The sequence below is a fragment of the Mediterraneibacter faecis genome, from assembly GCF_055383675.1.
Genome location: NZ_AP043803.1, coordinates 1175586 through 1233256 on the forward strand (window position 1 = coordinate 1175586; position 57671 = coordinate 1233256).

Here is a 57671-nt window from a genome sequence, read left to right on the forward strand (position 1 = left end):
ATGAGGAAGAGACACTAAAAAAGAGCTATTCAAGTTATGAGTATATGTATTTTGTAATCATGTTTATTGTGATTGCCTGCATGGGAGTGTTGATCTTGCCGTTTGTTGGAGTGTATACGGTTAACTTGACAGATGTGCAGTATGTGCGTCCTCTGCTGGGACTCCTTTTTACTTTGATTGTTCTGATGCAGAATGTAAGGATTCCGGGATTGACGATTATTTGCGCAGCAGGGCATTATAAGGAAACGAGATATCAGGCGATTTTAGAAGCTGTGATAAATATTACAGTTTCTCTTGGGCTGGTATGGAAGTTAGGCATGGCAGGAGTTCTTCTTGGTACAGTATGTTCTTATGGATATCGTTCTTTTGATATTGTGTTTTATACAAGTCGTCATCTGGTGAAAGGATGTGCAAAGATATCTTTGATTCGGATTGTAAGAAATGGAATTGCAGTTGCATTTCTTTGTATTGTTGGAACATATGTTATTCCTCAGAATATGGCATCTTTTATTATATGGTTCCTCTATGCAATCGGAATGGTGGCTGTAAGCGTATTTACTATTGTTGGGGTAAATTATGTGGTCGAACCGGATGAGTTCAAAGAACTTGTACTTAGGGTGAAGGGAATTTTGGGAAGGAAAAAAGAAGATTGATGGAAAAATGGAAAGCACAATGTGTTTTTATAACACATAACATCTTTATTCGTTTATTTTTTATAACTGCTGCAGTTGTCTGGACTTTGGGATTACAAACATCTAATGTGTTTGTAGTTCCCTTGGTAATTATCCTTTGGTTTTTCCTTAAATCTGACAGAATACAGACAATCAGACAGGGACAGGAAAAAACAGAAAAGATAGTAGTGAATCTCATAGCAGGTGTATTTGCTGCTTTTTGGGTAATGGGAAATTATGATGTTTACCAGGAAAAAGGAATTTTTTTGATAATTCAATATGCTGTTTCGATGCTTGGAATCTATCTGTTATTAAGAGAATGTATAGGAATACTCGTTTATAAATTGTCTAGGTGTAATTTACGCTCAGCAGATATTCAGAAAATCAGTCCGTTCCGTTTGGGTATATGTGTATTTTTTATTTGTATTTTGTGCTGGTTGCCTTATTTTCTAGCATATTATCCAGGAATCATTACAGATGATGCAGAGTGGCAGTTAGAGCAGGCGATTGGTCTTAGATCCTTTAGTAATCATCAGCCATGGATTCATACGATGTTCCATAGATTGTTTTATAAAATTGGATATTATTTATTTCATACAGTAAATGCAGGGGTCGCAGTATGTGTGGTAGTGCAGATGGGAGTGATGGCGGCAGCATTTGCTTACCTGATTACAACTTTCTATAGAGAACATATGAAGCGGGGGTTTCTTTATGGTTGTGTGATTTATTTTGCTCTTATTCCTTTTCATGCGCTTTATGCAGTAACCCTTTGGAAAGATGTGGCAATGGGAGCGGTTGTTCTTTGTTTTTCAGTTTCTGTCTGGCGTATGACAGGAGAAAGAAAAGTAGGAATTGGAACATCACTGATTTTTTTAATTATGGGACTTTTGCTCTGTATTCTTCGAAGTAATGGCTTTTATGCGTATTTGTTGTGTGTTCCATTTTTTCTTTTTTTCTTGAAAAGAAATAGAAGAAGTATTCTTTTGTTTAGTGTGATGACGATTGCATTGACGTTATTTTATAAAGGCCCCGTATTAAAATATTATGGAGTGACACCTCCGGATACGATAGAATCCTTATCAATTCCGGCACAGCATATTGCCAGAGTAATAGCGGATGATGGTACTTTGTCGGAAAAACAAGAAAAATTATTATCAAAAGCAGTAGATGTTAGTCAAATAAAAAAAGAATATGATCCGGCACTTTCGGATCCAATCAAGACACTGGTTCGTCAGACAGGAAACCAGGAATATATTGCAGAACATAAGATAGACTATTTTAAATTATGGATTGAGCTAGGGATAGAACATCCCTCTACTTACTTGAAAGCACAGATTGATCAGACGAAGGGATATTGGTATCCGGATATTCAGTATTGGGTAACAACAACGATGATGAAAGAAAATAGCTGGGGGATGTATCGGGATTCAAAGATGCCGGGGTGTGTGCTAAACATTATGCGGTTTGTTGAAACATTATATAAACAGATTCCTATCTTAGGATTGTTGTGGAGTATCGGATTCTATACGTGGACAATGATTCTTTTGGCAGGGGTCACAATTTGCAGAAAAAAATCAATTGCCCCATTTTTCCCGGTTGCAGCAATTTTACTTTCGTTGTTTATTGCAACGCCGGTTCAGGCAGAATTTCGTTACAGCTATGCTATGATGACTACGATTCCTTTATTTATAATGATTGCATGTAGTGAGGAGAAAAGACAAGATGAAGAAAATAGCAGTATTGATACCATGTTACAATGAAAGCGTAACAATAGAAAAAGTAGTAAAAGACTATAAGACAGCCTTGCCAGAAGCAGATGTTTATGTTTATGATAATAATTCTACAGATCATACAGACGAAATCGCCAGAGCAGCAGGAGCTATTGTGAAATATGAGTATCGTCAGGGAAAGGGGAACGTAATTCGGAGTATGTTCCGTGACATTGAGGCCGACTGTTATATTATGATTGATGGAGATGATACTTATCCGGCTGAACATGCCCGCATAATGGCAGAGCTGGTTCTGAAAAAGGGGGTGGATATGGTAATCGGTGATCGCCTGTCATCTACTTATTTTATGGAAAATAAACGTCCCTTCCACAATGCCGGAAACCGTATGGTACGTTTCTTTATCAACAAATTATTTGATAATAATGTACGTGATATTATGACCGGATATCGTGCTTTCAGCAGACAATTTGTTAAATCATTTCCTGTATTGTCAAAAGGATTTGAGATTGAGACTGAAATGACAATTCATGCGGTAGATAAAAATTTCCTTCTTGAAGAAATTCCTGTAAAGTACAGAGACCGTCCATCGGGAAGTGTATCAAAGCTGAATACATTTTCTGATGGAATGAAAGTGCTTTCGACAATTGCGACATTGTTTCGTGAATATAGACCGTTTGCGTTCTTTACGAGTGTTGCTGTAGTGCTGGAAGTAATCGCATTGACATTTTTTATCCCTATATTATTAGAGTATTTTAAGACAGGGCTTGTGCTTCGTTTTCCAACGTTGATTGTATCAGGGGTAATTGCTTTAATAGGAATTTTACTCTGGGTTTGTGGAATGATATTGGAAGTGATTGTAAAGAAACACAGACAATTATATGAAATCATGTTAAATCAGATGGAAATGAGAGGGAATAAATGAAAAAACTAATTGCTCAGGTATTAAAGTTTGGCGTGGTCGGTGGGACGGCTTTCCTGATTGATTATGGTATAATGATTGCGTTGACAGAATTCTGTGGGATTAATTATTTGATTTCAAGTGGAATCTCTTTTGTGGTGTCAGTTATATATAACTATATCTTGAGCGTGCATTGGGTATTTGATGTAGATAAAGATGGAGATAAGAAAAAAGAATTTATTGTTTTTATCTTACTTAGCGTGATTGGTTTGGGATTAAATCAATTGTTAATGTGGGTGTTTGTGTCGAGAGTACATGTTTTTTATATGTTGGCAAAGATTTTTGTGACAGCGATTGTTATGATTTACAATTTTGTTACAAGAAAAATTTTTTTGGAGAAATGATTAAGTTAGAGAAGATAGATTTGTGATTTTGCTTTTGATGTGTTCATTAGTTATGGCGATAGTATCTGTTTGTTGTATCAATGAATATATATAGAACAAGCTTTCTATTTGGAAATAGTGTTTCTGTTACAGTTATTTTTGTTATACTTTTAACTATGTTGATAGCTAGTATAATAAAAATTCTTTTTTGTATTTTTGCTATAGTAGTTTTTGGGATACATCAACACAGATTGAAATGTTTTTAAGTTATATTCAAGGAAAAGCATTCTTGCAGGATCATCACCCGGTTTTTGATACAATACTATTTGGAGGTTTTATCTGGATAGGACAGAGGTTCTTCTGTTCTTCTAATATAGGGTGTTTTCTTTTTATAGTCATTCAGTGTGTGATGACAGCGGCAGCTTTTTCTTATTCCTGTGTATTTTTAAAACGTAAAGGAATAAGGAATATATATTGTTTTATTACTGTATTATTTTATGCATTATATCCACCAATTCCACAGTATGCAATCACAATGCTTAAAGATTCTTCATACCGGTAAATGCATTTGAAATTTTTCCAGATGCAGGAAGTGGATTAAGTAAGCAGATTGTTTATCAGCCAGAGAAACTTTCTACAATTCATTATTATTTTTGAAGATAGGAAGTAATTTGTAAATTATGATTTCTAAGATACATGAGATTTCTTTTGCTTCCGGGTGGACAACTCCATTCAAACAGTGTACAATAGGATGGTATATAAGTTTAAGACAACAAAAGAAGGGGTAATTATATGAAAGCAAAGAAATTAGCGGCAGTAGCATTATCACTGTGTCTTACAGTGCCAATGTTCAGCACAATCGTAAGTGCAGCTGATGGTTCTCTGATGTTCTCTGATCCACAGACAAAGGTTGGAGAGGAAGTAAGTGTAGATCTTGTTGTGAGATCCGGTGATTCAGCTGTTGGTGATGCAGATATTACAATGAGTTATGATACTTCTGCACTTCAGTTTGAAAGCGGAGAGGGTGTAACAGTAGACAGTGATGGCAAGCTTACATACTCAGGAAGCGGAGACGGAACAGCGACAGAACTTCGTACTACAATGACGTTTAAAGCATTGAAGATGGGAGACACAACGATCACAGTTGACAGCTCAAAGGCTTATCTGTATTCTGATGAGACGCTGACATTAGATCAGGGATCTTCCGCAATTAAGATTGAACAGGCAGATGATGGTTCAACAGAAGTTGAGGCAACTGGCAGTACAGCAGCAGGTACGGCTACAGATATCACAGTAAGTGTGAACGGAACAGATTACAATTTTTCAGAAGAATTTGCAACATCTGCGATTCCGGTAGGATACAGTGAGACTACAAAGACATTCAATGGAGAAGAGCACAAGTTTGTTGCTAATGAGGCTGGTGTTACACTTGGATATTTGGTAGATGCTTCCGGAGAAGGAAAGTTTTTCCTCTACAATGAGGACGATTCTACATTTGTTCCATATACAGAATTGAAGATTTCTGATACAACATCTATTATTCTTTTAGCAGATAATGGAGGAGCAAAACTTCCGGATTCTTACCAGGAAGGGGAACTTACAGTAGCAGATCAGACGTATCCATATTGGGCAAACCCGGAGAATGATCGTTATGATCTTCTGTATGCAGTGAATACAAGAACAGGTGAAAAAGGGTTCTATCAGTATGATTCACAGGATGGAACTTATCAGAGTGTAGATGTTCAGACAACAGACAGTACAAAGAAGGAAGCAAAAGGGATTGTTGGAAAACTGGAGTCGCTTGTAAAAGAGCATCCAATTGTTCTTCTGGCTGGAGGAGCACTCATCGTAGTTGTATTACTTGTTCTTATGATTATGTTTGCAGTAAAACTTGTGCATAGAAATCAGGAACTTGATGATTTGTATGACGAGTATGATATTCCTTTTGAAGATGAAGAAGATGACGAGCCGGTTGCTGCTAAGAAGTCAGATAGAAAGGCGTTTGGACGTAAAAAAGTAAAAGATGATGATTATGACGATGGTTATGATGATGATTTTAATGATGATTACGATGCCTTTGATGATGAGTATGCGGATTATGATTTTGATGATGATTACGATGATGAGTATGCTGATGAATATGATGCACCGACAGGAAATACAAGAAATTTAGGGAAATCAGCTAAGAAATCAAAAAAAGGAAAAAAATCAGATGATTATGATGTAGATTTCATTGATCTGTAAGTTTAAGAGAAGGATGAAAGATACTGATTAGGTAGTTGAAAACATATAGACAGGATTAGAACTGTTCAAGAAGAAAGTTCTGATCCTGTTTTTCTATCGTTCTTTTCAATCTTTATTAATTGATTATACACAGATTTATCACAATGCGGAGTTACTATGTAAACATCAAAGAAAAAGAATAAACAAGAGAAGAGGTAATCTTTATGGAGAATCAATATAATTATTATAATTCGGATGGAATGAATGGAAACGGACAGGGTGAAACACCATTTCATGATGACAAGGGTGGTCAGAAACATCAAGTACCGCATGGTAAGAAACCACAAAAGAAAATTCCCAAAGCAGTGGCAGTGACAGGATTTGCACTATTGTTTGGAGTTGTTTCCAGTGGTACATTTCTGGCATCAAATGTTGTTGGAAGTAAAGTGTTGGGATTGACCGGTGTGACGAAGACCAATACTACGGCAACCAAATCTGTGAGCAGCAATGCTTCATTATCCAAATCTTCCAGTGTTGTAACTTCAGATGTTTCAAGTATTGTGGAAAATGTAATGCCATCAATCGTATCAATTACAAATATGAGTGTGCAGCAGGTTCAGGATTTCTTTGGTGGTGTGTCGCAGCAACAGAGCGAAAGTGCTGGAACAGGAATCATTATTTCCCAGAATGATTCAGAACTTCTGGTTGTTACAAATAATCATGTAGTAGCAGGAAGCGATACATTAACAGTTACGTTTGATGATGGAACAAGCGTTGAGGCGAATATTAAAGGAACAAACTCAGAGTATGATATCGCTGTTGTGGCTGTTCCACTTGACTCTATTTCAGATGATACAATGAAAGCAATTTCGGTAGCAACACTCGGAGATTCCACACAGTTAAAGGTTGGAGAACCTGCGATTGCAATCGGTAATGCACTTGGCTATGGACAGTCAGTAACAACTGGTGTAATCAGTGCTTTGAATCGTTCTGTTTCTGAAACAAACGAGCAGACTGGTGAGACAACAGAGAGTGATGCCAAACTGATTCAGACAGATGCAGCCATTAATCCTGGAAACAGTGGTGGAGCACTTGTAAATGCAAGTGGCGAAGTGATTGGAATCAACTCATCCAAGTTGGTTGGTGATTCTGTAGAAGGTGTCGGATATGCAATTCCAATCAGTGATGTATCCGATCTGATCCAGAATCTGATGAATCAGGCAACAAAGACAAAGGTTGCAGAAAAAGATCAGGGTGCAATTGGCATCAAAGGAATGAGCGTGCCGGCTGAATATTCCAAACAGCTGAATATGCCGGAAGGTGTTTATGTATCAGAAATTACAAAAGGCGGTGGAGCAGAGGCTGCCGGAATGGCAAAAGGAAGTGTTATCACAGCAATTGACGGAACAACCGTATCAAGCATGGATGATCTTCAGGAACAGCTTCAATATTATGCCAAAGGAGATAAGGTGTCACTGACAATTCAGATTCCACAGAGTAATGGAGAATATGAAGAGAAGACAGTGGAAGTTACTTTCGGTGCAAAATAAAAACTACTTTTAAGTGAATGTATTATGCTTAGGGATTGTCACGTGGCAATCCCTTTTGCTGTTGTTCACAATTTTTCTTATCTTCCATACAATAACAAAAAAGATATAAGGATTTATTTTATGGCACCATATTGTTCTAATAGGAATACGAATTGTTATTGTCAGAATGGAAATTACAGGCCACAAACAAGGCAAGAAAATGAAAGACAGCTTCATTGCAATATTCCTGTTCCTCCACTTCCGGAGCAGAAGTCGAAAAATTACTGTTGCGATGAGTGTGTTGGCGATTACAGCAAAACGGATGTTTTGCAAGAGTTTCCGGTTGCGATGGCTTATGTCCCATGGCAGCAGTGGAGAAAACTTCACGATCTCGGTTATGGATTTCAGTGTGGAACTATTTTTCAAGAGCTTGAAAAACCATTTCGAGGAAAAGGAGGATGCTGTAAATGAGTTGCAATTGTCATGAAATGAATCGAAGAGAACTTTTTGAATATATAAATCAGATTAGTTTCGCGGTGGATGATGTTAAATTATTTTTAGATACACATCCTGAAAATCAGAAAGCACTTGACTATTTTCAAAAATATAAAGAGAAACGTATTGAAGCACTCAAAGAATATGCAGAGGTATATGGACCTTTAACTGTAGATACAGTCAGCGAAAACAGTGACTGCTGGAATTGGATCAATGAACCATGGCCGTGGCAGGAAGGGGGATGCTGATTTATGTGGAATTATGAAAAAAGACTTCAATATCCTGTGAAGATAACCCAGACGAATCCGAAACTGGCGAAGATCATTATAAGTCAGTTCGGTGGACCGGATGGCGAATTAGCTGCATCTATGCGTTATCTTTCACAGCGATATACGATGCCATATAAAGAGGTAACAGGAATACTGACTGATATTGGTACAGAAGAACTTGCCCATATGGAGATGATCTGTGCAATTATCTATCAGCTGACAAAGAATTTGTCACCGGAAGAAATTGAACGTTCCGGTTTTGCACCGTATTATGTTGATCATACACTGGCATTATGGCCACAGGCAGCCAGCGGAGCTCCGTGGACTGCAACGTATTTTCAATCGAAGGGAGATCCGATTACAGATCTTCATGAAGATCTTGCAGCAGAGCAAAAAGCACGGACTACGTATGATAATATCCTACGGCTGATTAAAGATCCTGAAATCTGTGATCCGATCCGTTTTCTGAGAGAAAGAGAGATTGTGCATTATCAGAGATTTGGTGAAAGTCTAAGAATTGTACAGGAACATCTTGACAGTAAGAATTTCTATGCGATCAACCCAGAATTTGAATGAAGATGAAGTGTTTATTTTGTGAAAGGGATTGTCAGACGGCAATCCCTGATTTACATTTTATGTAAATACTGCTCAAAAATCCCCCTTTACTTTTCCCTATAAATCAGATATAATATACGCGTTGATGGGGAAACCATAACAATTAAATATACGATCAATGGGGATACTGTGATGTTATACTCACAGTATTTTTCTGTTTTTCTGATGAAAGGGACTTTTTTCCCTGAGTAAAAGAGGCTATAATAAAAGAAATTTATTGTCGGGTGTAAATATACGTTACTGGTCGCACAACGTGTGAACAGTAACAAATATACAGTTGACAGTAATTAAAAAAGGAGAAGGCATATGTGTGGATTTGCAGGATTTGTCGGAGAAGTTGAGGACAGAGAACAGGTACTTGTTAATATGATGAATACAATCGTACACAGGGGACCGGATAGTGCGGGAAAGTATGTGGATGAAGATGCAGCACTCGGATTTCGCCGTCTGAGTATCATAGATCTTTCTTCCGTTGGTGATCAGCCGTTGTACAATGAGGATCGCAGCATGGTTCTTGTATTTAATGGAGAGATTTATAATTACCAGGACCTGAGAGAAGAACTGAAAGCGGCAGGTCATGAGTTTGTATCGAATACAGATTCAGAGACACTGATTCATGGATACGAAGAGTGGGGCGAGAAACTGGTAGACCGTCTTCGAGGAATGTATGCTTTTGCAATCTGGGATACAAAGAAGAAAAGATTGTTTGCAGCGAGAGATATTTTCGGAATCAAACCGCTATATTATGCGAATATGAATGGTACATTGATGTTTGCTTCTGAAATCAAAGCATTTATGGAGCATCCGAAGTTTGATAAGGTGTTCAATGAAGAGGCACTTGGAAACTATCTTTCTTTCCAGTTTGTTCCTACGAATGAGACATTTTTTAAAGGAGTGTTCTGTGTACAGCCAGGACATTACTTTATATATGAAAATGGAAAAATGAACATTACACGTTATTTTGAACCTCATTTCACAGGAGACTGTAAGAAGCCTTTCAAAGAAGTGGTGGATGATGTAGAACGTGTGATGAAGGATTCCGTTGAGAAGCATAAAATCAGTGATGTAGAGGTTGCTTCTTACCTTTCCAGTGGTGTGGACTCCAGTTATCTGACTTATCTGGGACAGGTGGATCGTACTTTTACAGTCGGATTTGATGAAGGAAAGTACAGTGAGATTCAGGATGCAAAGGAATTTGCAGCAAGCATTAACATGAAGAATGACGCTAAGGTGATTTCACCGGAAGAATATTGGGATAAGCTTTCGGATATTCAGTATTATATGGATGAGCCGGTCGCAGATCCAGCTGCAATCGCACTTTATTTCCTCAGTGCAGAAGCGTCCAAGAAGGTTAAGGTAGTTCTTTCAGGAGAAGGTTCTGATGAATTGTTTGGAGGATATAACATATATTGTGAACCTTTGGAACATACTTCTTTTAATAAAATACCGATGCCGGTACGCCGTTTCCTGGGTGCGTTTGCAGAACGCTGTCTGCCACGTGGTATGAAGGGAAGAGGTTTCCTTATGCGTCACGGAAAGACATTGGAAGAGAGATATTTCGCAAATGCGACGAATATTTTTACAGAGCGTGAGGCAAATCGTATTTTGAAAAAAGGATGTAAGCCGGGAATCCAGAAAGTGACAAAACCATTGTATGCACGTGTAAAAGGAAAAGATCCTGTGACAAAGATGCAGTATGTGGATCTTCATTTATGGCTGGTGCATGATATTCTGATGAAGGGTGACAAGATGGGAATGGCGAATTCTCTTGAAGTCAGAGTTCCGTTCCTTGACAGAGAAGTACTTGAACTTGCCGAGACACTTCCGTTAAAATACAAAGTACGTGCGCCAAAGACGAAGGTTGCATTGCGTGCTGCGGCAGAGCGACATATCAGAAGTAAGACAGCGGAGAAGAAGAAACTGGGATTCCCAATTCCGATTCGTGTATGGTTGAAGGAAGAGAAGTATTATAATATTGTAAAAGAGATGTTTGAGTCTGATGCAGCGAAGAAGTTCTTTGATACGAAGCTCCTGCTTAAGATGCTTGATGATCATAAGAATGGAAAGAATACGAATGAGAAGACAGATAACAGCCGTAAGATCTGGACAGTTTATATCTTCCTCGTATGGTATGACAGATTCTTTGAGCATGGAAAACCGGTTCATCCGGCGATGAGTGTTCAATAATAAAAAATGTATCTGCTGTTTATTAATTGGGAATGTTAAAAAATAGAATGGATACAGATTTTAGATGGGAGTATGTATGAGAAACTATGAGAGTGATGCTTATAGGAAGTATCGAAGCTCAATGGAGCAGAGACAGAAGGTTGTGAGAACGTCAGGTTCTCCATATTCTCAGCAGACTGCGGTACAGAGGGAACGGCAAATAGCGGAAAGGTCTGCGAGTACAAAACGTAAAAGGACAAGAGAAAAGGGAAAACCTTATTATGATTATGATCTGCTTCTTGTAATTATTTTTCTGATGTGCTTTGGACTTGTAATGCTTTATAGCAGTAGTGCCTACAGTGCACAGAATGATTATAATAATGATATGTATTTCTTTACAAGGCAGGCGATTATCGGTATTATCGGATTTCTTGCAATGTTTATCGTTTCTAAGATTGACTATCATCTGTATGGTGCGTATGCAAAAGAATTTTTTTGGTTTTCAATGTTTTTGATGGCATTGGTGCAGACACCACTTGGCAAGACAGTAAATGGAGCAAGAAGATGGATCAGGCTTCCGGGTAGATTGTCATTGCAGCCGGCAGAGTTTACGAAGATTGCGGTGATTCTATTTATAGCATATGAAATCTGCCTCTTGGGGCAAAAGGCGAAAAAATGGGATGGAATTAAGATTCTGCTTGGTTATTGCCTTGTTGCAACACTGGGAGTTTTTCTATTGACGGATAATCTGAGTACAGCAATTATTGTGTTTGCAATTACATGTATTTTAATTTTTGTTGTACATCCGAAGACAAAACCATTTGTTGCTGGAGTAATTACAGTAGGAATCGTGGGAATTATTGGGATTATTTTCTTGAAATATACACTTGCGGAAAGTGATAACTTTCGTATGCGGCGAATCATTGCATGGCTGAATCCGGAGGCGAATGCTGATACAGACAGCTATCAGTTTTTACAGGGATTGTATGCGATCGGTTCGGGAGGCTTCTTTGGAAAAGGACTTGGAAACAGTACACAGAAGCTGCATGCGATTCCGGAGGCACAGAATGATATGATTCTTGCGGTTATCTGTGAAGAACTTGGAGTGTTTGGTGCAATTCTCGTTTTGTGTCTGTTTGCCTTTATGCTTTATAGATTATTGTTCATAGCGAGAAATGCACCGGATCTTTACGGCTCTTTGATTGCAACAGGAATTTTCGCGCATATCGCGCTGCAGGTTACTTTAAATATTGCGGTTGTAACCGGATTGATGCCTACTACCGGAGTTACGCTTCCATTTATAAGCTATGGAGGTACGGCAATTGTGATCTTGCTGGCCGAGATGGGAATTGCGCTTGGAATATCTTCTAAGATACGGTTGAAATAAATTCTCCCTCTTTTCAACTTGACTGAAGTGTGTTATATTAATATGTAGTATTAAAAACCACGTAAAGTAGGATGAAAAAATATGCGATAGAGCATGGGAGGATATAAGTTATGAGTTACAGAGTGATCGTAGATAGTTGTGGAGAGCTGACTCCACAGATGAAGGAGAGTGGAATTTTTAAGACGGCTTCTCTTAGCATGGAAGTGGATGGCTTTCACATTCCGGATGACGAGACATTTGATCAGGCTGATTTTTTAAGAAGAGTGGCTGCAAGCGAGGAATGTCCGAAGTCATCCTGTCCATCCCCGGAGCGTTATATGGAATTATACAAATGTGATGTTGACAGAGTCTATGCAGTTACTTTGTCAGGGGAATTGAGCGGATCTTATAACAGTGCACTTCTTGGAGAGAAACTTTATAAGGAAGAAGGCGGAGAAGAAAAGATCCATGTATTTAACTCTCGTTCAGCATCTGTCGGAGAGACGTTGATCGGACGAAAGATTCAGGAATGTGAAGAAGCCGGAATGGATTTTGAACAGGTAGTTGAAACGGTAGAAGCTTATATTGAAGAACAGCATACGTATTTTGTTCTTGAGAATCTTGATACACTTCGTAAGAATGGAAGACTGACAGGACTGAAATCTCTGGTAGTCAGCGCATTGAATATCAAGCCTGTTATGGGTTCTACCCCAGAGGGAACAATCTGTCAGTTGGATAAGAGCAGAGGAATGAAGAAAGCTTTGGCGAAGATGGCAGAGCATGTCGCGAAGGATGCTGTAAAACCGGAGGAGAAGATTCTTGCAATTGCACATTGCAACTGTCCGGAACGTGCAGAGGCCGTCAGAAAATTGATTTTGGAGAAAGTAAAGGTGAAAGATTCCTTTATTGTAGATACAGCAGGAATTAGTAGTATGTATGCGAATGATGGTGGAATTATTGTTGTGCTTTAAGATATGCTGTGGTAAAATAATTGCTAAAGACCTAATAGGAAGGGAGCAGGCAAGAGATGAGTCAGGCGAAGGTGGATCGTTATAAGAAGGAAAAGGCGGACCGAAAGAAGACAATGCGTAAAGAGAAGATCATGCGCAATGTAAAAAGATGTGTAGCGGGAGTAATTGCACTTGCAATTGTTGGCTGGTTCGGATATTCAGCATATGATCTGCATTCTTCCAACCAGGAACGTGCAGTTGCAGAAGTGAATTATGACTCTGTTAAGGATTATCTGAGTACACTTTCAGCAGAATAAGGTTGTTATAATTACATATAGTGCAATAAAAAGAGGTTGTCGTATTAAGTGATACGTCTCCAGTTATAGGATTTTTATATTTCGTTATCCTATAGGAAGGTGGCATATCATTGTTAAAACGGCAACCTCTTTTTGTGTTTCTTGCAACCAAAACAGGAAGTGAACAGTAACGTGAACTCTGAAAAGAAACGAAAAAGTTCATAAAAAGGACTTGAAAAAGGTGGAAGTGTGGTTTACAATGGAGCTAAGTGGTGAGAAGTGGTAGAATGTGGTGCAATATGGAGAAGGAGTGGAAGCAAAGGGATTACGGTAGTGATACCTTTAGCGAACGCGAACATTTCCATAGATTCCAGAGAAAGGGTTTCGTATGTTATTAGGAGAGTTTAACCATAACATAGACGAAAAAGGCAGACTGATCATCCCGGCAAAGTTAAGGGAAGATCTTGGTGACAGCTTCGTGATCTGTAACGGATTAGAGGGCTGTCTATTTGTCTATTCCCAGGAAGAATGGAATAAATTCGTAGCCGAACTCGAAAGCTTACCACGAATGAACAAGGATGCCAGAATCTTTAAACGCTACTTTTTTGGAAGTGCATCTGAGGGCAGTTTCGACAAGCAGGGGAGAGTTCTTGTCCCACCGTCACTTAGAAAGAATGCACATCTGGAGAAGGAAGTAGTTCTGGTCGGAGTCCAGGATCGTGTTGAGATCTGGGACAAGGCACTCTGGGAAGAGAAAAACCAGATCAGCGAGGAAGATCTGGATGCGATTGCAGAACGTATGGAAGCGATCGGAATTCGCATCTGATGACAACAAAGACCGCCAAGTGAGGCAGTCAGAAGGAGGAGTCTATGGCATTCGAGCACGTTTCAGTGCTGTTGCATGAGACAGTAGACGGTTTGAACGTAAAACCGGATGGCATCTATGTAGATGCCACGTTGGGTGGAGGCGGACATGCATATGAAGTCTGTACAAAGCTTGGCGAGCAGGGGAGATTAATAGGTATAGACCAGGACGCTGATGCGATTAAAGCAGCAGGAAAACGCCTGGAAGGTTTCGGGGAGAAGGTCACAATAATCCGGAGCAATTATTGTGATATGAAACCGCGGCTTCATGAGATAGGAATTGACAAAGTAGATGGAATTACAGTAGATCTTGGAGTTTCTTCTTATCAGTTGGATACAGCTGAGAGGGGATTTTCATATCGGGTTGACGCACCTCTTGATATGCGTATGGATCAGCGTCAGAAGATGACAGCCAGAGACATTGTCAACGACTATAGTGAATCGGAACTTTATCGTGTGATTCGTGATTATGGCGAGGACAGATTTGCTAAAAATATCGCGAAGCATATTGTTGCAGAACGCACAAAAGGTCCGATTGAGACAACAGGACAATTGAATGAGATTATTAGTCATGCAATACCAATGAAGATTCAGAAGACGTCAGGACATCCGTCAAAGCGTACATTTCAGGCTCTTCGAATTGAATTGAATCATGAGCTTGATATTTTGCGGGATACATTAGATGATATGATCGATCTGTTGAATCCAGGAGGAAGACTTTGCATTATTACATTTCATTCGCTTGAAGACAGAATTGTGAAGAGTTCTTTCCGTAAGAATGAGAATCCGTGCATTTGTCCAAGTCATTTTCCGGTTTGTGTATGTGGAAATGTATCCAAAGGGAAAGTGATCACCAGGAAGCCAATCCTTCCGTCAGAAGAGGAGCTGACGGTAAACAGCAGATCAAAGAGTGCAAAGCTTAGAATCTTTGAACGTGCATAATTTGATATCACAGGGAGTATTTAGAGTATAAACGAAACGTTCCTCCGGGAAGGGGAGAGCCCGGCGGAACAAGAATCCAGAGAAAGGACAGGAAAGCGATGGCGAGAAACACAGGTCGCAGACAGCAGAATAGACCAGCAGCAGACTGGAACCACTTCTATGTGTACGGTAGTGCCGTGCGTCAGCCAGAAGCTTTACCGTCTGGAAATGGGACAGTTCGTAAGCCGAAGAAAAAAAGAACAAGCCGTCAGGTGATTAAAAACCGGCATCGTGCGCAGCGGATCAGTCAGGCATATGCGACTTTTCTAATTGTGGCGGCAGTCTGTGCGGTTTTTATATGTGTTATGTATTTACGCTTACAGGCAGATGTTTTGAATCGTGCAGATCAGATCACAGCGCTGCAGCAGGAACTGACGGATCTGAAGGAATCAAATGATACTGCACATCAGGCAGCAGAAGATTCTGTTAATCTTGAGAGTGTTCGTGAAAAGGCAATGAACGAGATGGGAATGGTTTATGAGTCTCAGGGCAAAGTGATTCATTATCAAAGCCCGACAAGTGACTATGTAAAACAGTATGATAACATCCCGGAAGATGGCGTTTTAGCGCAATCCAAGGATGTGAAAAATAAGGAATAATGGAAGATGGCAGGAAGAAAAAGAAGGAAGAACAGATTTCAATTTCTGACTAAAAAATTCCCGGTAAGAATGCAGAGAAAGCTGGTACTGCTGTTTATAGCAGTTATACTGGCTTTTCTTGTTCTTGTAGGAAGAATTACATACATTAATGTTACAAAGGGAAGCAAGTATACAAAGCTTGTACTGAATCAGAAAATTTATGACAGTAAGACAATTCCATATAAACGTGGAGATATTCTGGATAGAAACGGTACAAAGATAGCGACAAGTGAAAGGGTTTATAATGTGATTCTTGATGTTGTTGTAATGACAGATAAAGAAGAATATATAGATCCTACGATTAAAGTATTGAATAAATGTTTCGGAATCAGTGAAAAGACAGTACGAGAGATTGTAGAAGAAAAACCTAATAGCAGATATGTTATATTGAAAAAAGGAATCGATTACGAGACGGCTCAGAAATATAATGAGATAAAGAATGATACTGAGAATTATCCAAATGTAAAGGGAATCTGGCTGGAGGATGATTATAACAGAACATACCCATATAATACGCTGGCAAGCGATGTGATAGGCTTTACTTATTCCGGAAATATAGGAGCAATTGGAATTGAGAGTGCTTACAATGATGTTATGACGGGGACAGATGGAAGAGAGTATGGTTATCTGGATGAAGATGATACAGTCGAACAGAATGTAAAAGCAGCAAAGAATGGGAATAATGTTGTTACGACAATAGATATTACCTTACAGAGTATTGTGGAAAAATACATTCAACAGTTCAATGAAGAACATGCCGGAGAAGAAGGAAGTGGAGTGACCGGTAGCAAGAATACAGCGGTTATGATCATGAATCCGAATACCGGAGAAATTCTGGCTGAGGCCTCTTACCCTAATTTTGATTTGAACAAACCAAGAGATCTGTCCAGTATTTATTCCGAAGAAAAATGGAATGCGATAGATGAGAAGGATCAATTGAACATATTGAGTAGCATCTGGAGAAATTTCTGTGTCAGTGATGCATTTGAACCGGGGTCTACGATGAAACCATTCACTGTTGCAGCCGGATTGGAGACAGGAACTCTTACCGGAGATGAATCTTATTATTGTGGTGGTTATCTTCATGTGGGGGATAATGATATCGGATGTCATCTTCGTTCCGGACATGGAACAGAAAGCACAATGGATGCGATTGCTAATTCCTGTAACGTTGCATTGATGGAAATGGCGGAAAAAATCGGAATTGATAATTTTATCAGATACCAGCATATTTTTGGCTTTGGAGAATATACGGGAATTGACCTTCCGGCAGAAGCATCAACAGCAAGTCTTCTGTATACAACTGATACGATGACACCGGTTGATCTTGCAACGAATGCTTTCGGACAGAACTTTAATGTGACAATGACTCAGCTGGCAGCAGGGTTCAGTTCTCTGATCAATGGTGGGTATTATTATGAACCGCATGTTGTAAAGCAGATCCAGGATGAGAATGGAAATGTGATTGAAACGAAGAATCCCGTATTGCTCCGTAAGACAGTTTCGACAGAAACATCTGAATTAGTAAAAACATATTTACAGGCGGTAATGCAGTATGGTACAGGTAAGAGAGCCCAGGTGGAAGGATATGATATCGGAGCGAAGACTGGTACGGCGCAGAAACTTCCACGTAAAGATGGGAAATATCTTCTTTCTTATATCGGATATGCTCCACAGGAGAATCCGGAAGTTGTTATCTATGTGGTAATTGATGAAGCAAATGTAGATGCACAGGATAATAGTTCATTGGTTCTTGAACTTGCGAAGAATATCATGTCAGAAGCATTTCCGTATCTTGGTATCACAACTATGGAAGAGACAGGGGAAAGTCAGACACAGCAGAGCGGTCAGAGCTTTGAAGATACAGAGTATTCTGATTATGATCAGGACTATACAGATGATTACAGTAATGAAGACGGCTCATATGTTGATGAAAATTATAAGCCGGATTTGGACAGTTGGGCAACATCATCCAATATAGATTAAGTGTTATAGCAGACAGGCAAACAGGAATAACTCCGAAAAAGACATAATACATTGTAGAAATGTCTTTCTCGGAGTTGTTTTTTGTGAAAAATAAAACATATAACCGAAAAAAAACAATGTTTGTTTTTTTCTGCGCAGTTCTTTTGATTTCGGCTCTTTTCGGAAGACTTGTTTATCTGATGATTTTTGATGCTGCACATTATCAGAAGCTGGCGAAAGATCTTCATGAGCGAGAAAGAAAAATCAAAGCGGCAAGAGGAGAGATTGTTGACAGAAATGGAGTTGTCCTGGCAACGAACAGGACGGTATGCACAATTTCCGTGATTCATAATCAGATGAAAGATCCGGAACAGGTGATCGCAGCTCTCTGTCAGGAACTTGGGGAAGAGGAAGAAAACATCCGTAAAAAAGTAGAAAAAGTGTCTTCGATGGAAAAAATTAAAACAAATGTGGAAAAAGAAACGGGGGATAGAATCCGTAATCTGGATCTTGCAGGAGTAAAAGTAGATGAGGATTTTAAAAGATATTATCCTTATGATACATTTGCATCCAGAGTTCTTGGATTTACAGGTGGGGACAACCAGGGAATCATCGGACTTGAAGTAAAATATGAAGAGGTATTAAAAGGAACCGATGGAACCATTCTTACAGTGACGGATGCGAGAGGAGTCGAACTTGAGAAAGTAGCAGAAGACAGGATTGAACCTGTGGCTGGGAACACGCTTCAGATCAGTCTGGATCATAATATTCAGAAGTACTGTGAACAGGCAGCAAAAAAGGTTCAGGAGGAAAAACAGGCGGATAGTGTATCTGTATTGCTTATGAATCCGCAGGACGGAGAGATATTTGCAATGGTAAATACACCGGAATTTAATCTGAATACCCCTTTTGAATTGATTGATGTGGATGAAAATACAGAACAGACGGATGAACAGGCTCAGGAGATGTTAAATCAGATGTGGCGAAATCCCTGTATTAATGACACATATGAGCCGGGATCAACGTTTAAAATCATTACAGCATCAGCATGTCTTGAAGAAGGTGTCGTTTCTTTGTCGGATACATTTTCCTGTCCGGGATACCGGATTGTAGAAGACAGAAAAATCCGGTGTCATAAGGTTGGTGGACATGGACAGGAAACGTTTATTCAGGGGATACAGAATTCCTGTAATCCGGTATTTATTGATATTGGTCTTCGGCTTGGAGCAGAGAAATTTTATGCTTATTTTAAACAGTTTGGATTACTTAGTCTGACGAATATTGATCTTCCGGGTGAAGCGGGAACAATTATGCATAACGTAGAAGATATTGGTCTTGTGGAATTGGCAACGATTTCATTTGGACAGTCGTTCCAGGTAACACCGGTTCAAATGGCAACAACAGTAAGTTCGCTGGTTAATGGGGGATACCGGGTGACACCGCATTTTGGAGTGGCAGTTCTTGAAAAAGACGGAACAGAGATACGAAAGCTGAAATACAAAAAGAAGAATGGGATTGTATCTGAAAAAACATCGGAGACGATGAGAATACTTCTGAAGAGTGTGGTAGAAGAAGGATCTGGTAAAAATGGATACATTGAAGGATATTCGATCGGAGGCAAGACTGCAACATCACAGACTCTTCCAAGAAGCGCAAACAAGTATATTTCATCATTTATAGGGTTTGCACCGGCGGAAGATCCGCAGGTTCTTGGAATTGTAGTGATCCGTAACCCACAGGGGATTTATTACGGAGGAACGATTGCAGCTCCGGTTTTGCGCAGCATCTATGACAATGTACTTCCGTATCTCGGGATTGAAAAAAACTGACCAATGGAGTATACTGTAAAGTGCATTTTGAGAATCCGGTTACATCAGTGAGTGGCAAAATTTATTTTTGACACTCACATCATCTGATGACAGAAAAGTACATAAGAAGGATTCTCTGTGTAAAACAAAAGAAATGAAGAGGTGTATATATGAACAGTCATGTAGTGATTCCGGTATTGATTGCATTTGTTATAAGCCTTGTGCTTGGACCGGTGGTCATTCCTTTCCTGAGAAGGTTAAAGATGGGTCAGACGGAGCGTGTGGAGGGTGTACAGTCTCATTTAAAGAAGGCAGGAACACCTACAATGGGAGGTATTATCATTCTGGCAGCTGTTGTGATTACGTCCCTGTTTTATGTGAAAGACTATCCAAAGATCATCCCGGTACTTTTCCTTACAGTAGGATTCGGACTGATTGGATTTCTGGATGATTATCTTAAAGTTGTCATGAAACGTTCAGACGGACTTTTTCCAATGCAGAAGATGGCACTCCAGATTGTAGTAACAGCAATTTTTGCGTTTTACATCGTAAAAGTAGCGAAGATTCCGCTTACAATGATCGTTCCATTCTCCGGCGGTTATGAATTGAATCTTGGATGGCTTGCGATTCCGGTTCTTTTCTTTGCAGTAATCGGTACAGTTAATGGAACAAACTTTACGGACGGACTGGATGGTCTTGCATCAAGTGTAACTGTTCTGGTGGCAACATTTTTCACGGTTGTAGCAATTGGAACGAAAAGTGGGATTGAGCCGATCACTTGCGCAGTTGTCGGTGCATTGATGGGATTCCTTCTTTTTAATGTGTATCCGGCCAGTGTGTTCATGGGAGATACAGGTTCTCTTGCACTGGGTGGTTTTGTTGCAGGAACAGCGTATATGATGCAGATGCCGCTGTATATCATTATTGTCGGATTTATTTATCTTGTAGAAGTTATTTCAGTTATTCTGCAGGTAACATATTTCAAAAAGACAGGAGGAAAGCGTCTCTTTAAGATGGCACCGATTCATCATCATTTCGAGCTTTGCGGATGGTCAGAGACACGGGTAGTGGCAGTATTTTCTATTGTGACGGCAATTCTTTGCCTGATCGCTCTTATGGGGGTATAAAAGAATGGTTGTAAAAGATAAAAATGTATTAGTGTTTGGCTCTGGAATCAGTGGAGAGGCAGCGTGTGAGCTCCTTTTGAAAGAAGAAGCAAAGGTCGTATTGTATGATGGTAACGATAAGCTGAATCCGGAAGAGATCCGTGCAAAGATTGAAGGCGGGGACAGTGAGTCACTGGAAATCGTCCTTGGAACACTTGAGGGAGACAGGAAAGAAGAACTTCTTGATAAACTTTCTCTTGTTGTAATGAGTCCGGGTGTTCCGACAGATCTTCCAATCGTAAATGAGATGCGTGAGAAAGGACTTCCAATCTGGGGCGAGATCGAGCTTGCATATGCCTTTGGAAAAGGTGATGTTCTTGCAATTACTGGAACGAACGGAAAGACAACGACCACTTCCCTGCTTGGAGAAATTATGAAAAACTATGCGCAGAGCAGCTTTGTGGTAGGAAATATCGGTAATCCATATACGAGTATTGCACTCCAGACAAGAGAGGATTCTGTAATTGTTGCTGAGATGAGCAGCTTTCAGTTAGAAACAATTCAGACATTCTGTCCGAGAGTCAGCGCGATCCTGAATATTACTCCGGATCATCTGAACCGCCATCATACGATGGAAGCATACATAGAGGCAAAGGAAAATATTGCGAAGAATCAGACAGAGAAAGATACTTGTGTTCTGAATTACGAAGATGATGTGACAAGGGCATTTGGAGAAAATGTAAAGTCAAAGGTTCTATATTTCAGCAGTCAGCGTATATTAGAAGAAGGAATCTATCTGGAAAATGGTCAGATCGTTCTTGCGATGAACGGAGAGAAGACACCGGTGTGTCATGTAGATGAATTGAATATTCTTGGAACACACAATCATGAGAATGCGATGGCAGCAGCCGGAATGGCAGCAGCATATGGGGTTCCGGTAGATGTGATCCGCAGAACGCTGAAAGAGTTCCAGGGGGTCGAACATCGTATTGAATATGTGGCAGAAAAGAATGGAGTTGTATATTACAATGATTCCAAGGGAACAAACCCAGATGCAGCAATTAAGGGGATTCAGGCGATGAATCGTCCGACAGTTCTGATTGGTGGAGGTTATGATAAGGATTCTGCTTATGATGAATGGATCGATTCCTTTGATGGAAAAGTAAAAAAATTAGTACTTCTTGGTGCGACACGTGACAAGATCGCAGAGACAGCCAGAGCACATGGATTTGAAGATATTGAGATGGCGGATACATTTGAGGAAGCATTTGCAAAATGTGTAGAGAATGCAAAACCGGGAGATGCAGTACTCCTTTCTCCTGCATGTGCAAGTTGGGGAATGTTTAAGAATTATGAAGAACGTGGAGATAAGTTTAAAGAGCTTGTAAATAATCTGTAAAGGGTGAACTGTATTGAAGCGTCCTGCAAAGAAGCACACGTATGATGATACACTGCTTGTGACGGTGCTGATTCTCGTACTGGTTGGTCTGATCCTTCTGACCAGTACAAGTGCATATAACGGCAGGGTGAAGTTTCATGATTCTTATTATTATCTGAAAAAGCAGGGACTGGCTACAGTTCTTGGAATGGCAGGAATGCTATGGATCGCGAGAATTGATTATCACAGATGGATTCCACTTGCTGTGCCAGCATATCTGGCTGCAATCGGTTTATCCATTGCTGTCATGGCATTCGGAAAAGAATATAACGGATCCAAAAGATGGTTGTCTTTGGGTCCGTTTTCTTTTCAGCCTTCAGAATTTGCTAAAGTAGCAGTGATCTTGTTTCTGGCCTGGCTGATCAACCGAAATGTGAAAAAAATATCAAAACTTCGGATAATGTCCGGAATGATGCTTTCAATCCTTCCGGTTGTCGGTCTGGTAGGAGCAAGTAATCTGAGTACAGCAATCATTATCCTCGGAATCGCAGTTACATTGATTTTTGTTGCAAGTCCAAGATATGCACAGTTTATATGGATGGCCGTATCAGGAGTTGGATTTATGGGAATTTTTCTCGCCTTGGAAAGCTATCGGCTGGAGCGACTTGCAATCTGGCGAAATCCGGAGAAGTATGAAAAAGGATATCAGACATTGCAAGGACTTTATGCAATTGGAAGTGGAGGACTGTTTGGCCGGGGGCTGGGAAACAGTGTACAAAAACTGGGATTCCTGCCGGAAGCACAGAATGATATGATTTTTTCTATTGTCTGTGAAGAATTAGGGCTTGTTGGTGCGGGGACTATCATTGTACTGTTTCTGATTTTAATCTGGAGATTTTTTGTGATTGCAACACACGCACCGGATCTTTTTGGTGCGTTGATTGCAGTGGGAGCCATGGCACATATGATGATTCAGGTAATATTGAATATTGCTGTCGTCACAAATTCTATACCGAATACAGGAATTACACTTCCGTTTATCAGTTATGGTGGAACGTCAGTTGTTTTTCTGCTTTTGGAAATGGGGCTTGTCCTTAGCATATCACGTTTGGTACAATAGAGTTGCCTGTATTTCATACAGATGGAGTCCGGGTATGGAAAACATGAACAGAGGAAGGAATCTGATCAATGAAAAAAAAGAAGAAAAAGAAGAGAGGGATGTTCCGCTTTATTGTAGTATTACTGTTGATTGTAGTGTTTGTTCTACTCTTTCAGACACGCAGTATAAAGGTGAAGGGAAATGAATATTACGGAGAGAATTCAATCATCAGCTGGCTCGAGAAAGATAAACTCTCCATGAATACGGTGTATTTATTCTGGAAATATAATTATACAGATGCAGAAGTTCCGTCAGTTGTGGAAGAAATGAAATTGACATTTGAAAATCCATGGACGCTTGTTGCGCATGTGAAAGAGAAAGGAAAATCCGGTTATGTTTCTTTCAATGATACAAATTTATATTTTGACCGGAAGGGGACAGCACTTTTTGAAAGCAAGAAAACTTTTACAGGAGTACCTTATGTGGAAGGACTTTCTTTCGATGCATCGAAAGTAGAGATCGGAAAAAAGATTCCGGTGGAAGATGACAGTGCATTCACTTTGATCGCAGAGGCTTCAAAGTATCTGGTGAAATATTCACTTACACCGGATAAACTGGTATATGCTAATGAACAGAGTGTGGTATTATATTTTGGATCAGTAGAAGTTTTAATTGGGAATAAAGAATATGAGATCAGAATTGCACAGATCAAACCGATTCTTGAGAAGCTGAAGGAACAGTATCCGGATCAGGCGGGGGTACTTCATCTTGAGAATTATGAAGCAGATTCAGCATCAATTAACTTTACACCGCAGTCTTGAAGCTGAATTGTTGGAAAAAAACCAAAAATAAGAAAAAATCTATTGATTATTTACGGAAAAGACTTTATTATATACTTATTGAATTGTATCGTTCAATTAAAATAAGGGATGTATATAAGAATTAATAAGACGACAAAGGAGGAACTACTCTTGTTAGAAATTAAAACCAACGAATCTGAAGCGGCTGCAAGAATTATTGTTGTCGGAGTCGGCGGAGGCGGTAACAATGCCGTGAACCGAATGATCGACGAACAGATTGCAGGCGTAGAATTCATAGCTGTGAATACAGATAAACAGGCATTACAGCTGTGTAAAGCACCGACACTTATGCAGATCGGTGAAAAACTGACAAAAGGACTTGGTGCTGGTGCACAGCCTGAGATGGGAGAGAAGGCAGCAGAAGAAAGCGCTGAGGAGATCCAGGCTGCATTAAAAGGTGCAGATATGGTATTTGTTACCTGCGGTATGGGAGGCGGAACTGGAACAGGTGCTGCTCCGGTTATCGCAAGAATTGCGAAAGAGCAGGGCGCTCTGACAGTAGGAGTTGTCACAAAGCCTTTCCGTTTCGAATCCAAGACAAGAATGCAGAATGCAATCAATGGTATTGATAAATTAAAGGAAAACGTTGATACAATCATCGTTATCCCGAATGACAAACTGCTTGAAGTTGTAGACAGACGTACTACTATGCCAGAAGCTTTGAAAAAGGCTGACGAGGTTCTTCAGCAGGGTATTCAGGGTATCACAGACCTGATCAATGTACCATCTCTGATCAACCTTGACTTTGCTGATATCCAGACAGTTATGAAGGATAAAGGTATTGCACACATCGGTATCGGTGCAGGACGCGGAGATGACAAGGCACTCGAAGCAGTTAAGCAGGCTGTTGCCAGTCCACTGCTTGAGACAACAATCACAGGTGCATCTAATGTTATCGTTAATGTATCTGGAGACATTACACTTATGGATGCTTCTGATGCAGCTGATTATGTACAGGAGCTTGCAGGAGAAAGTGCAAGTATCATCTTCGGTGCTATGTATGATGATACAAAGTCTGATGAATGTACAATCACAGTTATTGCTACAGGCTTACATAATGTAGGCGGAAGTGCATCCAAGCTGAAAGCAAGACTGGAAGGACAGCAGAAGACAAGTTCTATTCTTCCGAATGGTGTAGAAAGTCATGCAAGACCATCTTATGACTATACAGCACAAAGAACAGCTCAGACATCAACAGTAAGACCGCAGGGTGGAACAATGCCAACACTGCAGCCAAGATCAACAACTGGTGGAGTAAGAGAGCAGTCTATTAAGATTCCGGATTTCTTTAAGAAATAATTGAATTGAAAAATGATGAAACGGTCTGAAGTATCAGGCCGTTTTTTTTATGTCGAAGGATGTCAGAAATTCTTCTATTTTCTTTCTGTTTTACTGTCAGTATCTGACAAAATTTCCAAAGAGCAAATTTTATAATTCTATATGATATCGAGGATGACTCGAAATGAAAAGGAAGGTGGAAGATGCACTATGAGTTGTACATAGATCTTTTTTTTCTGGAAAATTTCATGATGGATAGCCTGTTACTTTTCGTGACAGAACGGATTACGGGTGGAAAATATAGTTTTAAAGGAGTTTTATCCGGAGCATTCCTTGGAAGTGTGTTGACATGTCTGATGGTGGTTGTATCTGTTCCCGCCTGGATGAAAAACATAGCCTTTTATCTGGTGATTCCATTTTGTATGCTTTGGTTAAAAAATAGGAAACAATGTATGCTCCAGATACTCAAAGGAATGGGATTGCTTTACCTTTTTGGAATGTTCCTGGGGGGCACGTTGATGATGTTTCGTCCTTATCTGCATTATATCAGTCTGTTTTATGGGATTGCGGTGCTTAGCTCACAGGGGATTCTGATGGCCTGGAAGTTCTTGAAAGTTCTTAAGATAGAGCAGGAACGGTGCTGTGAAGTGATTTTATTTACAGAAGCAGATAGTTATAAGGTTCATGCATTGAGGGATACGGGAAACTGCCTGACAGATCCACTCAGTGGTGAAGGGGTGCATGTACTGGATTGTAATTTTTATCATCAGGTAATGAAAGAAGCAATGGAATTCAGGTATATTCCATATCGAAGTGTTCATGGTAGTGGCATTATGAAAATTTTCCGGATTAGGAAAATGTGTGTGGAAATAAATGAAAAAGAATGGATAGAATCTCCGTTGATCGGTGTGAGCGAATCACCGATCAGTGGGGAGGAAGATTATCAATTGATATTGAACTGTAAGGTGCAGATGCTGTGAATAAAAAACTGTGCTGCAACAGAAGATGTAAGAAAGAAACCAGGAGGAATTTATATGATGGTTAAAGTGGCTGTGCCGGAGAAATTTAAATTAAGGATTGTACCAAATGTCAGGACGGTTTTATTTGGTGGCCAACAGGAGATTCATTACATAGGAGGCAGTGAGGTTCTTCCTCCACCATTGGAAAATGAAAAAGAACGTGAGGTGGTAAGGTGGCTTGGAACAGATCGAGATGAAAAGGCGAGAAAGATACTGATTGAACATAATTTGCGCCTGGTTGTTTATATAGCAAAGAAGTTTGATAATACAGGAGTAGGTGTAGAAGATTTGATTTCTATTGGTACCATCGGCCTGATCAAAGCAATCAATACATTTAATCCATCAAAGAAAATTAAACTGGCAACATATGCTTCACGTTGTATTGAGAATGAGATTTTGATGTATTTGAGACGAAACAGTAAGACGAAGATGGAAGTTTCCATTGACGAACCTTTAAATGTAGATTGGGATGGAAATGAACTGCTTCTATCTGATATTCTTGGGACAGAAGAGGACACAATTTATCGGGATCTGGAGGATGAGGCAGAAAGAAAGATTCTGTTTCGTGCCTTGAATAAATTGTCAGGAAGAGAGAAATTAATCGTTCGTATGAGGTTTGGACTGGATCATCCGGAGGGAAAAGAAATGACGCAGAAGGAGGTTGCGGATCAACTTGGAATCTCTCAGTCTTATATATCAAGACTGGAAAAGAAAATTATGCACAGACTTCGGATGGAAATGGTCCGGTATGAATAACAGTTACAAAAATTTAATAAAAAGAAAGATGTACAATTTCCCGTATGGTGTTAAAATAAAAGAAAAAGTATCTGAAGATTAAAAAGAAAAGATACAGGACAGAAAGGGTTGAGGATGTATGAAATTAACATTTGTAGGTGCAGCCCATGAGGTTACGGGAAGCTGTCATTTTCTGCAAGTAGCAGGAAAGAATATTTTGGTTGACTGCGGTATGGAACAGGGCCCGGATCTGTATGAGAATCCGGGACTTCCGATCAGCGCAACAGACGTAGATTATGTATTCCTCACACATGCACATATTGATCATTCCGGAATGTTGCCAAAGCTTGCAAAGGATGGGTTTAAAGGGCAGATTTTCACTACCTATGCGACAGCGGATTTGTGTAATATCATGCTTCGTGACAGTGCGCATATTCAGGAATTTGAGGCAGAGTGGAGAAATCGAAAAGGCAGGAGAGCAGGAAAGCCGGAGTATGAACCGGTTTATGAGATGCAGGATGCACTTAATGCGATTGAATTGCTTGTGCCTTGTCAGTATGGGGAGCGCATTACAATCTGTGAGGGGATCCAGATCCGGTTTACAGATGTAGGACATCTGCTTGGATCAGCAAGTATTGAAGTCTGGGCAACAGAAGACGGAGTGACAAAGAAGATTGTATTTTCCGGAGATATTGGAAATCTGGATCAGCCGATTATTAAAGACCCGGCTTATACAGAGAGTGCGGACTATATTGTGATGGAGTCTACGTATGGCAACCGGCTGCATACGCAGGAAAAACCGGATTATCTGGGAGATTTTACAAGAATCCTGAAAGAGACATTTGATAAAGGGGGAAATGTTGTTATTCCTTCCTTTGCTGTGGGCAGAACTCAGGAACTCCTCTATTTTATACGTGAGATCAAAGAAAAGGAATTATTAAAAGAATATCAGAATTTCGAAGTATATCTGGACAGTCCGCTTGCAATTGAGGCAACGAAGATATTTACAAAAAATATGAGAGAGTGTTTTGATGAGGATGCACTTGCACTTGTTAATGCAGGGATTAATCCACTTATATTTGATGGACTTAAGACTGCAACAACAAGTGATGATTCTAAGATGATCAATTTTATCGAGAAACCAAAGGTGATCATCTCAGCTTCCGGAATGTGCGATGCTGGTCGTATCCGTCACCATCTGAAGCATAATTTGTGGAGAGAAGAGTGTACGATTCTTTTTGTTGGGTATCAGGCAATGGGCACTTTAGGACGCAGACTGATCGAGGGCGAAAAGAACGTGAAGCTGTTCGGTGAGCCGATTGAAGTTAAGGCAAGAATTGAGAGCCTTCATGGAATTAGTGGTCATGCGGATATGAATGGGCTCTTAAAATGGCTGGGAGCGTTTAAAGAGGCGCCACAACGCGTCTTTGTTGTGCATGGTGAAGATACTGTAACAGAAGAGTTTGCAAAGACGGTGGAAGAAAAGTTTGGATATCAGGCTTATGCACCGTTTCCGTGTAGTGAAGCAGACCTCTTGACAAATGAGATCTTAAGTGAAGGTGTAAAGATTCCGGTGAAGGCGAAAAAACCGGCACAGCGTAAAGCGGATGCGGCGTTTGAACGTCTTGTTGCAGCAGGAAAGCGTTTACTTGATGTTATTTACAAGAACGAAGGTCTCGCGAATAAAGACAAAGCAAAATTCGAGTCGCAGATTAATAATTTGTCAGATAAATGGGATATTTGATTGTCAAGGACTAAAACTTTATAAAATTCAGTACTTCATGGAATATCTTATTCAAAGAGTGAGAATGATTCTAAGTAGAAAAAAACTTAGGAGGTTTCTTACAATGGTTGTGAATAAGGTAGAACTGTGTGGAGTGAATACATCAAAGCTCCCACTTCTCAGGGAAAAGGAGAAGGAGGAGCTTTTTCGCAGGATTCGTCAGGGGGACAAGTTGGCGCGGGAAGAATACATCAAAGGAAATCTTCGGCTGGTGCTTAGTGTGATGAAACGGTTTGACAGCAGTAATGAAAATGCAGATGATTTGTTTCAGATTGGATGTGTGGGGCTTGTAAAGGCCGTAGATAACTTTGATCCAGATCGCCAGGTGAAGTTTTCTACTTACGCGGTTCCAATAGAGTAAGATAAAGGAAACGACCGGAAAAGCCTTAAAATAAGGGATTTCTGATAAAGGCATTAGATAAAAAAACAGTGCTGTCAGATGTACATTTCGATATCTTATGTTGAAATAACAGTATAGATAAGATATTGAAAACAATTCGGAATTGTTTCTGATAGGAACCTTCTTGAATGAGATGATGACCATTCAAAGGAGGTTTTTTTATGGCAAGAATTATGACAAGAAGAAAAGCCATACCCAAGGCAATCGAATTACTGCAATGTCTGCCACAGACGGAGGAAGTTGTGGAAGTGATACAGGCACTAAAAAAATATTCTTCCACGCCATTGGATAGATGGGATGCAGCCAGTGTATATGAAGCATTAGATGAATGGACAGAATCTCATAATGGTATACCACCGAAAATAAAAGAGTGTGACAGCCATAAGGAGCTGCCAAGCCATATGGTCTTTGAAAAGCTTTTTGGAAAAACAGCCAGAGAATTTCTAAATGATTATTATGGTGAGATGGAATACGTAAGGATTGGACGTCATCGAACAAGGTGTGTGGATGATCAATATGATTTTCTGGAAATATTTAAAAACGAATTTGAACGGATACAACCGGCAACGTCAAAAATATATGATGCTTGTAGAAATCCAGAAACACCATCATGGGGAACGATTGCAAGAAGATGTAAAGTGTCTTCCTGGTCAGAGCTGGTTACACTGTCCGGTGTAGAAGCGAATTGCATTAGAAGAAGATATGACACATATAATATTAGAAATAAGTTGAGCGTTTCACAAAAAACGAATGTGGAAACGAATTTGACAGTACACGAACAGCAGGAAGAAAAAGAAAGATTTGAGGCATTGCTGATAAAGACGCATGATTTAACATTGCAGGCTGAAAATCAGAAAAAGGCAGAAAAAGCAGTTTCAAAACATACATTACGAATCGGGAGGAAATAGAGATGGCAAAAGTTATAGCAATAGTCAATCAAAAAGGTGGTGTCGCAAAGTCAACTTCCTGTGTGAATTTAGGAATCGGATTGGTAAAAAAAGGATATAAAGTTCTGGCAATAGATTTTGATCCACAGGGAAGTTTAACAGAAAGTCTTGGATATCAGAATCCAGATGAATTAGAAATAACAGTAGCGACAATTCTTCATTGTGAAATGAATGGTCTTGAATTACCAAAAGGATATGGAATTCTTCACCATGAAGAGGGAATGGACATTCTTCCGGCAAATATTGAACTGTCTGGGGTAGAAGTTAGTCTGGTAAATGTTATGAGCAGAGAATATGTGTTAAAACAGTTTATCAAGACAATTTCGCCAGAATATGATTATATCCTGATTGATAATATGCCATCGCTAGGAATGCTTACTGTAAATGCTCTTGCAGCAGCTGATTCGGTTATCATTCCGGTTATGGCACATTATCTTCCTGTTAAAGGATTGGAACAGTTGATGCAGACCATATATAAAGTTAGAAAGCAGATAAATCGAAAGCTTCAGATTGACGGAATCTTACTTACCATGGTAGATCGAAGAACGAATTTTTCAAAAGAGATTATAGAGTTGCTTCATGATAATTATGGCGAATATATCAATATTTTCAAGACTGCAATCCCGTTTTCGATAAGGGCAGCAGAGACGAGTGCTGAGGGAGTAAGTATTTATAAACACGATCCGAAAGGTCGTGTTGCCGAAGCTTATAAAAAATTGGTAGAGGAGGTGATTGGTGATGGCAGTGAAAGAAAGTAGTGCTTCAAAGATAAAATTCAAAGGGGTAGATGCATTATTCGGATTGTCAGAGGAGCAGGAGTGTGTGCGAGAAATTCCGCTGGACGAGTTGGATACATTCAAGAATCATCCGTTTAAAGTGTTTAGGGATGATAAAATGGAGGAAATGATTGAAAGTATTTCAGAATATGGAGTTCTTGTGCCAGGAATTGCAAGACCTTCAAATTCAGGGGAAAAGGATTATGAATTAGTTGTGGGACACAGAAGAAAATATGCTTGCAGGGAATTAGGACTGAAAACAATGCCGGTCATTATCAGAGATATGTCTGATGATGAAGCAACTGTGGTTATGGTCGATTCCAACATTCAAAGAGAAAATCTGCTATATAGTGAGAAGGCATTTGCATACCGCATGAAGTATGAAGCATTGAAACGTCAGGGTAGACGGACTGATTTAACTTTGGTCCAAGTTGAACCAAAGTTGAAAAAAAGATGGGCAGCTGAGATGGTTGGCACAGAAGTCGGAGAGACAATGAGTACGATCAAACGATATATACGCTTGACCTACTTGTCGAATTACTTGCTGGAGTTTGTAGATAAAAATGAATTGCCATTTACTGTTGCAGTTGATTTATCTTATTTGAAAAGTAATGAGCAGTCATTGTTACTGGCGTTTATAGGAACAACAAAGAAAATGCCAAATGGATCTCAGGCAAAAAAACTGAAAGAACTTAGCCAGCAAAAAGAATTGACTGGAGAAGATATAGAGAAAATTCTTAGAGGAGAAGCAAAAGTGAATTATCAGAAAATCAGTTTTTCAGAAAAGCAACTGCAAAAATATTTTCCACCAGATTACAAGAAAGAGCAAATCGAAAAAATAATTTTCCAGTTATTAGATTCGTGGAAAGCACAAACAGAGCAAAGGGGATGATAAAGTGGAATATGAAAAGCAAATAAGATATAATGATAGACAGATGCAAAGATATCAGGCATATCTTTCTAAAGTACAGAAGATAAACAGATTAGATAAGAGGACGAAAGAAATGACGATTGGAGATGTAATTAAAAAATCAATTCTGCCACTGGCATTTATGGTATTCTGGTTTTGGATGACAAAAACAATTATGAAGGTCAGTGGGCAGACGGATTGGTTCTGGTGGGTATTTATTGCCGGACTTCCATTTGGAATACATAAAATGCGGTTGATTCTAATTCCGAGAGGAATGGATACCACAGCAACACTTGGGATGGCTGCATTAAGTGTCATTATTGGAGCATTGATTGGAAGCATCATGATTCCAGTGTATGTGATCAGAGCGATATACGTGTTTATACGGTATGTCATTGGAAAATAGAATATTAGATTGATAAGAGGCAGGCTTGCGAAAATAAAAATCGTAAGTCTGCCTCTTTTTTTGTGCTTAAAAACAGGCAATTCAGGGGAATTCCCTTTTGCAAATATATATATTCTTGGAGGATTTTTAAGATGAGAGAGCGAATTGAAAGTAAGCATGTAACAAAGGAAATCAAAAGTCAGATGCCAGTGATTCCGGTGGCAATTGTTAAAGAAAGAGGTTGTACGTTCTGCCCATATTATCTGGGCAATTATGAGAAACAGCCACGCTGTATGATGAAAACCTGTGCCTGGGATGATGAAAATGAACGTTTCCATCCAGTTCTTCGTGAACTGATCCCATTTTACAAAGAGAAGATGGAAAAAGCAGAAGAAAAATTCCTGGCAATGAAAAAGATTTACACAACACTGTTAGGAATGTTTGCCGATGAAATGAAGCAAGAAGAGTTGGAAAAAGATGAATGTTACGGATGTGCCTATGGAAAATGTGGACCATGTATCGGTATCTGTTACAAATCAATGAAAGCATAGGAGGGGTAAGCCAATGAATACAACAGTTATTTCCGGGCGATTAGTAAGAAATCCCGGATACAACGAAGTGGAGAATGAAAAAGGACTTCATAAGATTGCCAAGTTCGTTCTGGCAGTCAGAAGAAATTATTCCGATGAAGTCAGTTTCATTCCGGTAAAGGCTTTTGCAAAGAAAGCAGAATTTGCCAGAGATTATCTGATGCAGGGAACGAAGGTCATGGTGGAAGGCGAGATTGTCACAGGTAATTATGAAGATAAGGATACCGGGAAAAAGATCTATACCACCGAAGTGTATGCAAACCGGATTGAATTCGCAGGTGCAAAAATGGTTGACAGACCACCGTTTCCAGAAGATGCGGAAGGGTTCTTAGAGATCCCAGAGGGTATGGAAGAAGAAATGCCGTTTAGATAGAGGAGGATAAAAGATGGTTTCAGTAGATCAGGCGTATATGGTAGGGCATATGAAAAATGCCGATGGAAGTATCAACAACAAAAATGTAGTGCTGTCAGCAGCATGTGAAGCAGCGGAACTGTTCCAGTGCATGATGGCAGTAAATCAGAAACTGGAGGACTGGCAGAGATTTAATCACACCTTGGAGATGCATCTTAGAAGTGTGGAATGTGAGAAAATCCATGATATCTGTCAGGCAGTATACGGAATGAAACATCCGTCCAATGAACTGGAAGGATTGTATCTGGCAAGAGAGGATGAACAGATATGCCTGCTGTACTATCAGGTGTTTGTAGGGATGCTAGAAATCAATATTAATTCAGCCGAAGTGCTGTACAAACAGAAGGAGGAAACAATCAATGAGTAAGATGGAGTATATGCCGGTAGATTGTCTGCAGGTGCCAAAGGTGCTGTTTCAGATGGAAAAATACAAAAATCTGTCAAATACAGCAAAGATTCTATACAGCTTATTTCTGGATCGTTTGAAATTTGCGGTGCAAAATGGCTGGGTAGATCATAACGGGAATCTGTTTGTTATCTATCCCAAAAGTGAAATAAAGAAAGACCTGAATACGACTCGATATGGAGTAGATCAGGCAGTACAGGAACTGGTTCAGGTTGGTAAACTGGTGCGTATCATTCCAAACAATGGAAAGGCGAACCACTTTTATATCAATGGTATTTATGAAAATGAGATGGAGGAAGAATCAATGATGACATTAGATACTATCATGGCAAATATGCCGCTGGCTGAAAGAGAAATTATTATGGATAAGATGGTGAAAGCATCCAGAGATATTTTTGAAACTATTGCGGATATGGGATATATTGATCAATATGAAACGTCTTTAACTGCAATGGAAAAGCGAGGATACCAGGATGAGCTTGGAGAGATGGATATTGATCAAATTCAGACTGATGGATATGAGTTTGGTATGGATCTTGCATTTGGAATTCTGGAGGAAAATGAAAATAATCCTGCTCGTGTGTTAGATATCCAGAAATATGTGAACAGACAGTATGAAAGCTGTTCAAAAAAGAAGTTTATGAAGGTCCTGGAAACCCTTGTTCATGCGATGGGGAATGATGAAGGCTTTATTGGTGATATGTATGCTTGTAACAAGAAGGCCAGAAATTATTATTTGGACGAAATGATTCAATCATTCAATTTTGTATTTGATGAGATGTGCCATGGTACAGGCAGTGCAGCAAATTGTGATTTTGATGTAGAAGAGTAGGAAAATATTATGGCAGATTTTGAATATTTCAGAGCAGAAGAATCTGACCAGTTTTCTTTTTTTCGGATACCAAAAGCTCTGTTCACAGAAAAAGAGTTTGCAAGCCTGTCCACAGACGCAAAGCTCCTTTATGGAATTCTGCTTGATCGAATCAGCCTGTCCAAGAAAAATGGCTGGATTGACAGTGAGGGTTATGTCTATATCATTTACACGATCGCAGAATTGCAGGAGCTGTTGCGAATGTCGCATACGACAGTGACAAAGCTTCTATATGAGCTGGATAGTGTGCATGGGATTGGATTGATCGAGCGGTATCGGCAGGGGAATAATCGTCCCTCTGTCATATATGTGAAAAATTTTGTAAAACGGAGTAGAGGAAAGCCAGTAAGATACTTTGTTTCTGGAATGCCAGAAACTGGAAATCCAGACTGCAAAGAATTGGAAATCCGGATTGCAAGAAACTGGAAGTCCGGAACGCAAAAAAATAGAAGTCCGGACTGCAAGAATCTGGATGGAAGTAATACTAAGATAAATAAGACTGAAAAGAATCATACTGATAAGAGTAAGGGCAATACACCCGCTTTGGAAGAAAAATTCAGTCAATATGGTAGATTTAAAAATGTTGTTCTGTCGGAAGCTGAACTGCAGGAGTTGATGACGCTATTTCCATGGGATTACCAGAAACGGATTGATCATCTTTCTGTTTATATGAAATCCAGTGGAAAAGAGTATCAAAACCATTTTGCAACAATCTGTCTTTGGGCAGAAAGGGATGGAACCAGGATAGGAATGGATAAATATGAATTTCAGGAAGGAGAAAGCCTGTGATGGAAAACAAAGTAACAGCAGATTATCTGGACGAAGAGGGATGTCTTCATTGTGGCACCTGTGGAAAAAGAAAACAGATGAAAGTCAGTCTGATGGGTTTTGAGCATGTAGTGTCCTGTTTGTGCGAATGCGAGGTAAAAGCCAGGCAGGAACTGGATGAGAAGATGCAGCGGGAAGAAGAACAGCGGCAGCTTTATCAGAGAAAATCCGTCGGACTTCGGGAAAGAAGATTCTGGGAATGGAAATTTGAAAATGACAATGGAAGCAACCAGAAGATACTAATCGCCAGGCAGTATGTAGAAAACTGGACAGATATGAAGAGAAAAAATGTAGGATTGCTTTTGATGGGACCGGTTGGAACCGGGAAGAGCTTTTTTGCAGGCTGTATTGCAAATGCACTTTTGGAACAGGGAGAACGTGTCATGATGACAAACTTTTCCAGGATTTTAAATGAAATGACCAGCTATCAGGCAGATAAGAACCAGATTATACAAAATCTTGTGGATTATCCGCTGCTGATTATTGATGACTTGGGAATAGAACGAAATTCCGAGTTTGCTTTGGAGCAGGTCTATAATGTGATAGACAGCCGCTATTGTAAAATGCTTCCGCTGATCATAACAACGAATCTGGGACTGAATGAAATGAAGTCCACAGATTTGGATACTGCCCATCAGCGTATTTACAGTAGAATACTTGAAATGTGTGTTCCCATCTATTGTGGTGGAGAAGATAAGAGAAAAGAAGAAGGGACAGAAAAACTCGTACAGGTGCAGAACCTGATTACCGGTTAATCTGTCTTTTTTCATTAAAGGGGGTGATTGCCATGATTACAGATTTGGACAGCAGTTGAATCGCTGAAAGGAGGGAAAAGTCATGCAGGAAGAGGTAACTCAGAAAACGGTCACGTTCTGTATTCGGGCTACTAAGATTACGGCAGACCTGTTAAAAAAGGTTCTTGTTGCGTATCTGCGTCATCAGAAGCAGAAATCAGTAGAGAAGAAAGCACAGAAAAATCAGCCGAAACAGGGAAAGGTCACGGTAAAAGAGCTGGCAAAACAGAATGCCGGGATGGTCAATATCGAGATCACGGACAAAAATATCAAGTCCTTTGAACGGTATGCCAGAAAATATGGGATCAATTATGCTCTGAAAAAAGACAAGAGCAAAGAGCCGCCGGTTTATCTGGTATTTTTCAAGGGACGTGATCAGGATGCCCTCAATGCTGCTTTCCGTGAGTTTTCCCAGAAACAGATTCAAAAAGCGAATAAACCTTCCATTCATAAGCGTCTTGCAGCTTACCGGGCAATGATGCCAAAGAAGACGAAGGACAAAGTAAAGAACCGACATCAGGAACAGAGCCGATGAAGAAACAAAACGGCAATAATCTGATGCAGAAGTGGAAGAATAAAGCTGGGGTCAGGCTGTCCGCCCTGGATAAAAAGAAACTGGTTCTTACAAATCTTCCCTATGTTCTGACCGCTTTTTATGCGGACCGGGCATCCTGCTTATACAGGAGCAGTCCTGGAGAAGATATAGGGAACAAACTGTTATATGCGATGGAACATGCAGATCGGATCTTTACAGGGATTCTGTTGAGCTTTGACCTGAGAGATCTATTGGTTGGAGTTACTGTCGCAGTTATTTTGAAACTATTGGTTTGGCAGAAACAGTCAGATGCAAAGAAACTTCGGAAGGGAATCGAGTATGGTTCAGCCAGATGGGGAACTGCAGAGGATATCAAGCCTTATATGTCAGATGATCCCTGGATGAATATTCCGTTGACAGCAACAGAAGCATTGACTATGGAAAGTCGACCAAAACAACCGAAATATGCAAGAAATAAAAATATTGTAGTTATTGGCGGTAGTGGTTCCGGTAAGACACGATTTTTCGTGAAACCGTCGGTCATGCAGATGAATTGTTCCATGGTCATTACAGATCCAAAGGGCACTCTCATTGAGGAGTGCGGGAAGATGTTAGCAAAGGGACCGCCTAAGAGAGATAAGAATGGAAATATTATGAAAGATAAATCTGGAAAAGTGGTTCATGAGCCATATGTGATTAAGGTTTTGAATACCATTAACTTTTCAAAATCGCTTCATTACAATCCATTTGCTTATATACGGTCTGAAAAAGATATCTTGAAGCTGGTGACAACAATCATTGTGAATACCAAAGGCGAAGGGGAAAAAGCTTCCGAAGATTTTTGGGTGAAAGCAGAGAAATTGCTGTACACAGCACTGATTGCTTTTATCTGGTATGAAGGGGATGAAGAGGAAAAGAATCTGAATACCCTTCTGGATCTTTTGAACGAAAGCGAAACCCGTGAAGAGGATGAAACTTACCAGAATCCTGTGGATATGATGTTCCAGGAGCTGGAAGAAAGAGATCCGCAGCACTTTGCGGTCAGACAGTATAAAAAATATAAAATGGCGGCTGGTAAAACGGCGAAGTCGATTTTGATATCCTGTGGAGCCAGACTTGCCCCATTTGATATCGCAGAACTTCGTGAGATCATGTCTTACGATGAAATGGAACTGGATAAGATCGGGGATAGGAAAACAGCCTTGTTCTTGATTATGTCCGACACAGATACAACTTTTAACTTTGTGATTGCCATGTTACAGTCACAGCTTTTCAATCTGCTTTGCGATAAGGCAGATGATGAATATGGTGGAAGACTTCCGGTGCATGTGCGTGTCATCGCTGATGAGTTCGCAAACATTGGGCAGATTCCTCAGTTCGATAAGCTGATCGCAACTATCCGAAGCAGGGAAATCTCTGCTTCTATTATTTTGCAGTCCCAGAGTCAGCTAAAGGCAATGTATAAGGATAGTGCAGATACCATTCTGGGCAACTGTGATACTACACTTTTTCTTGGTGGCAAAGAGAAAACTACCTTAAAGGAAATGAGTGAGCTTCTGGGGAAGGAAACCATTGACCTGTATAACACTTCGGAGACGAGGAGTAATCAGAAGTCCTTTGGATTGAATTACCAGAAAACAGGCAAACAGCTGATGACGGAAGATGAGATTGCAGTCATGGATGGAGGAAAATGTATCCTGCAGATCCGTGGTGCCAGACCATTTTTCTCGGATAAATATGATATCACGAAACACAAAAACTATCGGCTTCTTGCAGATGAAAACGAGAAGAACCGGTACAAAGTAGAGAAAGAGTTAAATCCGCAGTACACACCGAAACCCGAAGAAGAGGTGGAAGTGATTCATGTAGAACTGTCGGAGTAACCTTGGGAATGAACGAAAAATAATGAGGAAAGGAATAACTGACATTAGGTGCACCGGCTTTTTAGTCGGTGTTTTTTCATTCCCGTAAACACCTGAAAGAAGTCAGTTTTGGTTTATGAATATATGGCATTTTTTAGCAGTGCAATTACAACTTTAAAAACTCTTGTAGTCGCAATCGGCGCAGGTCTTGGTGTGTGGGGTGTCGTAAACCTTCTGGAAGGATATGGAAATGACAATCCCGGTGCTAAGAGCCAGGGCATCAAACAGCTCATGGCTAATTAGATGTAATAAAAGCGGAGAAAGGAAAAGCACAATCCAGACGGAACCGGCGGTGTAGTCAAGAAATATTGTGGAAACGCAAGATTTCTGCTATAATGGGTATAAAACACTTGACGATGGAAAGAAAGGCGGGAAGCCTATGCACATTAGTTATCAGCCACTATGGAACACACTGAAAGAGCGTGGCATGAGGAAAGAGGATTTGCGGCTTGCCGCCGGTCTTACCACAAATATGATTGCCAACATGGGCAAGGGAAAGAATATCAGCATGGAAACGCTGGTTCGCATTTGTGAAGCCTTGAATTGTGGTATTATGAATGTGATTAAATTAGAACAGGACAATATCTAAAGCGATATAATTTTATATTTGATTCGATTTGCACAAAAAATTAAATTTTAATGGTGTATATTTTCTATTGTACCCAATGTAAATAAGTGCTATCATAAAATAAAACAAGTACATTTGAAACATTTTATGATTTGAGAGTGTGCTTGCAGGTTAGTAGCATATTGCCAATAACTGAATACAAAAAATGTAGGTTCTGGTCATTTTAGAAAGGAGCATTGTTTATGAAAAAATTTAGTAAAAGATTGTTTACCTCGTTGGTAGCGTTTTGTATGCTTTTTTCTGTGAGTGCGGTTCCTGCTTTTGCAGCGGAAACAACAACGGAAATAACGGATACTCAACAGCCGGTAGTCATTGGAGAATATGACGGATACTTAACCGATGTTATGATTTCCGATGGTGTCACCAAAAGAGCAGTCGCTAATGTTCGTATTAACTCTTATGCAACTTATGATGAGGATGATGGGATTCAAGTTCATGTGAAGTTGTATGTACCGTGGTATGAATCTCCAAAACCGGAGTTCACTGGTATGACTGGTACAGTTAATGTGCTTATGAACAAAAAATCCACCAATACGGCATTTGCAGAATTAGCCGACGGTGAAGAAACAATCGAAACTGATGTGGATACTGGAAGAACAGGTAATAGCGGAGATAAGGGAACGGTTTCTGTTTCTGGTGTTGCTACCGCTAATAATGCCTTGGCAGGCGGTGGAGCTTTCGCTATTTCTTACCCTGTGACACTTCCCTAATTAAATGCAAAACAGTTGTGAATTAAGGTTGGTAATAGGTAAAATGAAACGGTTATTGGCAATATGCGTATGTTTTTTTATGTGTGTAGGCTTATGTTCGTGTGATTCTTCCCAAACTCGGTCGGTATCATCATATAACTGGTCTTTAGAATTTATTACTGATTTAGATGGTAATATGTTATTCTCAGGTTCAGTGCATGATGACATACCAGTATTGGATTTGACATTGAGTTTTGAAGAAAAAAGTTTTATCTTAACAGATAACACTCATAAACAAGAATGGACAGGTACATATTCGCTTGAAAAGATTGACAATTCTTCTTCGAAACTCGGATTAACTTTTGAAAATTTAGAGGAGCCTGTTACAGGCGTATATGGAACAAGAGTTTATTCTGATGATTCAGAAAGCGCAACAATTACATTACAAACTGATGAAAATATCCTGTCTTTTGTTGGAGAAGATTCATAAATAAAAACAGCCGCTGTAGGAACAAAATCCTACAACGGCTGTTTTTATTTCCACGGCCTGCGCCGGAAGTTCATACCAGACTGTTTTATCAGCGGGGATTTCTTGAACAGCTTTTTCAAAAGGCTTCGTTCCTCTTGTGAGAGCCGCTTGTATTTGAGCCGGAACGCCTTGCAGAATATCTCCGTGAATTGCTGAACCCTGTCCCCCGGAGATTGCATGGCCTTTTGTACTTCCCGTATAAGTTCATCGGCAGGCGTGGTATCCGGCGCACTTTCGCTGTCATTTTCGTGCGCCTTGCGTATATCATGGAGAATGACGTCCCATGTTTTGTGCGTCACATGGCAGAAAAAATCTTCTTCCTCTATCTGACAGGCTTCCAACACTTTGATTGCCCGGTCTGCCGCAGCTTCGGGGTGTTCTTCCAGTACCATAGCCCGTAAAGCAGCCAGTGAGCTGTTTGTGTCATGGAAGTGCATGGTTGCTATCCCGTCCACATAGATTTCTGCGTCTGCCAGCAATTCCTTAAATTTTTCATGGGAGATAATCTCACACAGCAGCCGGTTATTGAAGCGTTCACTTTTCAGCAGTTCCACGACTTCATCACTCAAATGTAATTCTTCTATCGGGGTGTTTTCATATCTCCGATTATTGGTAAGGCCGAGCAGATAGTCAACCGACACCTGATAGAAGTCTGCCAGCTTCAACAGGCTGCCGTGGTTAATTTCCTTGTATTCGTCGTTGTCGTTTTCATAACTGCCGAGGGCTGATTTTGAAATGCCGGTTTCCTGTGCCAGTTCTTCCAGATTCAAGCCCCGTTCCACCCGTAAATCTTTCAGGCGTTCCTGTACGGAAATGCGGGTTTTCATAAACACATCGCTCCTTCCTGCGGCTGGCTGCCGCTGTTATTCCTTATTATACCATATACCGTTCCGAAATCGTGGAATTTTTCGATTTTGGGGCGGTTTTCCTATTTTATGGACATACGGGAAAGGGTTCAAAAATGAGCTATGATTAAGTCAGTTCATCGATGGATTATTTCCAATCGAATGACCGGCCTGATGGGATATGCTCCCCGGCGATGTAGCGCAACGACCTGCGGCAAGGAAATGGAGGAACCTTGACCGCAGCGAGCGTACCAACGGGAACGAAACGCCGCTGTGAGATTCAGGGGCAGGAACGACAGCAGGACAACCCGGCAGAACTGATACCAAAACGCTACCCAAACACGACAAATCGGCGGGGTGTAGTCTGCCCCGTCCGTAATACTATGGGGCATTTCAAAGCGGCTCTATGGCCGTATTTTCCTTGAAAATCGCCCCGAAACATGACACCAAAAACCTTTATCCGCCTGTTCCCGTTGTTACGGCTGAAATGGGCGGATTTTCTATGATAGGAGGCACTATGCCGAGAATGAGCAAGAAACGGAAGTTGGAGCTTTCCTTCTTCCTCAATGACCGGGGGCGTGTGGCCTACAACGACCTGTGCCGGAAGTGCCAGCATAAGTGCAAGCAGAGTTTCCGGGCTGTCGTGATAGACTGCCCCCATTACCTGTCAAAACGAGCCAAGCGAAAGGAGAAAATCAGTTAAATGGAATTTGAATTTATGAGCGCAGACACGGTTCTGCCGCCTTGTATGCCGCTACCCGCCGCAATGCTTCGGCTGCCGATCAGCAGCACAGCAAAAGTCATGTATGCCCGTCTGCTGAACACCACCCTTACGGCAGGGATAGAGGATAGCAACGGCATTTTGTTTGTCCGTTTTCCTATCATGGAATTAGCGGCAGCCCTCTCCCGCAGCCCCGTCACTGTGAAGCGTTCCCTGAAAGAATTGGAGGACATCGGGCTTATCCTGCGGGTGCGCCGGGGTGTGGGAGAACCAAACCGCATTTACACGCTGCTTCCCAAAGGAGGGCTGCCATGATAAATGAGAAGCTGGAAAAGCTGAATCAGGAGATTGCCAAAGGCGAAGCCAGACTGCGGCGGGCGCAGCATGAAGAAAAAATACTGGAACACCAGGTGAAGCAGCTTACCCGGAAGGAACGGACGCACCGGCTCTGTACCAGAGGAGCTATGCTGGAAAGTTTCCTTTTAAGGCCGGAAGTGCTGACAGACGAGGATGTGATGGACATTCTGAAACAGGCATTTTCTCAAAGTGGCATGAAGGAAATAGTTGCAGAAAGCGTGAAAGGGCGGGTAGCCGGGGAATCCCTTACGGAGTAAGGGCGCAACTATACACCGGTCAAGCCGGTGCGTTGCGCCCTGCCGGGGGCTTCCTGCGGAAAGCGGATGATTTTCAGCACCGTTGCGGCTGCTTCCAATCATCACAGGGGACGCTACACTTCCCCTGCGCTGGCTGCGCCAGCTACCCCTTTGTGGACTTGCCGCCCGGGAACACCTTGCGCTGCAAGCTGTTCCCGTCCAGCAAGTTTACAATTTATCTATTCCAAAACAGGACTGCCCGTAGTATAATAAAGCTAATGACGAACACTATCTAAGGAGATGGTTTTATGTATGGATTGATTGCTTTGAATTTCATCATACCCTTTGTTATGGTTTTTGTAGGATATATCTTAAAGAAGCACCCGGTAAAAGATATGACATCCGGTAACGGATACAATACGCCTACATCTCGGAAGTCACAAGAGCATTGGGATTATGCACAAAGCATAGCACCTAATATTTTTATTGGTATTGGCAAAACATTAGGTTTGGTAGAAATCGTTTTGTGTATATCCTTACTTCTTCTTAATATTTCTACACAGACTACCGTATTTGCAGGAGTAGTTGTTGGAATTATTTTTCTGATTTTTGGATTTTATAAAACAGAAACTGGAATTACAAGTAAATTTGCGAACAAAAACTTTTAAGCTATTAGACAGCTTTCCATCATCGAGCCAACCTGACCCGAACCTTCAAAACTGAATACTAATCGCCTACCAGCGACACCACTAAGCAGGAAATCAGAAACGGTTTCCTGCTTTTCTTTTGCCCAAAATCAACCACAGGAAGGAGGAACGCTATGCCCTGTCCACACCATGATATAAAAATAATCCAGCGCAGCAACCACCAGTCAGCCGTTGCGTCTGCCGCCTACCAGAGTGGGGAACGGCTGTTTTCCGAGTACGACCAGAAGCAGAAATACTATTCCCATAAAAGCGAGATTGTCCATACAGAAATCATGCTGCCGCCCCACGCCCCACCAGCGTATGCAGACCGCAATACTTTGTGGAACGCCGCCGAAGCTATCGAGAAGCAATGGAACTCCCAGCTTGCCCGGAGAATCGTGCTTGCCATACCGAGGGAAATCCCCCCGGAACAGCACGCCGACCTTATCCGGGACTACTGCCGGGAGTTTTTTGTTTCTAAAGGCATGATTGCCGATTTTGCCATCCACGACAAAGGGAATGGGAATCCCCACGCCCACATCCTGCTGACCATGCGGGCAATGGACGAAAACGGGAAATGGCTTCCCAAGAGCCGGAAGGTTTATGACCTTGACGAGAACGGCGAGCGTATCCGGCTCCCGTCCGGGAGCTGGAAAAGCCACAAGGAGGATACCGTGGACTGGAACGACCAGAAGTACGGAGAGATCTGGCGGCAGGGCTGGGCGGCTACCGCTAACCGCTATCTGGAAGCCAACGGACGCCCGGAGCGCCTTGACCTTCGTTCCTATGAACGGCAGGGGCTTGATAAAATCCCCACCGTCCATATGGGGCCAGCAGTCAGCCAGATGGAGAAACGAGGGATACAGACCAACATCGGCAACTTGAACCGGGACATCAAAGCCGCCAATTCCCTTATGCAATCTATCCGGCAGATGGTACGCCACCTGAAAGGCTGGATTGCAGACCTGAAGGAGAAAAAAGCCGCCCTGCTGGAAGCCTTGCAGGAATCGAAGGAACCCACCCTGCCGGAGCTGCTGGGGAAATATCTGGATTTGCGCCGGGAGGAACGTACAGGCTGGACAAGCAAAGGCCAGCTTACAGGCAGCGTTGCCGATTTCAACAAGGTTATGGAAGCTATCCGCTATCTGCGGGAAAAGGAGCTGTCCACTGTGCAGAGTTTGGACGCTTATCTGGATACCGTCAGCGGGCAGGCCGTTTCCATCCGGGCAGAGATGAAGCCGAAAGAACAGCGTATGAAAGAAATCAACACCCTGCTTTCCCATATCGCCAACTTTGAAGCCCATAAGCCGGTTCATGTGGAGTATGCTGCCATCCGGTTTAAGAAGCCACGGGAACAGTTTGCCGCCGCCCATCGGGACGAGCTGGACGCCTATAATGCCGCTATCCGTTATTTCAAGGTGCATTTGAAGGAGAAGAAGTACAGCATTAAAAAGCTGAATGAGGAACAGACACAGCTTGCCGGAGAAGTTGCCGGATATAAGGAACGGTTGTCCGCATTACAGGAGGATGTGAAGATTCTCCGGGATGTGCGTCACTGGCTCAATCAGGTTCTTCCGTCTGAACAGTACCGCCAGACCGCCGAGCCGGGAAAGAAACCGTCCATCCAGCAGGCAGTCAAAGGCCGGACGCAGCGTATCCGGGAAGAACAGGCCGAGAAACGGAAGCAGCCCCGCACAGAGAAAAAACAGGATATGGAACTTTAATAGGCGCTTGCTATTTTCTTTTTCGAGAATGACAGGCGCTTTTCTTATTTTCAGGAGGATTTATTTGAATGTATTTAAAGCTGTCAAGCAGTCTGTTACCACCCGGCAGGCTGCGGAGCATTTTGGAATCCGGGTGGGACGAAACGGGATGTGTGTCTGCCCCTTCCATGCTGATAAAAACCCCAGCATGAAGGTTGACCGGCGCTTTCACTGTTTCGGCTGTCAGGCAGACGGGGATGTGATTGACTTTGTTTCCCGTCTGGAAGCTGTCAGTCCGAAGGAAGCCGCCCTCATGCTGGCGCAGGAGTTCTCCATCCCCTATGAGGACAGGGAACCACCCGGCAGGAGAAAACCCAAACCCCGGCAGGAAACCCCGGAACAGCGGTTTTGCCGCATGGAGCGTTACTGCTTCCGGGTGCTGTCCGATTATTACCATCTTCTGCGCCGCTGGAAACGGGACTATGCCCCTAAGATGCCGGAAGAAGCATGGCACCCGCTTTTTGTGGAAGCCTTGCAGAAGCAATCCCATGTGGAATATCTGCTGGATGTGCTGCTCTCCCCGGATATGGAGGAACGGGCAGTCCTTATCGTTGACTATGGAAAGGAAGTGAGCAATCTTGAAAGACGAATGGCAGAGCTTGCCGCCCAAGATACGGCAGGCCGCAGAACAGACCATACAAGAAGCAGCCCCGCCCCGGAGCATTGAGGAAGTAAAGGCCATGCTGGAAAGCACCGAGAAAGGCAGCGTCCGCAACAGTATCCGCAACTGCCTGACCGTCTTTCAGAATGACCCGCTGCTTTCCGGGGCAATCGCAAAAAATCTGCTGACCGAGCGAGTGGACATTGTAAAGCCCATCGGCTACCACCGCATCGGCACCGCCATCACGGACACGGATATGAACTATCTGCTCCTGTATCTGGAAGAAACCTATGGGCTTACCAGTGAGAAAAAGATTACCGCCGCCATCGGGATTGTTGCCAATGAAAACGGCTACCACCCCGTCCGGGACTACCTGAACGGCCTTTCATGGGATGGGCAGGAGCGTATCCGCTATTGCCTGCGCCACTTTCTGGGAGCCGACACCGACCAGTACACCTATGAAGCCCTGCGGCTGTTCCTGCTGGGAGCCATCCACCGGGCATTTTGCCCCGGCTGTAAATTTGAAGTCATGCTCTGTCTGGTGGGCGGTCAGGGAGCCGGGAAATCCACCTTTTTCCGGCTGCTGGCAGTAAAAGACGAGTGGTTTTCCGATGATTTGCGGAAGCTGGATGATGATAACGTGTACCGCAAGCTGCAAGGCCACTGGATTATCGAGATGTCGGAGATGATTGCCACCGCCAATGCCAAGAGCATTGAGGAAATCAAGTCATTTTTAAGCCGACAGAAGGAGGTCTATAAAATCCCATACGAAACCCACCCGGAGGACAGGCTGCGGCAATGTGTGTTCGGCGGCACTTCCAATGCCCTTGACTTCCTGCCCCTTGACCGTTCCGGCAACCGGCGCTTCCTGCCGGTCATGGTGTACCCGGAACAGGCCGAGGTTCACATTTTGGAGGACGAAGCCGCTTCCAGAGCCTATCTTGCACAGGTCTGGGCAGAAGCCATGACGGTTTACCGCAGCGGGGATTTTAAGCTGTCTTTCAGCCCGGAAATGGTGCGCTATCTCAAAGAACACCAGCGGGATTTCATGCCGGAGGACACCAAGGCCGGGATGATACAGGCATACCTTGACCGCTATACCGGCGGCATGGTGTGTTCCAAGCAGCTTTTCAAGGAAGCCCTGAACCACCCCTTTGACGAGCCGAAGCAATGGGAAATCCGGGAAGTCAACGACATCATGAACCATTGCGTGACGGGCTGGAATTACTTTTCCAACCCCCGTGTGTTCCCGGAATACGGCAGGCAAAAGGGCTGGGAGCGTGAAACGAAAGCAACGGACATCAGCAACGGAGCTGAAAAAATCCCGGAAGGATTTGAGGAAGTCACGGAACAGATGGAGCTTCCCTTCTGAAAAATGCAGCCGGTTGCCGACCCTGTTGCACTCCCGTTGCCGAGCCGGTTGCCGGGAAACCCCCCGTAACTGCGGGCTTTTCCCCTTATCAGCAACCAAAACAACAGAAAAATAAAAGAAAATAAAAATAAGAGCCAAACTGCCAGACAGAGATAGTTTTCAGGTTTTTTGAAGCCCGTTGCCGGACTTCGTTGCCGACCTTCTCCTTGTCTGGCTTATTCTATTATGGAGGATAACTGCCTATGGCAAAAACGAAAACAGAGATTCATGTTACCACAGTTTTTGACGGCGAACTGGACGCCACAGACGTCTTTGTGAGCCTGATTGCCCAAAAATATGGGCAGAATACCAGCAAAGAAAATCTTGCGAAAACACAAGATTTAGAGTATAATAAGGATGAGGTTCAGAAGAACCGTGTTCCGTCTGGATTGTGCGGGTAAACGGTTATGATGAACGGATATGAATATACAGACATGGACGCAATACTGGCAGGCAGCTTCCGGGCAGCCATCTATTGCAGGCTTTCCAAAGACGATGACCTTGACGGGGAGAGCGCCAGTATTGCCAACCAGCGGGATATGCTGGAAAAATACTGCGAAAAGCAGGGATGGGAGGTTGTGGCAGTCTATCAGGACGATGGCTACACGGGGCTGAACATGGAGCGCCCCGACCTGAAACGGATGCTCAAAGCCATCGAGCGCAGGCAGATAAACCTTGTCATAACGAAAGATTTATCGAGGTTGGGCAGAAATTATTTGCAGACCGGCACACTCATTGAGGACTTCTTTCCCCGCCACGGCGTCCGCTATATCGCCATGAATGACGGTATCGACACCATGCGGGAGAATAACGACATTGCGCCGTTCAAGAACATCCTCAACGAGATGTACAGCAAGGATATTTCCAAGAAGGTACATTCCTCTTACCTTCTGAAAGCCCAGCAAGGCCAGTTTACCGGCTGTATCGCCCCTTTCGGGTATCAGAAAGACCCGGAGGACAAAAACCATCTGCTGGTGGACGAGGAAACCGCCCCCATTGTCCGGCAAATCTTCCGCTGGGCGCTGGAAGGACACGGCCCGAACTTTATCCGGCGCAGGCTGGAAGAACAGAAGGTGCCTTGCCCTACATGGTGGAACCGGGAACGGGGCTTCCGCAATGTCCGCACTAAATGGGAAAAGAAAGACCCGGTAAACGGGCGGTATATGTGGGATTTTTCGGTAATCAAGGACATCCTGATGAATCCCGTCTATACCGGGGCTATCGCTTCCCAGAAGAAGGACTACCGCTTCAAAATCGGCACCATCGGGGAAAAAAAGCCGCAGGACTGGATTGTGGTGGAGGAACGGCATGAGCCGATTGTTGACCGCAAGAGCTTTGACATCGTGCAGGACAAGCTGAAATCCCGGCAGCGTTCCCGCCAGACCGGGGAAATCAGCCTGTTTGCGGGGCTTCTCAAATGTGGCGAGTGTGGGAAATCACTGACTATCCGCTACACCAACGACAAGCACCCGAAGCAGATTTATTCCTGTAAGACCTATAATGCCTATGGGAAACAGCACTGTACCCAGCACCGTGTGGAGTACGAAACCCTTTACCGCCTTGTGCTGAACAAAATCCGGGAATGTGCGAAGGCCGCCCTGATGGACGGGGAAGCTGTTGCCGGACGGCTTACCAACACCTGTGAAGCCGAGCAGAAAGGCCAGCGGGAAGCGTTGGAGCGTTCCCTGACGAAGCACGAGGAACGGATTGAGGTACTGGAAAAAATGGTGCTGCGGCTCTATGAGGACATGGTTGCCGGACGTATCAGCGAAGCAAACTTCAATCTCATGCTGGATAAGACGCAGAAGGAACAGGCTGAACTAAAGGAACGGGTTGAACAGGGGCGCAGGAAGCTGGCTGATGAAATCCGCCTTGCCGTGGACGCCAAGCAATGGGTGGACGCCATTCAGGAATACGCCGACATCACGGAGCTGGACGCTGCCACCCTCAACCGTCTGATTAAAGAAATCGTTGTCCATGAACACATCGACAGCGATAAGACACGACACATTTCTATTGAAATTCATTTTAATCTCAAACCCATCCCGGAGGTGGAACAGGTCACGGCCTGACCTGTTCCCGCCGGGGCGGTTCTAAAAAAATTCCATAAATTTCTTGACACGCCGCCGCCCGCCATCGAGCAGAGTTTTACACCTATTTTGGTATGAAACAGCTGATGGCTGGTGCCGGAATCATGCTGCTGGGAACTACCCTGATTCCACAGCTGGCAACATTGTTCTCTTAAGAGGAGTGGTAGATGAACACCATCATTGAGAGAATTACGGAAGCGATAAAGGATATCCTGATTGGACTTATCAAGTCATGTTTGGATAACATGTTCACGTCTGTCAATGAGCAGGTGGGAACCATAGCCGGGCAGGTGGGACAGACACCGCAGGGATGGAATGCAGGGATTTTTAATCTGATCCAGAATATATCCCAAACGGTGATCGTCCCCATTGCGGGACTGATCATCACCTTTGTCCTGTGCTATGAATTGATCACGATGGTAACACAGAAAAACAATTTCCATGAATTTGAGACTTACAATATTTTTCTCTGGATCTTCAAAGCGTATGTAGCCATTTATCTGGTGACAAATACGTTCAATATCACGATGGCGGTCTTTGACGTTGGCCAGCATGTGGTCAACAATGCCGCCGGGGTGATATCAGGAAACACTGCGGTGGATGCAACAGAAGCAATTACACGAATTGTGGATGCCCTGGAGGATATGGAGTTAGGGGATTTGTTCCTGCTATCCATGGAAACGCTGCTGATCAGTATTACCATGCGGATTCTGTCGATCATCATAACCGTTATTTTGTACGGAAGAATGATAGAGATTTACCTTTATACTTCCATAGCACCAATTCCGTTTGCCACCATGACCAATAAGGAATGGGGCAATATCGGAAACAACTATTTAAAAGGCTTGTTCGCACTGGCATTTCAGGGATTCTTCATGATGGTCTGTGTGGGAATTTATGCAGTTTTAGTAAATGCAATGACCATATCCAGTGACCTTCATGCAGCAATGTTTTCAGTAGCGGCTTATACCGTGATTCTTGCATTTTCATTATTCAAGACCGGAAGCCTTAGCAAATCGATATTCAATGCCCACTAACGGGCAGGAAAGGAGCGCATACCATGGCGTATGTACCAGTACCAAAAGACCTTACCAAGGTCAAAACAAAAGTAGCGTTAAATCTGACAAAGCGGCAGTTGATTTTCTTTTCACTTGCCGCAGTTGTGGGAATTCCGTTTTATCTGTTCATGAGAAAACTAATCGGTTCCAGTATCGCTGCCATTTTGATGGTAACGGTCATGCTTCCGTTTTTCTTCATGGCAATGTATGAAAAAGACGGGCTTCCCTTTGAAAAAGTGGTGGCAAATATCATTCGACAGAAGTTTATCTGTCCGGCAGTAAGACCATATAAGACAGAAAATTTTTATCAGGAGATTTCCACCCTTGTAAAAAAGGAGGGTGTGCCGGATGGCAAAAAAGACAAAGCAGGAGGCTCAGCAGGAGCGTTTGTCCCTGGCGGAAAAAAGAAACCGTCAGGAAAGAAGAAACAAAAAAAGCAGAAAAGAAAGAGAACAGGAAAAGCGTAGGAAGAAACAGGAGCGGGATCGCAGGAAACAGAAAAGTATTCCTACAACTGCACAGCAGAGTATTCCGTATATTCGGATGCTGCAGGATGGTATCTGCCAGGTGACAAAGACCTTTTTCTCCAAGACGATTCAGTTTTACGACATCAATTATCAGCTTGCTTTAAACGAGGATAAGACCACGATATTTGAGAATTACTGTGATTTCTTAAATTACTTTGATTCTTCCATCAGTGTGCAGCTGTCCTTTATCAATCAGCAGGTGGATGTGGCAGAATTTGAGAAAAGCATTGACATTCCGGATCAGAACGATGACTTCAATGCCATTCGTGAAGAGTACCGTACTATGCTGAAAAATCAGCTTTCCAAGGGAAATAATGGTCTGGTAAAGACGAAATATATCACTTTTGGAATCGAAGCAGAAAGTCTGAAGGTAGCAAGACCAAGGCTTGAAAGAATCGAAACAGATATCTTAAATAACTTTAAGGTTCTGGGAGCACAGGCACATTCTTTGAATGGACTGGAAAGGCTGGAGATTATGTATCATGTGTTCAACCAGGATCGGATCGAACCATTTAAGTTCCAGTACAGGATGCTACCAGAAACCGGATTAAAGACCAAAGATTTTATTGCACCGACTTCCTTTAACTTTTCCAAGAATCAGACATTTTTGATGGGAAGAACGATGGGAAGTGTAAGTTACCTGCAGATTCTTGCACCGGAGCTGACAGACCGGATGCTTGCAGATTTTCTGGATGTAGATGACAGTATTAATGTCAACATCCATATCCAGTCTATTGACCAGAGTTCAGCGATCAAGATGATCAAGAGCAAGATTTCAGATTTGGATAAGATGAAGATCGAAGAGCAGAAACGAGCGGTACGTTCCGGTTATGATATGGACGTGCTTCCATCGGACCTTGTGACTTATGGAGAAGAAGCGAAGAACCTGCTGGAAGATCTGCAGTCCAGAAATGAGCGAATGTTTCTTGTGACGGTTCTGGTTATGAATACCGCAAAGAAGCGTCAGAAGCTGGATAATAATATTTTCCAGGTACAGGGAATCGCACAGAAATATAACTGTTCCTTAAAACAGCTGGATTATCAGCAGGAAGCAGCACTCATGTCCTGTATTCCGCTTGGAGTCAATCGAATTGAAATTCAGAGAGGGCTTACCACATCATCAACCGCAATCTTTGTGCCATTTACGACACAGGAACTGTTTCAGGAAGGGGAAGCTCTTTATTATGGATTGAATGCGTTATCCAATAACATGATCATGGTTGATCGGAAACGCCTGAAGAACCCAAATGGACTGATTCTTGGTACACCAGGTTCTGGTAAGTCATTTTCAGCAAAGAGGGAAATTACGAACTGTTTTCTGATTACGGAAGACGATATCATTGTCTGCGATCCAGAAGCCGAGTATTCGGCACTTGTGCAGGCGCTGCATGGACAGGTGGTTCGGGTTTCACCGGTATCTGACCAGTATATCAATCCGATGGATCTGAACCTGAATTATTCCGAGGAAGACAATCCGCTGTCATTAAAAGCAGATTTTATTTTATCTCTGTGTGAGTTGATTGTTGGTGGAAAGAATGGACTGGAGCCGGTAGAAAAAACGATTATTGACCGTTGTGTTCGGTTAGTATATCAGGAATACCTTGCCGATCCAATACCGGAGAAGATGCCAATCCTGGAGGACTTATACAACCTTCTGAGAAAACAGGAAGAGCCAGAAGCACAGCGACTGGCCACTTCATTGGAGATCTATGTTACAGGTTCTTTGAATGTATTTAACCATCAGACGAACGTGGATATCAATAACCGTATTGTCTGCTTTGACATCAAAGAACTTGGCAAACAGCTGAAAAAGATTGGGATGCTCGTAATCCAGGATCAGGTCTGGAACAGGGTAACGATGAACCGTTCTGCCCATAAGTCCACCAGATACTATGTGGATGAGTTCCATCTTCTTTTGAAGGAAGAGCAGACTGCAGCTTATAGTGTGGAAATCTGGAAGAGATTTCGTAAATGGGGTGGTATTCCAACTGGTATCACCCAGAATATTAAGGATTTGTTGTCTTCCAGGGAGATAGAGAATATATTTGAAAATTCAGATTTTATTTATATGCTCAACCAGGCTTCCGGTGACCGGCAGATTCTTGCAAAACAGCTGAATATCTCACCAACCCAGCTGTCCTATGTAACCAACAGTAATGAGGGGGAAGGACTTCTGTTCTATGGAAATGTCATTATTCCATTCGTAGACAGATTCCCGAAGAATTCCCTCTATAAAATCATGACAACCCGCTTGGAGGAAACTTCCGAAGCAGGTTAAATCAAAGGAGAAGACAATGTTACGAGCAATTTCATATGTATTAACTTTTAGTGGCGGTGCTGTATTTGGCATCGCTTTTCTCTGTTTATTACAGGCAGGGAAAGGGTATCCGAAGAAGGAGGAGTAATCAGTGGCAGAACAGAGAATGAAAGTCAGGGATAAGAAGGTCCAGAAGATGACCAAAGATGGTCTGGTGGAAGAAAACCTGACGGATAAATCTTCTGTTCGTGTCAGTAACCGTGCCAGTGATGTGCAGATGGGAATAAAACAGGGGGAAAAAGCAGAAAACCTTGTGGATAAGTCTCCCCGCCAGTCTAAGCGGAGTGGGAAAAATATCCGTCCCTCTGTGCAAAAATCCAGGGATGCACCGGAACTGATGCGAACGGAGAACCAAAGTGAGGATTTTGGACAAAATAGAAAGCAACAAAACCGGAAAAGAATCCGTGCTGAGAACAGAAAAGAATCAAGATTTGCGGAAAAATCCGAAGCCAGCCAGTCAGGGAGACTGAAAGAAAAACGTGCGGATCTTTCAGAAAACAGAGGAGACAGCCGGAGTAAGAAGAATGGTGGAAGTAAGAAACCAAAGCAGAAACAGCGTCTGAAATTTGCTTATGAAGAGACTGGTGCTTCTGTGAAAAATGACAAAGATATGGAGAAATTGAACCAGATGGATACGGATGGAGTCAATTTCCGTCATCAGAAACAGAAGGAAAAAGCCAAAAAGTTTTCTTATGAGGAAGCAAGAAAGAAAAAGGAAGCAAAGCAGCATTCCAAGAAGGCACAGGTTTATCAGGCAAATGAAGGAGAGGGTTCTGGAAAGAAGAAATCCCGCCTGAAGTTTGGCGAAGGGGAATCTGTGAAAACAGAAAAAGCTTTTGTTGTTAAGAAAGCAGGAAGTGCAACTTCCGCAGCATTGCACCGTGAGATCAGTAAAAATGAAGACGATAATGCGGCAGTAGAAGGTGCCCATAAGTTGGAAGAAGGCTGCGAAGGTATTTACCGGCTGGAACAGAGAAGTGCTAGACGAAGGAAACAGAGGGCTTCCAGAAAGAGAAGCAGACTGGAGAGACAGGCAGAGAAACAGACACAGGCGGCAGCCCGTCAGGAGCAGAAGAAGCTAAAAAAACAGATTCAGAAGCAACAGATCAAACGGGATTATGCCAAAGCAAAGCGAAGTGAACAGACCGTAGGTACAGCTACAAAAGGTACGATTGATTATATCAAGAAGATTGGCGGCAAAGTCACCAACTTCTTTAAAGAAAACCGGAAGGTGTATATCAGTGTGGCAGTTCTGATCGGATTGATGTTTCTGATTATAACGAATGTCACGTCATGCTCTGCAGTGTTTTTACAAAATGTGATCACTTACACGGGAACCAGTTATCTGTCATCGGATCAAGCAATCCGGGAAGCGGAACTGTATTATACACAGCTGGAAGCTAATCTGCAGGAGCGGATTAACAACATGGAGTCTGAAGAACCGGGACATGAGGAATACCGATATAACATCGGACCTATTGAGCATGATCCGTTTATCCTAATCAGTTATCTGTCAGCAAAGTATGAGGAGTTTACTTTTGAACAGGTCAAGCCTGAACTGGATGCATTGTTTGCAGAGCAATATCATCTGACTACTGAAGCAGTCAATGAAACTGTGACAGAGACAGCAACAGTAAGAGTTGGAGAATCGTTGGGACAGGTTGTAACAAGCGGATATTGTAACTGTCCAATCTGTTGTGGTATTTGGAGTGGAGGACCGACTGCCAGTGGAGCATATCCAACAGCCAATCATACCTTAGCAGTAGATGCTTCCAATCCGTTTGTTCCAATGGGAACAAAGGTGGTCATGAATGGTGTCGAATATACGGTAGAAGATACCGGAGCTTTCGCAAGATACGGTGTACAATTTGATGTCTATTATGACAGTCATGCGGCAGCATCCGCACATGGTCATAAGACCTGGGAATGCTATCTGGCAGATGATAATGGAAGCCAGGAAGTGGAAGTGACCAGGACAAGAGATGTAGATGTGCTGAATGTCACCTTAAACAGCGGAAATCTGATGTCGATCTGTCAGGACAGGCTGGGATTTTTCCAGAAAGAACTGTTCAGTGCCTACAACGATACAAAAGGCAACTTGCAGATGTTTGCGACACCGGTTGATTTTAACTGGTATTCCAGTGTGACCAGCTATTATGGATACAGGATTCACCCGATTTCTGGAGCTAATCAGTTACACAATGGCATGGATATCGGGGCACCGGAAGGAACAAAAGTGATGGCAGGACTGACAGGAACAGTTACAACTTCTGCTTATAACGACAGCTATGGCAATTATGTTGTAATCAAGGACAGTAAAGGCTATGAACTACGGTATGCACATTTAAGCAGCCGGAGTGTATCTGCAGGAGCATCCGTCACGAAAGGTGATGAGATAGGTCTTGTAGGAAATACTGGAAATTCCACAGGAAGCCATCTTCATATTGAACTTCTGAAAAATGGAGAGCGGTTAAACCCGATCTTTTATCTGGAAACTGGAGAAGGAGCAGGCTTTGGCGGCAATGAATATACCAGTGAAGCAGCACAGCGTTTGTTAAATGAAGCAGCGAGATATCTCGGAACACCGTATGTGTGGGGTGGATATTCCCCAAGTGGATTCGATTGTTCCGGATTTGTAAGCTACTGTCTGACAAACTCTGGTGTAAGGAATACAGGAAGACTAACAGCACAGGGACTGTACAACATTTGTACACCAGTATCCCAGTCGGAGGCACAGCCGGGAGATTTGATCTTCTTTACTGGAACTTACGACGCAGGGGAGCCGGTAACGCATATCGGAATCTATGTAGGCAATGGTCAGATGATCCATTGTGGACATCCGGTGCAGTATACGTCCATCAATTCCCCATACTGGCAGAGCCATTTCTATGGATTTGGACGATGGTAAGAAAAAAGGGCGGCTGCATCAGCCGTCCGGAAAGGAGAAGCGATGAAAAGTCTTGAAAAAGCAACGGCGGATTATGAGAAAGCCAAAGAGAAAATGGAAGCCTCCAAAGCCAGATATGAAGCAGATTTAAAGCGTTTCAAGGCTGCGGAGATTGCCAAAACAGAAGCGGAAAATCTGGAAATTGTAAGAATTATCCGTGCAATGGATATGAGTATTCCAGAATTGGAAGCTTTCAAAAAGAGAATGAAAAATGAACTGCCCGGCAGGGTAGAAATACAGAAGGAGGAAACAAAAGCCGATGATGAATCTGGAAAAAATGAAACAGAAGAAGAGAACAATTACTAAAAGCAGGGTAAAAAAGAGCTTGCTTGCAGCAACGACATTTCTTTGCCTGACAACACCTTTGCTCCAGACACAGACTGCTTATGCAGCTGAGAATACCACGCCTGCAATCACGATTGAGAAACCGGATGGCTGGAAACAGGGAGAAACAACCATTGCTGTTACGGTAGATGCCAGTCATATGCCGGAAGGTTTCTCAATAGCAAAGATTGAAGCAAAAGCAGGAAAAGATGGAAGCTGGCAGGATGTAACCGGAAGTGGAAGTATCACGATCACTGGAAACCAGACAGTGTATGTGCGTGTGACAGATGGTGAGGGGAAGGTCTATGAGCAGAATCGCTCTATTAAGTGTTATGACACGGAAAAGCCTACACTATCTGCTTCCCTGACAGATGGTGTGCTGACGATTCAGGGGAATGATACAGTATCAGGGATTACTGCAGTAACAGTCAATGGCACCACTTATACAGACTTGAAGGATGGAATGCTGAGAGTGCAATTGACACAGAAAGATTTTACTACAAAACAGATTGAGATTACGGTAACAGACGGTGCCGGAAATACGTCTGAAAAGTATGTGTTACAGAATCCTTATTATGAATGGGCAAAGAAGCAGGCAGAGAAACAGAAAACTTCCATTGACAGTAATGGTGCAATGGCAACCACGACCAGTGCAGATGCAACTGGGACTGAGAAAACAACGACTTCACCGCTTCCGCAGGATGCACAGGCTTCTGAGCCGACAGATGCAAAAGGAACCGTGGATGATCGGACAGTGACAGGTATTGAGGAACAGCTTAATAAAGAAGGCGAGACAGCAGATTCTGTTACTAAAACAGCTACGGAAGGCACAAAAGAGTTTTATACCATTTCAACTAAGAGTGGTAAGATTTTCTATCTGATTATTGACAATTCAAAATCTCAGGATAATGTGTATTTTCTTACAGAAGTCAGTGAAAAAGATCTGATGAACTTCACACTTTCTGATTCGGTGACACTTCCGGAAGTGGATACGGTTTATGCAGAACCAGAGAAAAAAGCAGAGGAAGAAAAACCGGAAACGACAGAGACAGATGAGAAAG

61 protein-coding genes and 1 pseudogene (2 of these 62 cut by a window edge) are annotated in these 57671 nt (G+C 42.1%); 61 read left to right on the plus strand and 1 reads right to left on the minus strand.

Annotated elements, in window-relative coordinates; translation table 11 throughout:
* The 44 genes and pseudogenes from ACZ47Z_RS05470 to ACZ47Z_RS05685 all read left to right on the plus strand — a co-directional run.
* On the plus strand, window positions 1–653 hold the final stretch of the coding sequence (locus ACZ47Z_RS05470) for a lipopolysaccharide biosynthesis protein (protein WP_118174026.1). It extends 874 nt beyond the left edge of the window; the window shows 653 of its 1527 coding nt (coding positions 875–1527); the start codon falls outside the window, past its left edge; its stop codon occupies window positions 651–653.
* A 284-nt stretch (window positions 654–937) separates the two neighbouring features.
* Window positions 938–2431 (plus strand): DUF6020 family protein, encoded by a 1494-nt coding sequence (locus tag ACZ47Z_RS05475; RefSeq protein ID WP_370792089.1) that lies wholly within the window; start codon window positions 938–940, stop codon window positions 2429–2431.
* Complete coding sequence (locus ACZ47Z_RS05480) at window positions 2394–3323, plus strand: glycosyltransferase family 2 protein (protein ID WP_117825430.1); 930 nt, start codon at window positions 2394–2396, stop codon at window positions 3321–3323. The genes ACZ47Z_RS05475 and ACZ47Z_RS05480 overlap by 38 nt, the downstream gene beginning before the upstream one ends.
* Window positions 3320–3703, plus strand: a complete 384-nt coding sequence (locus ACZ47Z_RS05485; protein ID WP_054752971.1) for a GtrA family protein — start codon at window positions 3320–3322, stop codon at window positions 3701–3703. The genes ACZ47Z_RS05480 and ACZ47Z_RS05485 overlap by 4 nt, the downstream gene beginning before the upstream one ends.
* 235 nt (window positions 3704–3938) lie before the next feature.
* The gene (locus ACZ47Z_RS05490) at window positions 3939–4244 is read left to right on the plus strand and encodes a DUF6020 family protein (protein WP_226870922.1); all 306 of its coding nucleotides are present in this window, start codon (window positions 3939–3941) and stop codon (window positions 4242–4244) included.
* A 230-nt stretch (window positions 4245–4474) separates the two neighbouring features.
* Complete coding sequence (locus tag ACZ47Z_RS05495; RefSeq protein ID WP_226870923.1) at window positions 4475–5926, plus strand: cohesin domain-containing protein; 1452 nt, start codon at window positions 4475–4477, stop codon at window positions 5924–5926.
* A gap of 203 nt (window positions 5927–6129) precedes the next feature.
* A complete protein-coding gene (locus ACZ47Z_RS05500) occupies window positions 6130–7455 on the plus strand; it encodes a S1C family serine protease (protein ID WP_054752961.1) in 1326 nt (441 codons plus the stop codon).
* 120 nt (window positions 7456–7575) lie between these two features.
* Window positions 7576–7905, plus strand: coding sequence for a spore coat associated protein CotJA (locus ACZ47Z_RS05505; protein ID WP_020435757.1), 330 nt, complete (start codon window positions 7576–7578; stop codon window positions 7903–7905).
* On the plus strand, window positions 7902–8177 hold the full coding sequence (locus ACZ47Z_RS05510) for a spore coat protein CotJB (RefSeq protein WP_117568085.1): 276 nt from the start codon (window positions 7902–7904) through the stop codon (window positions 8175–8177). Before ACZ47Z_RS05505 ends, ACZ47Z_RS05510 begins: the two co-directional genes overlap by 4 nt.
* 3 nt (window positions 8178–8180) lie before the next feature.
* Window positions 8181–8774 (plus strand): manganese catalase family protein, encoded by a 594-nt coding sequence (locus ACZ47Z_RS05515; RefSeq protein WP_015528852.1) that lies wholly within the window; start codon window positions 8181–8183, stop codon window positions 8772–8774.
* Window positions 8775–9119: 345 nt separating this feature from the next.
* The gene (gene asnB / locus ACZ47Z_RS05520; protein ID WP_464525954.1) at window positions 9120–11000 is read left to right on the plus strand and encodes an asparagine synthase (glutamine-hydrolyzing); all 1881 of its coding nucleotides are present in this window, start codon (window positions 9120–9122) and stop codon (window positions 10998–11000) included.
* A gap of 76 nt (window positions 11001–11076) precedes the next feature.
* The gene (locus ACZ47Z_RS05525; protein ID WP_243007679.1) at window positions 11077–12366 is read left to right on the plus strand and encodes an FtsW/RodA/SpoVE family cell cycle protein; all 1290 of its coding nucleotides are present in this window, start codon (window positions 11077–11079) and stop codon (window positions 12364–12366) included.
* 110 nt (window positions 12367–12476) lie between these two features.
* Window positions 12477–13316: a DegV family protein gene (locus ACZ47Z_RS05530; protein WP_117827007.1), complete on the plus strand. Its 840-nt coding sequence runs from the start codon at window positions 12477–12479 to the stop codon at window positions 13314–13316.
* 56 nt (window positions 13317–13372) lie between these two features.
* The gene (locus tag ACZ47Z_RS05535; RefSeq protein WP_015528856.1) at window positions 13373–13612 is read left to right on the plus strand and encodes a hypothetical protein; all 240 of its coding nucleotides are present in this window, start codon (window positions 13373–13375) and stop codon (window positions 13610–13612) included.
* 367 nt (window positions 13613–13979) lie between these two features.
* Window positions 13980–14417: a division/cell wall cluster transcriptional repressor MraZ gene (gene mraZ / locus ACZ47Z_RS05540; protein ID WP_015528857.1), complete on the plus strand. Its 438-nt coding sequence runs from the start codon at window positions 13980–13982 to the stop codon at window positions 14415–14417.
* Between the two features lie 44 nt (window positions 14418–14461).
* Window positions 14462–15397 (plus strand): 16S rRNA (cytosine(1402)-N(4))-methyltransferase RsmH, encoded by a 936-nt coding sequence (rsmH, locus tag ACZ47Z_RS05545; RefSeq protein WP_215640384.1) that lies wholly within the window; start codon window positions 14462–14464, stop codon window positions 15395–15397.
* A 98-nt stretch (window positions 15398–15495) separates the two neighbouring features.
* Entirely contained in the window at window positions 15496–16035 is a 540-nt protein-coding gene (locus ACZ47Z_RS05550) for a hypothetical protein (RefSeq protein ID WP_054752955.1), read from the plus strand.
* A 6-nt stretch (window positions 16036–16041) separates the two neighbouring features.
* Window positions 16042–18060, plus strand: a complete 2019-nt coding sequence (locus tag ACZ47Z_RS05555; protein WP_464525955.1) for a peptidoglycan D,D-transpeptidase FtsI family protein — start codon at window positions 16042–16044, stop codon at window positions 18058–18060.
* Window positions 18061–18143: 83 nt separating this feature from the next.
* The gene (locus ACZ47Z_RS05560; RefSeq protein ID WP_117827003.1) at window positions 18144–19868 is read left to right on the plus strand and encodes a peptidoglycan D,D-transpeptidase FtsI family protein; all 1725 of its coding nucleotides are present in this window, start codon (window positions 18144–18146) and stop codon (window positions 19866–19868) included.
* A 149-nt stretch (window positions 19869–20017) separates the two neighbouring features.
* Window positions 20018–20974 carry a phospho-N-acetylmuramoyl-pentapeptide-transferase gene (mraY, locus tag ACZ47Z_RS05565; RefSeq protein WP_015528861.1) on the plus strand — a complete coding sequence of 319 codons (957 nt, stop codon included), beginning with the start codon at window positions 20018–20020 and terminating at the stop codon, window positions 20972–20974.
* Between the two features lie 4 nt (window positions 20975–20978).
* Window positions 20979–22352, plus strand: coding sequence for a UDP-N-acetylmuramoyl-L-alanine--D-glutamate ligase (gene murD / locus ACZ47Z_RS05570; RefSeq protein ID WP_464525956.1), 1374 nt, complete (start codon window positions 20979–20981; stop codon window positions 22350–22352).
* A gap of 13 nt (window positions 22353–22365) precedes the next feature.
* Window positions 22366–23451 (plus strand): FtsW/RodA/SpoVE family cell cycle protein, encoded by a 1086-nt coding sequence (locus ACZ47Z_RS05575; protein ID WP_226870930.1) that lies wholly within the window; start codon window positions 22366–22368, stop codon window positions 23449–23451.
* Window positions 23452–23519: 68 nt separating this feature from the next.
* Entirely contained in the window at window positions 23520–24251 is a 732-nt protein-coding gene (locus tag ACZ47Z_RS05580; RefSeq protein ID WP_155203836.1) for a cell division protein FtsQ/DivIB, read from the plus strand.
* Between the two features lie 150 nt (window positions 24252–24401).
* Window positions 24402–25589, plus strand: a complete 1188-nt coding sequence (ftsZ, locus tag ACZ47Z_RS05585) for a cell division protein FtsZ (protein ID WP_020435772.1) — start codon at window positions 24402–24404, stop codon at window positions 25587–25589.
* A gap of 182 nt (window positions 25590–25771) precedes the next feature.
* Window positions 25772–26548 carry a sigma-E processing peptidase SpoIIGA gene (locus tag ACZ47Z_RS05590; RefSeq protein WP_195941453.1) on the plus strand — a complete coding sequence of 259 codons (777 nt, stop codon included), beginning with the start codon at window positions 25772–25774 and terminating at the stop codon, window positions 26546–26548.
* A gap of 54 nt (window positions 26549–26602) precedes the next feature.
* Window positions 26603–27343: an RNA polymerase sporulation sigma factor SigE gene (sigE, locus tag ACZ47Z_RS05595; protein ID WP_020435774.1), complete on the plus strand. Its 741-nt coding sequence runs from the start codon at window positions 26603–26605 to the stop codon at window positions 27341–27343.
* A gap of 118 nt (window positions 27344–27461) precedes the next feature.
* Window positions 27462–29066 (plus strand): MBL fold metallo-hydrolase RNA specificity domain-containing protein, encoded by a 1605-nt coding sequence (locus tag ACZ47Z_RS05600; protein WP_226870931.1) that lies wholly within the window; start codon window positions 27462–27464, stop codon window positions 29064–29066.
* A 103-nt stretch (window positions 29067–29169) separates the two neighbouring features.
* A pseudogene (locus ACZ47Z_RS05605) lies at window positions 29170–29460 on the plus strand (sigma-70 family RNA polymerase sigma factor); the annotation flags it as partial.
* A 206-nt stretch (window positions 29461–29666) separates the two neighbouring features.
* Complete coding sequence (locus ACZ47Z_RS05610) at window positions 29667–30413, plus strand: hypothetical protein (RefSeq protein WP_054752945.1); 747 nt, start codon at window positions 29667–29669, stop codon at window positions 30411–30413.
* A 2-nt stretch (window positions 30414–30415) separates the two neighbouring features.
* Window positions 30416–31210, plus strand: a complete 795-nt coding sequence (locus ACZ47Z_RS05615; RefSeq protein ID WP_464525957.1) for a ParA family protein — start codon at window positions 30416–30418, stop codon at window positions 31208–31210.
* Window positions 31191–32120 carry a ParB/RepB/Spo0J family partition protein gene (locus ACZ47Z_RS05620; RefSeq protein ID WP_008688042.1) on the plus strand — a complete coding sequence of 310 codons (930 nt, stop codon included), beginning with the start codon at window positions 31191–31193 and terminating at the stop codon, window positions 32118–32120. The genes ACZ47Z_RS05615 and ACZ47Z_RS05620 overlap by 20 nt, the downstream gene beginning before the upstream one ends.
* Before the next feature lie 4 nt (window positions 32121–32124).
* A complete protein-coding gene (locus ACZ47Z_RS05625; RefSeq protein WP_017144664.1) occupies window positions 32125–32544 on the plus strand; it encodes a DUF6050 family protein in 420 nt (139 codons plus the stop codon).
* Window positions 32545–32675: 131 nt separating this feature from the next.
* Window positions 32676–33074 carry a hypothetical protein gene (locus tag ACZ47Z_RS05630; RefSeq protein WP_008688044.1) on the plus strand — a complete coding sequence of 133 codons (399 nt, stop codon included), beginning with the start codon at window positions 32676–32678 and terminating at the stop codon, window positions 33072–33074.
* Between the two features lie 13 nt (window positions 33075–33087).
* The gene (locus ACZ47Z_RS05635; protein WP_005344165.1) at window positions 33088–33486 is read left to right on the plus strand and encodes a single-stranded DNA-binding protein; all 399 of its coding nucleotides are present in this window, start codon (window positions 33088–33090) and stop codon (window positions 33484–33486) included.
* Window positions 33487–33499: 13 nt separating this feature from the next.
* On the plus strand, window positions 33500–33892 hold the full coding sequence (locus ACZ47Z_RS05640; protein ID WP_008688048.1) for a hypothetical protein: 393 nt from the start codon (window positions 33500–33502) through the stop codon (window positions 33890–33892).
* On the plus strand, window positions 33885–34763 hold the full coding sequence (locus ACZ47Z_RS05645) for a replication initiator protein A (RefSeq protein ID WP_464525958.1): 879 nt from the start codon (window positions 33885–33887) through the stop codon (window positions 34761–34763). Before ACZ47Z_RS05640 ends, ACZ47Z_RS05645 begins: the two co-directional genes overlap by 8 nt.
* A 9-nt stretch (window positions 34764–34772) precedes the next feature.
* A complete protein-coding gene (locus ACZ47Z_RS05650; RefSeq protein ID WP_024720795.1) occupies window positions 34773–35591 on the plus strand; it encodes a replication initiator protein A in 819 nt (272 codons plus the stop codon).
* Window positions 35591–36385: an ATP-binding protein gene (locus ACZ47Z_RS05655; RefSeq protein ID WP_024720794.1), complete on the plus strand. Its 795-nt coding sequence runs from the start codon at window positions 35591–35593 to the stop codon at window positions 36383–36385. Before ACZ47Z_RS05650 ends, ACZ47Z_RS05655 begins: the two co-directional genes overlap by 1 nt.
* 82 nt (window positions 36386–36467) lie before the next feature.
* Window positions 36468–36959, plus strand: coding sequence for a PcfB family protein (locus tag ACZ47Z_RS05660; RefSeq protein WP_054752943.1), 492 nt, complete (start codon window positions 36468–36470; stop codon window positions 36957–36959).
* Window positions 36956–38842: a VirD4-like conjugal transfer protein, CD1115 family gene (locus ACZ47Z_RS05665; RefSeq protein WP_464525959.1), complete on the plus strand. Its 1887-nt coding sequence runs from the start codon at window positions 36956–36958 to the stop codon at window positions 38840–38842. Before ACZ47Z_RS05660 ends, ACZ47Z_RS05665 begins: the two co-directional genes overlap by 4 nt.
* A 123-nt stretch (window positions 38843–38965) precedes the next feature.
* Window positions 38966–39124 (plus strand): Maff2 family mobile element protein, encoded by a 159-nt coding sequence (locus tag ACZ47Z_RS05670; RefSeq protein WP_204452964.1) that lies wholly within the window; start codon window positions 38966–38968, stop codon window positions 39122–39124.
* A 136-nt stretch (window positions 39125–39260) separates the two neighbouring features.
* Complete coding sequence (locus ACZ47Z_RS05675; protein ID WP_015514784.1) at window positions 39261–39470, plus strand: helix-turn-helix domain-containing protein; 210 nt, start codon at window positions 39261–39263, stop codon at window positions 39468–39470.
* 221 nt (window positions 39471–39691) lie between these two features.
* Window positions 39692–40219, plus strand: coding sequence for a hypothetical protein (locus ACZ47Z_RS05680; RefSeq protein ID WP_007884079.1), 528 nt, complete (start codon window positions 39692–39694; stop codon window positions 40217–40219).
* A gap of 175 nt (window positions 40220–40394) precedes the next feature.
* Window positions 40395–40688, plus strand: a complete 294-nt coding sequence (locus ACZ47Z_RS05685; protein ID WP_006859269.1) for a hypothetical protein — start codon at window positions 40395–40397, stop codon at window positions 40686–40688.
* Between the two features lie 44 nt (window positions 40689–40732).
* Here ACZ47Z_RS05685 and ACZ47Z_RS05690 read toward each other — a convergent pair whose 3' ends face one another.
* On the minus strand, window positions 40733–41554 hold the full coding sequence (locus ACZ47Z_RS05690) for a helix-turn-helix domain-containing protein (protein WP_006859270.1): 822 nt from the start codon (window positions 41552–41554) through the stop codon (window positions 40733–40735).
* A 535-nt stretch (window positions 41555–42089) separates the two neighbouring features.
* Here ACZ47Z_RS05690 and ACZ47Z_RS05695 point away from each other — a divergent pair.
* The 17 genes from ACZ47Z_RS05695 to ACZ47Z_RS05775 form a co-directional block, all read left to right on the plus strand.
* Entirely contained in the window at window positions 42090–42275 is a 186-nt protein-coding gene (locus tag ACZ47Z_RS05695) for a hypothetical protein (RefSeq protein ID WP_033118356.1), read from the plus strand.
* A complete protein-coding gene (locus ACZ47Z_RS05700; RefSeq protein WP_006859272.1) occupies window positions 42276–42608 on the plus strand; it encodes a hypothetical protein in 333 nt (110 codons plus the stop codon).
* Window positions 42605–42907 carry a DUF3847 domain-containing protein gene (locus ACZ47Z_RS05705; RefSeq protein ID WP_006859273.1) on the plus strand — a complete coding sequence of 101 codons (303 nt, stop codon included), beginning with the start codon at window positions 42605–42607 and terminating at the stop codon, window positions 42905–42907. The genes ACZ47Z_RS05700 and ACZ47Z_RS05705 overlap by 4 nt, the downstream gene beginning before the upstream one ends.
* A 287-nt stretch (window positions 42908–43194) precedes the next feature.
* Complete coding sequence (locus ACZ47Z_RS05710; RefSeq protein WP_006859274.1) at window positions 43195–43554, plus strand: SdpI family protein; 360 nt, start codon at window positions 43195–43197, stop codon at window positions 43552–43554.
* 152 nt (window positions 43555–43706) lie between these two features.
* Window positions 43707–45296, plus strand: coding sequence for a MobQ family relaxase (mobQ, locus tag ACZ47Z_RS05715; RefSeq protein WP_006859284.1), 1590 nt, complete (start codon window positions 43707–43709; stop codon window positions 45294–45296).
* Between the two features lie 64 nt (window positions 45297–45360).
* Entirely contained in the window at window positions 45361–46002 is a 642-nt protein-coding gene (locus ACZ47Z_RS05720; protein ID WP_014081132.1) for a CHC2 zinc finger domain-containing protein, read from the plus strand.
* 13 nt (window positions 46003–46015) lie between these two features.
* Window positions 46016–47308 (plus strand): virulence-associated E family protein, encoded by a 1293-nt coding sequence (locus tag ACZ47Z_RS05725; RefSeq protein WP_007884071.1) that lies wholly within the window; start codon window positions 46016–46018, stop codon window positions 47306–47308.
* 242 nt (window positions 47309–47550) lie between these two features.
* A complete protein-coding gene (locus ACZ47Z_RS05730; protein WP_006858666.1) occupies window positions 47551–47748 on the plus strand; it encodes a hypothetical protein in 198 nt (65 codons plus the stop codon).
* Window positions 47749–47754: 6 nt separating this feature from the next.
* Window positions 47755–49419, plus strand: a complete 1665-nt coding sequence (locus ACZ47Z_RS05735) for a recombinase family protein (protein ID WP_007884068.1) — start codon at window positions 47755–47757, stop codon at window positions 49417–49419.
* 92 nt (window positions 49420–49511) lie between these two features.
* Window positions 49512–49592 carry a Maff2 family mobile element protein gene (locus ACZ47Z_RS05740; protein ID WP_368203042.1) on the plus strand — a complete coding sequence of 27 codons (81 nt, stop codon included), beginning with the start codon at window positions 49512–49514 and terminating at the stop codon, window positions 49590–49592.
* Window positions 49593–49604: 12 nt separating this feature from the next.
* Window positions 49605–50474: a VirB6/TrbL-like conjugal transfer protein, CD1112 family gene (locus tag ACZ47Z_RS05745; protein ID WP_055057307.1), complete on the plus strand. Its 870-nt coding sequence runs from the start codon at window positions 49605–49607 to the stop codon at window positions 50472–50474.
* A 23-nt stretch (window positions 50475–50497) separates the two neighbouring features.
* Complete coding sequence (locus ACZ47Z_RS05750; RefSeq protein WP_464525960.1) at window positions 50498–50962, plus strand: PrgI family protein; 465 nt, start codon at window positions 50498–50500, stop codon at window positions 50960–50962.
* A complete protein-coding gene (locus tag ACZ47Z_RS05755; RefSeq protein WP_464525961.1) occupies window positions 50844–53300 on the plus strand; it encodes a VirB4-like conjugal transfer ATPase, CD1110 family in 2457 nt (818 codons plus the stop codon). The genes ACZ47Z_RS05750 and ACZ47Z_RS05755 overlap by 119 nt, the downstream gene beginning before the upstream one ends.
* Window positions 53301–53316: 16 nt before the next feature.
* A complete protein-coding gene (locus ACZ47Z_RS05760; RefSeq protein WP_008688066.1) occupies window positions 53317–53427 on the plus strand; it encodes a hypothetical protein in 111 nt (36 codons plus the stop codon).
* Between the two features lie 18 nt (window positions 53428–53445).
* Window positions 53446–56247: a CD1108 family mobile element protein gene (locus ACZ47Z_RS05765; protein WP_464526047.1), complete on the plus strand. Its 2802-nt coding sequence runs from the start codon at window positions 53446–53448 to the stop codon at window positions 56245–56247.
* 42 nt (window positions 56248–56289) lie between these two features.
* On the plus strand, window positions 56290–56592 hold the full coding sequence (locus ACZ47Z_RS05770; protein WP_008688068.1) for a DUF4315 family protein: 303 nt from the start codon (window positions 56290–56292) through the stop codon (window positions 56590–56592).
* A protein-coding gene (locus ACZ47Z_RS05775; protein ID WP_330576773.1) for a CD1107 family mobile element protein crosses the window boundary here: on the plus strand, window positions 56546–57671 show its 5' portion. 305 nt of this gene lie beyond the right edge of the window; only the first 1126 of its 1431 coding nucleotides appear in the window; it begins with the start codon at window positions 56546–56548; its stop codon lies beyond the right edge, outside the window. Before ACZ47Z_RS05770 ends, ACZ47Z_RS05775 begins: the two co-directional genes overlap by 47 nt.

Bases quoted from the DNA above. Each gene is read 5' to 3' on its own strand.
- ACZ47Z_RS05480 (WP_117825430.1), top strand. From the start codon at position 2,394: ATGAAGAAAATAGCAGTATTGATACCATGTTACAATGAAAGCGTAACA.
- ACZ47Z_RS05485 (WP_054752971.1), top strand. From the start codon at position 3,320: ATGAAAAAACTAATTGCTCAGGTATTAAAGTTTGGCGTGGTCGGTGGG.
- ACZ47Z_RS05490 (WP_226870922.1), top strand. From the start codon at position 3,939: ATGTTTTTAAGTTATATTCAAGGAAAAGCATTCTTGCAGGATCATCAC.
- ACZ47Z_RS05495 (WP_226870923.1), top strand. From the start codon at position 4,475: ATGAAAGCAAAGAAATTAGCGGCAGTAGCATTATCACTGTGTCTTACA.
- ACZ47Z_RS05500 (WP_054752961.1), top strand. From the start codon at position 6,130: ATGGAGAATCAATATAATTATTATAATTCGGATGGAATGAATGGAAAC.
- ACZ47Z_RS05505 (WP_020435757.1), top strand. From the start codon at position 7,576: ATGGCACCATATTGTTCTAATAGGAATACGAATTGTTATTGTCAGAAT.
- ACZ47Z_RS05510 (WP_117568085.1), top strand. From the start codon at position 7,902: ATGAGTTGCAATTGTCATGAAATGAATCGAAGAGAACTTTTTGAATAT.
- ACZ47Z_RS05515 (WP_015528852.1), top strand. From the start codon at position 8,181: ATGTGGAATTATGAAAAAAGACTTCAATATCCTGTGAAGATAACCCAG.
- asnB (WP_464525954.1), top strand. From the start codon at position 9,120: ATGTGTGGATTTGCAGGATTTGTCGGAGAAGTTGAGGACAGAGAACAG.
- ACZ47Z_RS05525 (WP_243007679.1), top strand. From the start codon at position 11,077: ATGAGAAACTATGAGAGTGATGCTTATAGGAAGTATCGAAGCTCAATG.
- ACZ47Z_RS05530 (WP_117827007.1), top strand. From the start codon at position 12,477: ATGAGTTACAGAGTGATCGTAGATAGTTGTGGAGAGCTGACTCCACAG.
- ACZ47Z_RS05535 (WP_015528856.1), top strand. From the start codon at position 13,373: ATGAGTCAGGCGAAGGTGGATCGTTATAAGAAGGAAAAGGCGGACCGA.
- mraZ (WP_015528857.1), top strand. From the start codon at position 13,980: ATGTTATTAGGAGAGTTTAACCATAACATAGACGAAAAAGGCAGACTG.
- rsmH (WP_215640384.1), top strand. From the start codon at position 14,462: ATGGCATTCGAGCACGTTTCAGTGCTGTTGCATGAGACAGTAGACGGT.
- ACZ47Z_RS05550 (WP_054752955.1), top strand. From the start codon at position 15,496: ATGGCGAGAAACACAGGTCGCAGACAGCAGAATAGACCAGCAGCAGAC.
- ACZ47Z_RS05555 (WP_464525955.1), top strand. From the start codon at position 16,042: ATGGCAGGAAGAAAAAGAAGGAAGAACAGATTTCAATTTCTGACTAAA.
- mraY (WP_015528861.1), top strand. From the start codon at position 20,018: ATGAACAGTCATGTAGTGATTCCGGTATTGATTGCATTTGTTATAAGC.
- murD (WP_464525956.1), top strand. From the start codon at position 20,979: ATGGTTGTAAAAGATAAAAATGTATTAGTGTTTGGCTCTGGAATCAGT.
- ACZ47Z_RS05580 (WP_155203836.1), top strand. From the start codon at position 23,520: ATGAAAAAAAAGAAGAAAAAGAAGAGAGGGATGTTCCGCTTTATTGTA.
- ACZ47Z_RS05590 (WP_195941453.1), top strand. From the start codon at position 25,772: ATGCACTATGAGTTGTACATAGATCTTTTTTTTCTGGAAAATTTCATG.
- sigE (WP_020435774.1), top strand. From the start codon at position 26,603: ATGATGGTTAAAGTGGCTGTGCCGGAGAAATTTAAATTAAGGATTGTA.
- ACZ47Z_RS05600 (WP_226870931.1), top strand. From the start codon at position 27,462: ATGAAATTAACATTTGTAGGTGCAGCCCATGAGGTTACGGGAAGCTGT.
- ACZ47Z_RS05610 (WP_054752945.1), top strand. From the start codon at position 29,667: ATGGCAAGAATTATGACAAGAAGAAAAGCCATACCCAAGGCAATCGAA.
- ACZ47Z_RS05615 (WP_464525957.1), top strand. From the start codon at position 30,416: ATGGCAAAAGTTATAGCAATAGTCAATCAAAAAGGTGGTGTCGCAAAG.
- ACZ47Z_RS05620 (WP_008688042.1), top strand. From the start codon at position 31,191: ATGGCAGTGAAAGAAAGTAGTGCTTCAAAGATAAAATTCAAAGGGGTA.
- ACZ47Z_RS05630 (WP_008688044.1), top strand. From the start codon at position 32,676: ATGAGAGAGCGAATTGAAAGTAAGCATGTAACAAAGGAAATCAAAAGT.
- ACZ47Z_RS05635 (WP_005344165.1), top strand. From the start codon at position 33,088: ATGAATACAACAGTTATTTCCGGGCGATTAGTAAGAAATCCCGGATAC.
- ACZ47Z_RS05640 (WP_008688048.1), top strand. From the start codon at position 33,500: ATGGTTTCAGTAGATCAGGCGTATATGGTAGGGCATATGAAAAATGCC.
- ACZ47Z_RS05645 (WP_464525958.1), top strand. From the start codon at position 33,885: ATGAGTAAGATGGAGTATATGCCGGTAGATTGTCTGCAGGTGCCAAAG.
- ACZ47Z_RS05650 (WP_024720795.1), top strand. From the start codon at position 34,773: ATGGCAGATTTTGAATATTTCAGAGCAGAAGAATCTGACCAGTTTTCT.
- ACZ47Z_RS05655 (WP_024720794.1), top strand. From the start codon at position 35,591: ATGGAAAACAAAGTAACAGCAGATTATCTGGACGAAGAGGGATGTCTT.
- ACZ47Z_RS05660 (WP_054752943.1), top strand. From the start codon at position 36,468: ATGCAGGAAGAGGTAACTCAGAAAACGGTCACGTTCTGTATTCGGGCT.
- ACZ47Z_RS05665 (WP_464525959.1), top strand. From the start codon at position 36,956: ATGAAGAAACAAAACGGCAATAATCTGATGCAGAAGTGGAAGAATAAA.
- ACZ47Z_RS05670 (WP_204452964.1), top strand. From the start codon at position 38,966: ATGGCATTTTTTAGCAGTGCAATTACAACTTTAAAAACTCTTGTAGTC.
- ACZ47Z_RS05675 (WP_015514784.1), top strand. From the start codon at position 39,261: ATGCACATTAGTTATCAGCCACTATGGAACACACTGAAAGAGCGTGGC.
- ACZ47Z_RS05680 (WP_007884079.1), top strand. From the start codon at position 39,692: ATGAAAAAATTTAGTAAAAGATTGTTTACCTCGTTGGTAGCGTTTTGT.
- ACZ47Z_RS05685 (WP_006859269.1), top strand. From the start codon at position 40,395: ATGTTATTCTCAGGTTCAGTGCATGATGACATACCAGTATTGGATTTG.
- ACZ47Z_RS05690 (WP_006859270.1), bottom strand. From the start codon at position 41,554: ATGAAAACCCGCATTTCCGTACAGGAACGCCTGAAAGATTTACGGGTG.
- ACZ47Z_RS05695 (WP_033118356.1), top strand. From the start codon at position 42,090: ATGCCGAGAATGAGCAAGAAACGGAAGTTGGAGCTTTCCTTCTTCCTC.
- ACZ47Z_RS05700 (WP_006859272.1), top strand. From the start codon at position 42,276: ATGGAATTTGAATTTATGAGCGCAGACACGGTTCTGCCGCCTTGTATG.
- ACZ47Z_RS05705 (WP_006859273.1), top strand. From the start codon at position 42,605: ATGATAAATGAGAAGCTGGAAAAGCTGAATCAGGAGATTGCCAAAGGC.
- ACZ47Z_RS05710 (WP_006859274.1), top strand. From the start codon at position 43,195: ATGTATGGATTGATTGCTTTGAATTTCATCATACCCTTTGTTATGGTT.
- mobQ (WP_006859284.1), top strand. From the start codon at position 43,707: ATGCCCTGTCCACACCATGATATAAAAATAATCCAGCGCAGCAACCAC.
- ACZ47Z_RS05725 (WP_007884071.1), top strand. From the start codon at position 46,016: ATGCTGGAAAGCACCGAGAAAGGCAGCGTCCGCAACAGTATCCGCAAC.
- ACZ47Z_RS05730 (WP_006858666.1), top strand. From the start codon at position 47,551: ATGGCAAAAACGAAAACAGAGATTCATGTTACCACAGTTTTTGACGGC.
- ACZ47Z_RS05735 (WP_007884068.1), top strand. From the start codon at position 47,755: ATGATGAACGGATATGAATATACAGACATGGACGCAATACTGGCAGGC.
- ACZ47Z_RS05740 (WP_368203042.1), top strand. From the start codon at position 49,512: ATGAAACAGCTGATGGCTGGTGCCGGAATCATGCTGCTGGGAACTACC.
- ACZ47Z_RS05745 (WP_055057307.1), top strand. From the start codon at position 49,605: ATGAACACCATCATTGAGAGAATTACGGAAGCGATAAAGGATATCCTG.
- ACZ47Z_RS05750 (WP_464525960.1), top strand. From the start codon at position 50,498: ATGGCGTATGTACCAGTACCAAAAGACCTTACCAAGGTCAAAACAAAA.
- ACZ47Z_RS05755 (WP_464525961.1), top strand. From the start codon at position 50,844: ATGGCAAAAAAGACAAAGCAGGAGGCTCAGCAGGAGCGTTTGTCCCTG.
- ACZ47Z_RS05760 (WP_008688066.1), top strand. From the start codon at position 53,317: ATGTTACGAGCAATTTCATATGTATTAACTTTTAGTGGCGGTGCTGTA.
- ACZ47Z_RS05765 (WP_464526047.1), top strand. From the start codon at position 53,446: ATGAAAGTCAGGGATAAGAAGGTCCAGAAGATGACCAAAGATGGTCTG.
- ACZ47Z_RS05770 (WP_008688068.1), top strand. From the start codon at position 56,290: ATGAAAAGTCTTGAAAAAGCAACGGCGGATTATGAGAAAGCCAAAGAG.